This is a genomic window from Streptomyces changchenzhani (assembly GCF_039766235.1).
Classification (GTDB): domain Bacteria; phylum Actinomycetota; class Actinomycetes; order Streptomycetales; family Streptomycetaceae; genus Streptomyces.
This window is the reverse complement of sequence record NZ_JBDHNH010000006.1, coordinates 284,380-341,448: the sequence shown is the minus strand read 5'-3', so window position 1 is coordinate 341,448 and position 57,069 is coordinate 284,380. Positions and strand designations below refer to the sequence as shown.

Annotated in this window: 53 protein-coding genes, 1 tRNA gene and 2 pseudogenes (2 of these 56 cut by a window edge); 32 read left to right on the top strand and 24 right to left on the bottom strand. The window is 69.7% G+C overall.

Going from position 1 to position 57,069, the window contains the following annotated elements; translation table 11 throughout:
* From ABCR94_RS21140 to ABCR94_RS21125, 4 genes are all read right to left on the bottom strand, one after another.
* Positions 1 to 144, bottom strand: the start of a protein-coding gene (locus ABCR94_RS21140) for an FAD-binding oxidoreductase (protein ID WP_347121169.1). It extends 1,266 nt beyond the left edge of the window; 144 of the gene's 1,410 nt are visible here — the first part of the coding sequence; the start codon lies at positions 142 to 144; its stop codon lies off the left edge, out of view.
* Between the two features lie 151 nt (positions 145 to 295).
* Positions 296 to 1,957 carry a LuxR C-terminal-related transcriptional regulator gene (locus tag ABCR94_RS21135; protein ID WP_347121168.1) on the bottom strand — a complete coding sequence of 554 codons (1,662 nt, stop codon included), beginning with the start codon at positions 1,955 to 1,957 and terminating at the stop codon, positions 296 to 298.
* A 153-nt stretch (positions 1,958 to 2,110) separates the two neighbouring features.
* On the bottom strand, positions 2,111 to 3,379 hold the full coding sequence (locus tag ABCR94_RS21130; protein WP_347121167.1) for an MFS transporter: 1,269 nt from the start codon (positions 3,377 to 3,379) through the stop codon (positions 2,111 to 2,113).
* Positions 3,376 to 4,740, bottom strand: coding sequence for an MBL fold metallo-hydrolase (locus tag ABCR94_RS21125; protein ID WP_347121166.1), 1,365 nt, complete (start codon positions 4,738 to 4,740; stop codon positions 3,376 to 3,378). Before ABCR94_RS21125 ends, ABCR94_RS21130 begins: the two co-directional genes overlap by 4 nt.
* Before the next feature lie 86 nt (positions 4,741 to 4,826).
* Between ABCR94_RS21125 and ABCR94_RS21120 the strand changes: the two genes are divergently transcribed.
* From ABCR94_RS21120 to ABCR94_RS21110, 3 genes and pseudogenes are all read left to right on the top strand, one after another.
* Positions 4,827 to 5,492 carry an ArsR/SmtB family transcription factor gene (locus ABCR94_RS21120; RefSeq protein WP_347121164.1) on the top strand — a complete coding sequence of 222 codons (666 nt, stop codon included), beginning with the start codon at positions 4,827 to 4,829 and terminating at the stop codon, positions 5,490 to 5,492.
* Positions 5,493 to 5,684: 192 nt separating this feature from the next.
* A pseudogene (locus ABCR94_RS21115) lies at positions 5,685 to 6,056 on the top strand (NUDIX hydrolase); the annotation flags it as partial.
* 2 nt (positions 6,057 to 6,058) lie between these two features.
* A complete protein-coding gene (locus ABCR94_RS21110; RefSeq protein ID WP_347121163.1) occupies positions 6,059 to 6,472 on the top strand; it encodes an NUDIX hydrolase in 414 nt (137 codons plus the stop codon).
* A gap of 395 nt (positions 6,473 to 6,867) precedes the next feature.
* Here the strand turns inward: ABCR94_RS21110 and ABCR94_RS21105 are convergent, their stop codons facing one another.
* Positions 6,868 to 8,049: a mobilization protein gene (locus ABCR94_RS21105; RefSeq protein ID WP_347121162.1), complete on the bottom strand. Its 1,182-nt coding sequence runs from the start codon at positions 8,047 to 8,049 to the stop codon at positions 6,868 to 6,870.
* Between the two features lie 287 nt (positions 8,050 to 8,336).
* On the opposite strand from ABCR94_RS21105, the gene ABCR94_RS21100 reads away from it, so the two are divergent.
* A complete protein-coding gene (locus ABCR94_RS21100; RefSeq protein ID WP_347121161.1) occupies positions 8,337 to 8,714 on the top strand; it encodes a site-specific integrase in 378 nt (125 codons plus the stop codon).
* Positions 8,715 to 9,170: 456 nt separating this feature from the next.
* On the opposite strand, the gene ABCR94_RS21095 is transcribed toward ABCR94_RS21100, so the two are convergent.
* A complete protein-coding gene (locus ABCR94_RS21095) occupies positions 9,171 to 9,482 on the bottom strand; it encodes a hypothetical protein (RefSeq protein WP_347121160.1) in 312 nt (103 codons plus the stop codon).
* Between the two features lie 27 nt (positions 9,483 to 9,509).
* Positions 9,510 to 9,950, bottom strand: coding sequence for an SEC-C metal-binding domain-containing protein (locus tag ABCR94_RS21090; protein ID WP_347121159.1), 441 nt, complete (start codon positions 9,948 to 9,950; stop codon positions 9,510 to 9,512).
* Positions 9,951 to 10,063: 113 nt separating this feature from the next.
* On the opposite strand from ABCR94_RS21090, the gene ABCR94_RS21085 reads away from it, so the two are divergent.
* Together ABCR94_RS21085 and ABCR94_RS21080 are read left to right on the top strand one after the other, a co-directional pair.
* Complete coding sequence (locus ABCR94_RS21085; RefSeq protein WP_347121158.1) at positions 10,064 to 10,525, top strand: hypothetical protein; 462 nt, start codon at positions 10,064 to 10,066, stop codon at positions 10,523 to 10,525.
* 450 nt (positions 10,526 to 10,975) lie between these two features.
* A complete protein-coding gene (locus ABCR94_RS21080; RefSeq protein WP_347121156.1) occupies positions 10,976 to 11,854 on the top strand; it encodes a hypothetical protein in 879 nt (292 codons plus the stop codon).
* A gap of 154 nt (positions 11,855 to 12,008) precedes the next feature.
* On the opposite strand, the gene ABCR94_RS21075 is transcribed toward ABCR94_RS21080, so the two are convergent.
* The 3 genes from ABCR94_RS21075 to ABCR94_RS21065 all read right to left on the bottom strand — a co-directional run bounded on the left by ABCR94_RS21075 (position 12,009) and on the right by ABCR94_RS21065 (position 14,294).
* On the bottom strand, positions 12,009 to 13,181 hold the full coding sequence (locus ABCR94_RS21075) for a hypothetical protein (RefSeq protein ID WP_347121154.1): 1,173 nt from the start codon (positions 13,179 to 13,181) through the stop codon (positions 12,009 to 12,011).
* 80 nt (positions 13,182 to 13,261) lie between these two features.
* Positions 13,262 to 13,648: a PIN-like domain-containing protein gene (locus tag ABCR94_RS21070; protein WP_347121153.1), complete on the bottom strand. Its 387-nt coding sequence runs from the start codon at positions 13,646 to 13,648 to the stop codon at positions 13,262 to 13,264.
* Complete coding sequence (locus ABCR94_RS21065; protein WP_347121151.1) at positions 13,638 to 14,294, bottom strand: DUF433 domain-containing protein; 657 nt, start codon at positions 14,292 to 14,294, stop codon at positions 13,638 to 13,640. Before ABCR94_RS21065 ends, ABCR94_RS21070 begins: the two co-directional genes overlap by 11 nt.
* Before the next feature lie 188 nt (positions 14,295 to 14,482).
* On the opposite strand from ABCR94_RS21065, the pseudogene ABCR94_RS21060 reads away from it, so the two are divergent.
* Positions 14,483 to 15,532, top strand: a pseudogene (locus ABCR94_RS21060) (recombinase family protein); the annotation flags it as partial.
* A gap of 318 nt (positions 15,533 to 15,850) precedes the next feature.
* On the top strand, positions 15,851 to 16,009 hold the full coding sequence (locus ABCR94_RS21055; RefSeq protein WP_347121149.1) for a hypothetical protein: 159 nt from the start codon (positions 15,851 to 15,853) through the stop codon (positions 16,007 to 16,009).
* Positions 16,010 to 16,129: 120 nt separating this feature from the next.
* On the opposite strand, the gene ABCR94_RS21050 is transcribed toward ABCR94_RS21055, so the two are convergent.
* A tRNA-Leu gene (locus ABCR94_RS21050) sits at positions 16,130 to 16,214 on the bottom strand.
* Between the two features lie 178 nt (positions 16,215 to 16,392).
* Here ABCR94_RS21050 and ABCR94_RS21045 point away from each other — a divergent pair.
* From ABCR94_RS21045 to ABCR94_RS21035, 3 genes are all read left to right on the top strand, one after another.
* Positions 16,393 to 17,718 (top strand): M20/M25/M40 family metallo-hydrolase, encoded by a 1,326-nt coding sequence (locus tag ABCR94_RS21045; protein WP_347121147.1) that lies wholly within the window; start codon positions 16,393 to 16,395, stop codon positions 17,716 to 17,718.
* Between the two features lie 185 nt (positions 17,719 to 17,903).
* Positions 17,904 to 18,137 (top strand): chaplin ChpH, encoded by a 234-nt coding sequence (chpH, locus tag ABCR94_RS21040; RefSeq protein ID WP_347121145.1) that lies wholly within the window; start codon positions 17,904 to 17,906, stop codon positions 18,135 to 18,137.
* 143 nt (positions 18,138 to 18,280) lie between these two features.
* Positions 18,281 to 19,135, top strand: a complete 855-nt coding sequence (locus tag ABCR94_RS21035; protein ID WP_347121143.1) for a chaplin — start codon at positions 18,281 to 18,283, stop codon at positions 19,133 to 19,135.
* An 80-nt stretch (positions 19,136 to 19,215) separates the two neighbouring features.
* Here the strand turns inward: ABCR94_RS21035 and ABCR94_RS21030 are convergent, their stop codons facing one another.
* Entirely contained in the window at positions 19,216 to 19,404 is a 189-nt protein-coding gene (locus tag ABCR94_RS21030) for a DUF5703 family protein (protein WP_347121142.1), read from the bottom strand.
* Positions 19,405 to 19,451: 47 nt separating this feature from the next.
* Here ABCR94_RS21030 and ABCR94_RS21025 point away from each other — a divergent pair, with 47 nt between their 5' ends.
* A complete protein-coding gene (locus ABCR94_RS21025; protein ID WP_347121141.1) occupies positions 19,452 to 20,102 on the top strand; it encodes a hypothetical protein in 651 nt (216 codons plus the stop codon).
* A gap of 64 nt (positions 20,103 to 20,166) precedes the next feature.
* Here ABCR94_RS21025 and ABCR94_RS21020 read toward each other — a convergent pair whose 3' ends face one another.
* Complete coding sequence (locus ABCR94_RS21020; protein ID WP_347121140.1) at positions 20,167 to 22,686, bottom strand: helix-hairpin-helix domain-containing protein; 2,520 nt, start codon at positions 22,684 to 22,686, stop codon at positions 20,167 to 20,169.
* Positions 22,683 to 23,666, bottom strand: a complete 984-nt coding sequence (locus tag ABCR94_RS21015) for an aldo/keto reductase (protein WP_347121138.1) — start codon at positions 23,664 to 23,666, stop codon at positions 22,683 to 22,685. Before ABCR94_RS21015 ends, ABCR94_RS21020 begins: the two co-directional genes overlap by 4 nt.
* A 129-nt stretch (positions 23,667 to 23,795) precedes the next feature.
* On the opposite strand from ABCR94_RS21015, the gene ABCR94_RS21010 reads away from it, so the two are divergent.
* Positions 23,796 to 24,845, top strand: a complete 1,050-nt coding sequence (locus ABCR94_RS21010; RefSeq protein ID WP_347121137.1) for an LLM class F420-dependent oxidoreductase — start codon at positions 23,796 to 23,798, stop codon at positions 24,843 to 24,845.
* A 238-nt stretch (positions 24,846 to 25,083) separates the two neighbouring features.
* Entirely contained in the window at positions 25,084 to 25,872 is a 789-nt protein-coding gene (locus ABCR94_RS21005) for a ferritin-like domain-containing protein (protein WP_347121136.1), read from the top strand.
* Between the two features lie 33 nt (positions 25,873 to 25,905).
* Here ABCR94_RS21005 and ABCR94_RS21000 read toward each other — a convergent pair whose 3' ends face one another.
* Positions 25,906 to 26,928, bottom strand: coding sequence for a magnesium and cobalt transport protein CorA (locus ABCR94_RS21000; protein ID WP_347121135.1), 1,023 nt, complete (start codon positions 26,926 to 26,928; stop codon positions 25,906 to 25,908).
* A gap of 59 nt (positions 26,929 to 26,987) precedes the next feature.
* Here ABCR94_RS21000 and ABCR94_RS20995 point away from each other — a divergent pair, with 59 nt between their 5' ends.
* The 4 genes from ABCR94_RS20995 to mshC all read left to right on the top strand — a co-directional run bounded on the left by ABCR94_RS20995 (position 26,988) and on the right by mshC (position 30,431).
* The gene (locus ABCR94_RS20995) at positions 26,988 to 27,674 is read left to right on the top strand and encodes a histidine phosphatase family protein (protein ID WP_347121133.1); all 687 of its coding nucleotides are present in this window, start codon (positions 26,988 to 26,990) and stop codon (positions 27,672 to 27,674) included.
* Between the two features lie 68 nt (positions 27,675 to 27,742).
* The gene (locus ABCR94_RS20990) at positions 27,743 to 28,333 is read left to right on the top strand and encodes an Rv2134c family protein (RefSeq protein ID WP_347121132.1); all 591 of its coding nucleotides are present in this window, start codon (positions 27,743 to 27,745) and stop codon (positions 28,331 to 28,333) included.
* Complete coding sequence (locus tag ABCR94_RS20985; RefSeq protein WP_347121131.1) at positions 28,297 to 29,124, top strand: Rv2133c family protein; 828 nt, start codon at positions 28,297 to 28,299, stop codon at positions 29,122 to 29,124. The genes ABCR94_RS20990 and ABCR94_RS20985 overlap by 37 nt, the downstream gene beginning before the upstream one ends.
* Positions 29,125 to 29,201: 77 nt before the next feature.
* Complete coding sequence (mshC, locus tag ABCR94_RS20980) at positions 29,202 to 30,431, top strand: cysteine--1-D-myo-inosityl 2-amino-2-deoxy-alpha-D-glucopyranoside ligase (protein ID WP_347121129.1); 1,230 nt, start codon at positions 29,202 to 29,204, stop codon at positions 30,429 to 30,431.
* Between the two features lie 397 nt (positions 30,432 to 30,828).
* Here the strand turns inward: mshC and ABCR94_RS20970 are convergent, their stop codons facing one another.
* The 6 genes from ABCR94_RS20970 to ABCR94_RS20945 all read right to left on the bottom strand — a co-directional run bounded on the left by ABCR94_RS20970 (position 30,829) and on the right by ABCR94_RS20945 (position 37,889).
* A complete protein-coding gene (locus ABCR94_RS20970; protein ID WP_347121128.1) occupies positions 30,829 to 31,887 on the bottom strand; it encodes a PAC2 family protein in 1,059 nt (352 codons plus the stop codon).
* A gap of 197 nt (positions 31,888 to 32,084) precedes the next feature.
* A complete protein-coding gene (locus ABCR94_RS20965) occupies positions 32,085 to 32,756 on the bottom strand; it encodes a FadR/GntR family transcriptional regulator (RefSeq protein WP_347121126.1) in 672 nt (223 codons plus the stop codon).
* Between the two features lie 156 nt (positions 32,757 to 32,912).
* The gene (locus ABCR94_RS20960) at positions 32,913 to 34,523 is read right to left on the bottom strand and encodes a glycerol-3-phosphate dehydrogenase/oxidase (protein WP_347121125.1); all 1,611 of its coding nucleotides are present in this window, start codon (positions 34,521 to 34,523) and stop codon (positions 32,913 to 32,915) included.
* Between the two features lie 3 nt (positions 34,524 to 34,526).
* A complete protein-coding gene (glpK, locus tag ABCR94_RS20955) occupies positions 34,527 to 36,053 on the bottom strand; it encodes a glycerol kinase GlpK (RefSeq protein WP_347121124.1) in 1,527 nt (508 codons plus the stop codon).
* 38 nt (positions 36,054 to 36,091) lie between these two features.
* Complete coding sequence (locus ABCR94_RS20950) at positions 36,092 to 36,880, bottom strand: MIP/aquaporin family protein (protein WP_347121122.1); 789 nt, start codon at positions 36,878 to 36,880, stop codon at positions 36,092 to 36,094.
* Positions 36,881 to 37,124: 244 nt separating this feature from the next.
* On the bottom strand, positions 37,125 to 37,889 hold the full coding sequence (locus tag ABCR94_RS20945; RefSeq protein ID WP_347121120.1) for an IclR family transcriptional regulator: 765 nt from the start codon (positions 37,887 to 37,889) through the stop codon (positions 37,125 to 37,127).
* A gap of 204 nt (positions 37,890 to 38,093) precedes the next feature.
* On the opposite strand from ABCR94_RS20945, the gene metH reads away from it, so the two are divergent.
* From metH to ABCR94_RS20925, 4 genes are all read left to right on the top strand, one after another.
* Positions 38,094 to 41,609: a methionine synthase gene (gene metH / locus ABCR94_RS20940; RefSeq protein ID WP_347121119.1), complete on the top strand. Its 3,516-nt coding sequence runs from the start codon at positions 38,094 to 38,096 to the stop codon at positions 41,607 to 41,609.
* A 97-nt stretch (positions 41,610 to 41,706) separates the two neighbouring features.
* The gene (locus ABCR94_RS20935; protein ID WP_347121118.1) at positions 41,707 to 42,408 is read left to right on the top strand and encodes an HAD family hydrolase; all 702 of its coding nucleotides are present in this window, start codon (positions 41,707 to 41,709) and stop codon (positions 42,406 to 42,408) included.
* A gap of 499 nt (positions 42,409 to 42,907) precedes the next feature.
* Positions 42,908 to 44,506 carry an ABC transporter substrate-binding protein gene (locus tag ABCR94_RS20930; RefSeq protein WP_347121116.1) on the top strand — a complete coding sequence of 533 codons (1,599 nt, stop codon included), beginning with the start codon at positions 42,908 to 42,910 and terminating at the stop codon, positions 44,504 to 44,506.
* A gap of 85 nt (positions 44,507 to 44,591) precedes the next feature.
* The gene (locus ABCR94_RS20925; RefSeq protein WP_347121114.1) at positions 44,592 to 46,181 is read left to right on the top strand and encodes an ABC transporter substrate-binding protein; all 1,590 of its coding nucleotides are present in this window, start codon (positions 44,592 to 44,594) and stop codon (positions 46,179 to 46,181) included.
* A gap of 95 nt (positions 46,182 to 46,276) precedes the next feature.
* On the opposite strand, the gene ABCR94_RS20920 is transcribed toward ABCR94_RS20925, so the two are convergent.
* Both ABCR94_RS20920 and ABCR94_RS20915 read right to left on the bottom strand, forming a co-directional pair.
* On the bottom strand, positions 46,277 to 46,948 hold the full coding sequence (locus tag ABCR94_RS20920; protein ID WP_347121113.1) for a response regulator: 672 nt from the start codon (positions 46,946 to 46,948) through the stop codon (positions 46,277 to 46,279).
* 13 nt (positions 46,949 to 46,961) lie between these two features.
* Entirely contained in the window at positions 46,962 to 47,843 is an 882-nt protein-coding gene (locus tag ABCR94_RS20915) for a RecB family exonuclease (RefSeq protein ID WP_347121112.1), read from the bottom strand.
* Between the two features lie 154 nt (positions 47,844 to 47,997).
* Here ABCR94_RS20915 and ABCR94_RS20910 point away from each other — a divergent pair, with 154 nt between their 5' ends.
* The 3 genes from ABCR94_RS20910 (at position 47,998) to ABCR94_RS20900 (ending at position 51,000) form a co-directional block, all read left to right on the top strand.
* A complete protein-coding gene (locus ABCR94_RS20910) occupies positions 47,998 to 49,248 on the top strand; it encodes a site-2 protease family protein (RefSeq protein WP_347121394.1) in 1,251 nt (416 codons plus the stop codon).
* Positions 49,249 to 49,326: 78 nt separating this feature from the next.
* Positions 49,327 to 50,235, top strand: coding sequence for a tRNA (adenine-N1)-methyltransferase (locus ABCR94_RS20905; protein WP_347121110.1), 909 nt, complete (start codon positions 49,327 to 49,329; stop codon positions 50,233 to 50,235).
* Positions 50,236 to 50,433: 198 nt separating this feature from the next.
* On the top strand, positions 50,434 to 51,000 hold the full coding sequence (locus ABCR94_RS20900) for a hypothetical protein (protein WP_347121108.1): 567 nt from the start codon (positions 50,434 to 50,436) through the stop codon (positions 50,998 to 51,000).
* A 33-nt stretch (positions 51,001 to 51,033) separates the two neighbouring features.
* On the opposite strand, the gene ABCR94_RS20895 is transcribed toward ABCR94_RS20900, so the two are convergent.
* Positions 51,034 to 51,354 carry a ferredoxin gene (locus ABCR94_RS20895; protein ID WP_347121107.1) on the bottom strand — a complete coding sequence of 107 codons (321 nt, stop codon included), beginning with the start codon at positions 51,352 to 51,354 and terminating at the stop codon, positions 51,034 to 51,036.
* A gap of 242 nt (positions 51,355 to 51,596) precedes the next feature.
* Between ABCR94_RS20895 and arc the strand changes: the two genes are divergently transcribed.
* The 7 genes from arc to prcA all read left to right on the top strand — a co-directional run.
* On the top strand, positions 51,597 to 53,363 hold the full coding sequence (arc, locus tag ABCR94_RS20890) for a proteasome ATPase (protein ID WP_347121106.1): 1,767 nt from the start codon (positions 51,597 to 51,599) through the stop codon (positions 53,361 to 53,363).
* A gap of 247 nt (positions 53,364 to 53,610) precedes the next feature.
* The gene (dop, locus tag ABCR94_RS20885) at positions 53,611 to 55,122 is read left to right on the top strand and encodes a depupylase/deamidase Dop (RefSeq protein WP_347121105.1); all 1,512 of its coding nucleotides are present in this window, start codon (positions 53,611 to 53,613) and stop codon (positions 55,120 to 55,122) included.
* A gap of 125 nt (positions 55,123 to 55,247) precedes the next feature.
* On the top strand, positions 55,248 to 55,466 hold the full coding sequence (locus tag ABCR94_RS20880; protein WP_347121103.1) for a ubiquitin-like protein Pup: 219 nt from the start codon (positions 55,248 to 55,250) through the stop codon (positions 55,464 to 55,466).
* Between the two features lie 55 nt (positions 55,467 to 55,521).
* Positions 55,522 to 55,914 (top strand): hypothetical protein, encoded by a 393-nt coding sequence (locus tag ABCR94_RS20875; RefSeq protein WP_347121410.1) that lies wholly within the window; start codon positions 55,522 to 55,524, stop codon positions 55,912 to 55,914.
* Positions 55,889 to 56,065: an endonuclease domain-containing protein gene (locus tag ABCR94_RS20870; protein WP_347121392.1), complete on the top strand. Its 177-nt coding sequence runs from the start codon at positions 55,889 to 55,891 to the stop codon at positions 56,063 to 56,065. The genes ABCR94_RS20875 and ABCR94_RS20870 overlap by 26 nt, the downstream gene beginning before the upstream one ends.
* Positions 56,017 to 56,862 (top strand): proteasome subunit beta, encoded by an 846-nt coding sequence (gene prcB / locus ABCR94_RS20865; protein WP_347121101.1) that lies wholly within the window; start codon positions 56,017 to 56,019, stop codon positions 56,860 to 56,862. The genes ABCR94_RS20870 and prcB overlap by 49 nt, the downstream gene beginning before the upstream one ends.
* Before the next feature lie 50 nt (positions 56,863 to 56,912).
* Positions 56,913 to 57,069: the 5' portion of a proteasome subunit alpha gene (gene prcA, locus ABCR94_RS20860; protein ID WP_283519003.1), read on the top strand. The gene runs 593 nt beyond the window's last position; 157 of the gene's 750 nt are visible here — the first part of the coding sequence; it begins with the start codon at positions 56,913 to 56,915; its stop codon lies off the right edge, out of view.

Genomic DNA, 57,069 nt, shown 5'->3' with positions numbered 1-57,069 from the left:
GTTGTAGACCTTGCGGGCGTCCTCGTAGTCCGGGTCCCCCGGCTCGATGACCTCTCCGTGGACGGAGTCCCGAAGCTGCCGGGACAGTGTGTCCGTGAGGGTCGTGGTGCGGGTCCGGGTCGGAGCCGTCGGGTGGGCGGTCATGACGGCCACCACCTCTCTCTTCTGCGCTTCGTACCACCGTTGTAGCTCTGCGGTCGGGCGCGGCTCATCGCCGGAACCACCCATTGCGGCGGGCACGCGGATGGGCCGAACAGCCCATGCGGGGGACCCGTACGGGAAGAGCCGTACGGGATCAGGCCAGGCCGTGGGTGTACACGTAGGCCGTGGCGGCCGCCCGCGAGGACACGTCGAGCTTCGCGAAGATGTTGTTGAGGTGGCGGGCGACGGTGTGCTCGCTGATCACCAGCTCGGCGGCGATGGACCGGTTGGTGCGTCCGGCCGCGACCAGCCGCAGCACCTGGGTCTCCCGCTCGGTCAGCCCGCCCGGCAGCCGCCGGTACGCGCCGCCGAGCAGGGCGGCGGCCCGGCGCGTGTCCGGCTCCGCGCCCAGCCGTGTGAAGACCGCGCGGGCGGCCTGGAGCTCCAGCCGGGCGCCTTCCTCGTCCCCACCGGCCCGCGCGGCGGCCGCCAGGATCATCCGCACCTGCGCGGCCTCGTACGGGACGCCCAGCTCCAGCCACAGCGCCAGTGCCCGGTGCAGCAGCGCCTGTGCGTCCGCCTCGTGTGCGGCGTACGAGACCGCCCCGCGGGCCGCCGCGGCCCTGGCGTGCAGGACCGTGTGCGCGGATCCGCACCGCTCCTCCCAGGCGCGGGCGCTCGCCGCCAGTTCGTCGGCCGCCGCCCTCGCCAGGTCCATGTCGCCGAGCGCGAGGGCGACCTCGACCTGCGCCGCGAGCAGCTGGGTGCGCTCCGGCAGGCCGGCCTCCTCCTCGTCCTCGCGGGCCAGCGCGCCGCGCAGGCCGGCCGCCGCGGCCGCCGCCTTGCCCTGGGCAAGGTGCAGCAGGGACAGCCCCGGCTGCGGGTCGCGGCCCAGCTCGTGGGCGCGGGCGTACGAGGCCTCGGCCTCCGCCAGGTCGCCGCGCCGGCGCTGGATCCCCGCGGTCACGTAGACCGCGTCCGCAGCCATCCGGGTCTCGTACGGAAGCAGCTCCGCGCAGGTCACGGCCGCCTCGTCGGCGGCGCGGGCCCAATCCCCGGACAGCTCGGCGACCTCCGCGCGGTGGACCCGGCACAGCCCCCGGAAGTTGTTCGCCTCGGGCATGGAGGCGCACCAAGCCATCGCGGCCTCGGTCCATTCGGCGGCCCGCCGCAGGTCCGCGCAGGCCATGCACGCCTGGAGCCCCAGGCAGTAGATCCAGCCGGTGAAGAAGGCGCTCAGCTCGCTCGCCGTCGCGGCACACATGGCGTCGTCCAGCCGGGCCAGCCCCTCGGCCACCCGGCCCTCGGCGAGCAGGACGCCGCTCTGCGCGAGAGTACTCATGGCCAGCAGGTCGGTGTTGCCGCAGCGGCGTGCGATCGCGGCCATCTCGGAGGCCTTTTCGGCGGCCTCGGCGAAGGCGCCGCGTTCCTGGGCCTCCTCGGTCTCGACCCAGACGAGATAGCACTGCTCCTCGCATTCGGGCTGGTCGCGCAGCTGGTCGCGGGCCCGGGCCAGCCAGCCGGCGGCGGCGCTGGTGTGGCCGGCGAGCCGGTGCTCGTAGTGGAGCAGCCAGGCCATCATCGCGGCCTCGCGGGGGCGGTCGGCAGCCTCGTAGCCGGTGTACGCCCGGGCCCGGGCGACGATCGACTCCTCGACCCGGCTGGTCCACCAGGCGGCGTCCGCGAGTGCGGCCTGGTCGTCGGGGCCGAGCCGGGCGGGGTCGAGGGCGTGCAGCAACGGATAGGCCTCAGCCCACGCCTCCCGGGCCGCGGCGGCCCTGGCCCGGTCGATCGCCTGCTCTTCCACGGTGACCACGCTTACCAGCGTAGGAGCAAGCCGGACCGGATGCAGGGTATGCCGCTACCTCCACAGCACGCGCCCCGGCGTAGCGCGTCACCGGGAGGCTCCGTCGACGCCGACAGGTGCCCCGGCGCCTCGCGTGACTGGGGAACCTCGACGGTGTGGCCGTCAGGTGCGGGGGTGTGTTTCGTACATGCGTACCGCGACGAGGAGGCCGGAGGCGGCGGTGAGGGCGGCGACGGCGTAGATGGCGGTGGTGAGGCCGTAGGCGTCGGCGAGGACGCCGGCGAGGAGGGCGCCGACGGCGAAGCCGCCGTCTCGCCAGAGGCGGTAGACGCCGACGGCGCGGGCGCGCCAGGCGGGGTGGGCGACGTCGCCGATGACGGCGAGCAGGGTGGGGTAGACCAGGGCGGTGCCGATGCCGAGCAGGATCTGGGCGGTGGCCCAGACGCCGAAGGTGGTGCCGGCGGCGACGAGGGCGATGGCGGCGGCCTGGAGGAGCATGCCTGCGGTGATGAGGTGTTTGCGGCCGGTGTGGTCGGACCACCAGCCCGTCAGCATCTGGCCGGCGCCCCAGACGGCGGGGTAGAGGGCGGCGAGGATGCCGATCTGGGCGATGGACAGGCCGTGGGCGGCGAAGAGCAGGGGGAAGATGCCCCAGGCGAGGGCGTCGTTGAGGTTGTTGACGAGGCCGGCCTGGCTTGCGGCCGAGAGGGCCTTGTCGCGGAGGCTGGTCAGGCGGGCGATCTGGCCGGTGGTCAGTTCCGCGTCGTGCCCGTTGCCTGTGGGGTTGGTGTGGCGGGCGGCTTCGAAGCGGGCGTGGTCGCGGGTCTCGCGTACGGCGAAGGTGGACAGGCCCAGGGCCAGGACGGCGTAGGCGGCTCCGAGCAGGAACGGGGCGGGGCGCAGTCCTGCGTGTTCGGCGATGGCGCCGGTGGCCATGGCGGTGGCGGCGACGGCGCCGTATCCGGCGGCTTCGTTGAAGCCCATGGCCAGTCCACGGCGTTCGGGGCCGGCCAGGTCGATCTTCATGATGACGGTGGTGGACCAGGTCAGGCCCTGGTTGATCCCGAGCAAGATGTTCGCGGCGATGATCCAGCCCCAGGACGGGCCCCAGGCGAGCATCGCCGGGACGGGCAGGGCGATCAGCCATCCGGCGATGAGGACCGGCTTGCGGCCGTAGCGGTCCGACCAGGTCCCGGCGAAGAAGTTGGTGACGGCCTTCGTCGCGCCGAACGCCACGATGTAGGTGAGGACGGCGGTGTAGGCGGACAGGTGGAAGACGTCGTCGGCGAGCAGCGGCAGGACGGTGCGTTCCTGGCCGAGCATCCCGCCGACGAGCGCGTTGACCGCGACGAGCAAGGCGAACTGGGGGAGGTTGGCCCGCAGTCCGAGCCGTATGCCGGTACCGGTATCGCCGCCTGCGTGGATGCTCACGCCCCCTCCTGCAGGGGGCGGCCGGTGGCCTCGGCCCAGTCGCCCGGGCCGCCGTCGAGGACGGCGAGATCCCGCTGCCCGGCGCGCTGCAGGAGGCTGGCGGCCGTCATGGCGCGCTCACCGTGCCCGCAGGCCACGACGGCGCCGGCCGGAGCCTCGGCGGAGCGGGCTGCGAGATCGCCGAGTTCGATGTGGACCGCGTCGGCGATGTGCCCCGCGGTGTGTTCCGCCCGCTGACGGATGTCCAGGACGGGCCGGCCCCCGATGCGGTCGGCGGTAAGCAGTTCGATGCTCTGGCGCTGTCCCCCGCCGGTGGTCCAGGCGTCCATGCCGCCGTCGAGGTGCCCGGCCAGCCGCTCGTATCCGATCTTCAGGGCCTGCCAGGTGATCTCCGCGAGGTCCTGGCCGGGGGAGGTGACGAACACGAGGGGGCTGTCGTCGGGCAGCAGCCAGCCGAGCCAGGTGGCGAACTGCCCGCGCAGCGGGTTGGAGATCGCGCCGGGTATGTGGCCTGCGGCGAAATCGGCGACGGAGCGGACGTCGACGAGCTGAGCACCCTGGCCGAGGAGGCCGCGGACCTCGGCCACCGTGAGCGGGGCGAGCGTGGGTGCGGAGCCGAGGACCGAGGGCCCGCGCCGGTTCACCTCACCGAGCCGGTCGAAGTAGGCCGGGTAGGAGCCGAGCCTCCCCAGCAGCTGCCGCACGAAGGTGTCCTCGCTCGGTGCGGCGAGCAGCAGGTTGGCCCGGCGCTGCTCCCCGATGGTAGTGGTCCGCTCGGCGCCGGGAGGGGCGGAGCAGAACGAGCCCGCGCCGTGGGTGGGCCAGACCGCCGTGCTGTCCGGCAGCTCGGCCAGGCGCCCCAGCGAGTGGTACTGGGCGCGGGCCAGCTCCTCGGCACGGTCGGCGCCGAGGAGGTCGGTGCGCGCGGCCGAGCCGACGATCAGCGAACCACCGGTGAAGACGCCCAGGTCGCGCGCGCCGTCCAGCAAGAGGAAGGAGAGGTGCTCGTCGGTGTGGCCCGGGGTGGCCAGCGCCCGCAGGGTCAGCCCGCCGAGGTCGGTCTCGTCGCCGTCGGCCAGGGCCGTGTGCGGGAAAGCGCGGTGGCCGGCGGCCGAGGCCAGCACCGTCGCGTCATCGTCGTGCGCGAGCTGCACGGCACCGGAGAGGAAATCGGCGTGCAGGTGGGTGTCGGCCGCGTACGCCACCCGCAGCCGCCGCCGTCCGGCAGCGGCCCGCAGCGCGCGCAGGTCCCGGCTCGCGTCCACCGCGAGGGCGCGTCCGTCGCCGAGGTCGACGAGGTAGGCGCTGTTGCCCAGCCCCTCGTCCACCAGCGGTATCAAGTGATCGTCGGCGAAGCCCATCAGGTCCTCCAGATGTCACGGTAGGGGCTCGGTGGTCCCAGCGCCCACCCGCAGATACAATATTCCATGGATCTATGGAGGATGCCATGGGAGACGCCGCGCGCAAGTCGGCCCTGTACGACGCTTTCGCCCGCACGGGCAAGGCACTGAGCAGCGGAAAACGCCTGGAACTGCTCGACCTGCTGGCCCAGGGCGAACGCACGGTCGACGCGCTCGCCAAGGCGGCCGGACTGAACCTGACCACCGCCTCGGCGCACCTGCAGACCCTCAAGCAGGCCGGACTCGTCGCCACCCGCCGCGAGGGCGTACGGATCCACTACCGCCTCGCCGGCGACGACGTCGCCGCCCTCTACGCCCTGCTGCGGCAGGTCGCCCAGACCCACCAGGCCGCCGTCGAACCGGCGCGCACCGCATACCTCGGCACGGACGCGGCGGAAGAGGTCGACCGAGAGGAACTGCTGGCCCGTGCCCGAGCGGGCGAAGTCGTCGTCCTCGACGTCCGCCCGGCCGAGGAATACGCCGCAGGCCACATCCCCGGCGCGATCTCCATCCCGGTCGAGGACCTCGCCGAACGCATCGCCGAACTACCGGACGACGTCGAGGTCGTCGCGTACTGCCGCGGCGCCTACTGCGTCCTCGCCCACGACGCGGTACGCCTGCTCCACCAGCATGGCCGCAAGGCCCTGCGACTCACCGACGGCATGCTGGAATGGCGCCTGGCCGACCTGCCCATTGAGGCGGACGCCGCCTGAACCCGTGCCTGAACGGCGCGGGCTGGTTGGTCATCGCGGCTCCGTGGGTGTGCTGACGATCGCGGGCCGGGAGGTCGCCTCGTGGATGCGCTCCCGAAGAAGGCCCTGCTAGAGCTCCCGAAGCGCGGTCAGAACCTGCCCCAGTAAGAGTGGGGTCGTATCGCGTCGGCCACCAGACGGTTCGCTGAGGGCGCCATCGCTGTGGTCACCCGTGACGATCAGGTCCTGCTGGTGTGCCGACGGCACGACGACGCGTCTGGCATCACCTGGCAGTTCCCCGCCGGCGTGATCAAACCCGGAGGCAAGGCCGAGACCACCACGGTGCGGGAAACCCTGGACGAGACAGGAGTCCATTGCGCCGTACGCAAGCACCTGGGCAGCCGCCTCCACCCGGTGACCGGAGTGCTCTGCGACTACTTCCTATGCGAGTACCTGGCGGGAGAGGCCGCCAACGCCGACGCCGAGGAGAACGCGGACGTCATGTGGGTTCCGAAAAACTCCCTCACCCGGTTCATCCCCGTCGATACGATCTTCCCACCCATCCTGGCAGTCCTGGAGGAGTAGACGTGACGCAGCAGAACGCTGAGGAGCGCCCGGGCATCGCCGCGGCCATTGTGGTGCACGAGGGTCGCGTGCCCATGGTGCGGCGCCGGGTCAGCGAGGGCCAGCTCTCCTGGCAGTTCCCGGCCGGCGAGGTCGAGCCCGGCGAATCCCGCGAGGACGCCGCCGTACGCGAAACCCAGGAGGAGACGGGACTGACCGTGAAGGCGGTCAAGCTCCTCGGCGAACGGGTCCACCCGGCCACCGGCCGACTGATGTCCTACACCGCTTGTGAGGTGATTGGCGGTCACGCGCACGTCGCGGACACCGAAGAACTGGCGGAGCTTGAGTGGGTTACCCACGCAGAGATCCCGCAGTACGTCCCCTACGGCCTGTTCGGGCCTGTACAAGAGCACCTCGATGCGGTCCTGACCCGCTGACGAAGGCCGTCGAGGCGTGCGGCGTCGCCCCTTGCATTGAACGGAACGTCTAGCCCTTCGGCGAGCGGACAGCCCTACCCGGCCCCGACGCTACGTGCGCTTACCCGGCCCGGGCGCTGCGAGGCCCTTGGGCGCATCCCCCGTGTTCACGGAGTGAGCATGGCGGCCGTTCGCCGAGTGAACGGCGGGTTGTTCACTGAGTGAACGGGTTCTCGGACGCCCCGTTCAGCCACTGAACCGAGCAGCAGTTCAGTGGCTGAACACAACCGGCGTTCAGCCACTGAACGGGATGCGCCCTGTTCCTTCAGGGAACGATTCGGGCGTTCCTTCAGGGAACATCTACCGTGTTCCCTGAAGGAACATGGCGGCCGCCAGTGACCGTGGCGGACTTCGGGCTACCGGCTGCTTCGGCGGGGTGGTTGCTGTCGTGAGGGACCGAGGACGGCTGCGCTCGAACCCAGGCGGGTGGTGCTCGCGGAGTCGGGGTGAGCGGGCCTTTCACCTGCCACGCCGACGAGGCGGTGCAGCCGCCAGGTCAGAACGTCGCTGATGGAGGTGGCGCTGCCGAGTTCCCGTCGGCGGGTGGCTTCAGCGAGCAGGACGGCCGGGTCGTGGCCGGCCTTCTGGGCGTCGGTGAGGGTGGCGGCCAGGGCTGGCCAGCCGGGCTCGGTGAGGATCTGCTCGGCCAGGTCCGGTAGTGCTTGGCGGACGAGGGCGGCTTGCCGTTGCTGCACCGTGACGGTCAGGTGGAGGCCGCGCTGGTGGATCACGGTCAGGGGCTGGAGGGCGGCGGCCTGGTAGGCGGCGTGCAGGTGTTCGGCTGCCTGGCGGGCGGCTTCGGCTTGCTGGTCGTGGTGGCGGGTGTGGTGCCAGCGCTGGGCCGCGACGACGGCAAACAGGAGGGCGTCGAGGAGGATCGCGAGGAGGGCTCCGTCCTTGGGCGCGGGTTCACGCACGATCGCCTTGATCGCGCGTCGTGTGGCCTGGGCCTGTTGGTGGCGGGCGCGGATGCGGGAGCGGCTGGCCCGCTCGAATGCCGCGGCTGCCTGGGCCAGCTGGGGCCTGTAGCTGGCGGGGGCGATGAGGGGGAGGGCGTCGAGAGTTTCGGCGAGCACGGTGATGTGCGCCTGGCCTACGGCGTCGTCGGCCTGGTCGAGAACGTCAGGGATCCGGTCGGCGGCGTCGGTGACCTGCTGCCAGGCCGTACGCCGACGGCCGGAGTGCCGGCCCCCGGGGGCGGCTTCGGTGGGCGCGAGACGTTCGCTGATCTTGGGGTAGGACAGGTCGGGGCCGAGGGTGGAGCCTGAGAACCACACCGGCTCGCCCTTGGCGTTCGTGTCGCCGGGTAGGGCGACTTTGTAGCCGCGGATGTCTCCGGAGGGGAAGCGCTGGATGTCCACCAGCACGCCCGCGCTGCGGAGGATGGCGAAGAACTCCTCGGTGCCCGTGGCAGCCGCCACCGTCGTGCGGACGGTGGCGCGCAGCCTCTCCCGGGGCGTGGCGGTGTGCCCGGCGCGCAGGGCCTTCTCCTGCTCGGCGCGGGTGGGGCGTTTGGCGGCGGTGCGGTCGCCGCGCACGCTGGCGCAGGCGCAGGCGCAGGCGCAGGGGCAGGAACGGGATCGGGAACGGGCGACCGCTTCGCCGGGGCGGGGGCGTTGTTCGACTCCGGTCGGTAAGCATCCACCTGGACGACCTTGGCCCCGTTGTTTTCCATATGTCCGCTCCGCCGGCTGGGGCTCCACGGTCGGCGCTGCGTGACGGGAATCGTCATCGCGGACAGTGAACACGGTGGCCGGGCGGCCGGTCTTCCCCGACCGTTCGACGGTCACGACGATTTCGGAAAGTGCCTTGACCTCACTCGCGCTTGCTCCCACGTACGGACGCCGAGCGTAAGCAGCTCGGCCTCGCATGGGTCGATCACGACCTGGTGTTCGCTCGTGACGGCTTCAAGCTCTACCGGGGCGAGGCGGGCGGCCCGCAGGACCCCGAGAAGGTCTCGGCACGGTGGCGCACGATGCGCACCCGGCTGCACCTGCCGGAGGACTTCCGTATTCACGACTGGAGGCACAGCAAGGTCACAAATGATCTGGAGGCCGGGGAGAACCCGGTGGAGGTCTCAGCCAACGTCCGGCACCACTCGCCGGGCTGCACGATGGCCCGATACGGCCACTCACGTAAGGACGGAGCGCGGAAGCTCGCCGCCTCCGGTGCGGGCCGACTCGGCCCGTCATCCCTGGTCTGACCAGGGGATTCGCTGGGTGGTTGGTCACGTGGTTGGTCACGCCACAGCCTGGAAACGCAAAAGCCCCTGATGAACAGGGGCCTTAGCTGGTGTCCGAGGACCGACACGCACCATACGCACATGCCGGTGGTGCGGGGCGAATTCCGGCTTCCCTGATCGCCACCAGAAGTCGCGCGGGCCCGTACGGCCGCACGGCGCGCAGAACCTTCTCACCGAAGATCGGCGCTAACGGCGCCCGTCGCTGCTGTTCACCACGGTCCACCCGAAGTGCGAGCAACCGGCATTGCGACGCCGTTCCTGGGCCGGGTCCGCTGGGCGGGGACATCGGCGAGGCCGAGTCGGCTGTCCGTACTTCCCGGCCCGGTCCGGGAAGCGCTTCCCGGACCGGATGTCACGAGGCGCCCACCGACTCCGTGTCGACCACGGATTCCTCGGAGGTCGCCGGGTCGGACAGGGTCAATGCGCCCAGCGGCGGAAGGCCTCGATCCATTCCCATCCCTGGGGCGGGGCCGACGGCACCGGGAGGTCCAGCAGCGGGAGCGCCTGCCGGTGCACGCCCCGACGGCACAGGGCCACAACTCCGCCGCCGGGACGCAGGTCCAGATCCTCCACCACGACGTCAACGCCGAGAACCTGAGTGGTGAAGGGCAGGGACACCCGGTCGGCCAGAACGGCGTGGAAGCCAACCAGTTCCTCTTCCTCGCCGTACGCATCCACACAGGCGGCCTCGATCATCGCGTCGAGATCCCGGCCGGACGGCTCAGCCATCAGACCTCCCCTCCTCACACACGGTGTTCAGTTCCTCGCTGGAGTGCCGCAGCACTTCTTGTACTTGCGGCCCGAGTCGCACCAGCAGGGACCGTTACGCGCAGGCGGCCACAGCAACGCCCCCGCAGGATCGCTTCCCGTCCGCCAAGTGCCGAACTCCTGACGGGTCCTGGGCTCCGCCGGGTCCGCACCGGCGGCGTCCGCGTACGCCTTGTAGTCGGCAAGCCGCCCGGTAACCAGCCACGCATGGGCGGCACCGCACTCGCTGTAGCTACGGGCGGTGTACTGGATCCGGGTGGCGTACGTGGCGTAGTCCGGGCCGTAGTCGAGGGTCGTCTTCGGCCAGCGGGACCGCACCGCGTCGAAGTCCTCCCGTGACCAGCGCAGCACCACCGAGTCGAATGCTTCGTCGTCCTCCGGGAGGTCCAGCGCGCCGCGCGGCCCGGCCAGTTCCTCCTGAAGGTCCACGAGGAACCCAGTTCCTCCAACGAGGAATTGGCCTGTGCCTCCGCGGCCAGGTCCTGTGCATCCGGGGCGATACCGAGCTCCGCGCGCAGGAAGCTGCGGCTGACCGCCAGCCCGTGCAGGTCCCCAGCAGCAGCCTCCTCCTCGCCCTCCCCCGCGGCAGGAGCGCGCCCCAGTCCGGCCTCGCACCACTGAAGTGCCGACTCGATCCGCACGCGATCCGCCAGGACTTCCGTCATTTCGTGGTAGACCCAGAGTTCGGCCGGGGAAAGCGCATCGAGTTCGCCCCGCAGCGCCTGCTGCGCGGACTCGGCCTCCTCCTCGCGTCCCAGCGCGTAGAGCTGATCGACGAACGCGACCCGCGCATGCCACCCCAGGGAACCGCCGGTCCCAGCGACCTCACGGAACAGGCCGAGCGCACGCTCGTGCTCACCCTCCCGGGACAGACGCCACCCGGCGTGGACGAGTGCGCGCGGAACCTGCGGGTCACCGGGATACTTCCGGGCCCACTGCTCCGCCTCACCAGCTGTGGGATCCCGGCAAGCCCGCCGAAAGAGGCTTCGCGGAAAGGAAGTTGAGAATCTCGCTCCGGAACAGCGGTCATGCCTCCACCCTACGAACTCGGCGCTCCTGGCAGTCCGATTGCACCCGATCGAGTGACGCCCGAATCCACGGCCATTGTCAGTGGGCGTCGGTAGCGTGTATGAACGGCAACAGTGGCACGCCCCAACTTCCGCCCGCTGAGGGAGAGTCGGGTACCCGCTCCACGCCCCGCTGGGGCCGGGAGAAGGTCCGGGCGGCGCTCGGGCTCGCGGTGTGGGAGACCAACCTCGCGGTCGATTCAGGCCTACTGATACGGGGAGAGGACCGCAGCTTTGACCCGGTAGAGGTCCAGAAGGCCGTCGATAACATCGAAGGGTTCAGGGCCCGGCTGCGGGGCCGAGCACCGGCTCAACACCACCGAGGCCGCAGCCCTCCTGGGCGTCTCCGCCCAACGGTTCGCCCGCGTCGTCGAGCAGGCCACACTCGTGCCCGTCGCCTACGAGCAGTTCCGCAAGTACGGCCGCTTCCTGACGGTGCGCTACTACCGTGCGGCAGACGTCGACGCACTGGCCCCGTACGCGAACGCCGACCGCGTCCTGCCCGAGGCCGTCACCTCGGTGGGCCGCAGCGCCGCCGCACAGAAAGCGGCCCGCACCCGCGCCCGGAACAAGGCCCGCGCCACCGAGGCCCGCTCAGAACTCGACGCCCTGCACGAGACCGCAAAGGCAACCCCCGTATCAGCCTTCCGCTACGCCACAGCGCTGGCACACGGCCTACCGGACGCCCCACCCTTCCTCCTCCAGTACCAGGACGACGATCTCGTGCGCACACTCATCGGCATGATCGACGACAGTCGGCTGACCGTGGCGGAGCGCAGCACCAAGCTCTCGGACGTACGGGATCTGGCCCACGAGGCGCACAGCACCATGGTCGGCCCCGGCGAAGTCCGCCATCAGCTCGGTGCGGACATCACCGCGTTGGCAGGACAGGTCGAGACGATCGGCCGCTTCATGCCCCGCCAGGAACTGTCCCGCCTGGCAACCACCACACCCCCGTGGCTGCTGGCCCTACGAGCGGCAGAGGCCGCAGCCGACGCCGAGGCGGCAGCGCTGCACGCCAAACGGTCCGCGGAACGCAAGGTCCTCGACTCCGCCGAACGCGCCCTACGCCTCACCAATGACACAGCCGCCGAACTCTTCGGCCTGCCCCTCGACGTCGTCACATCACTGCGCCCGAAGAAGCACTCGGGCCACTGGCACCCACAGCATGTCGCCCAGCTCCTGGCACACCCCCCTGCCTGGCTGCATGACGAGGCAGCAGCACGACGGGAGGTGGCCAGAAGGCAGTCACACAGAGCGAAGTGAGGTCCCCCTGCCCGTTCCCCACGGTGCCGGCGCCCAGGCTGTCCACCGTGTCGCAGGCTGCGGTCGGCCAACGCTTCCGCGACAGTCCGTCGCCAAGCGCGGCGAACACGATGCGGGCGGAGGACCGAGTGACGGGTACGGCCGCCCACGCGGCTCAGCGGCTCGGGAGCCCAGCGCCGTCGAAGCGGTCCATGAGGGAGGGTTTTTGGCGGTGAGCCTCGCGCAGCGCGCCGACGCGTCGGTCGAATTCAGCTCGGGATCCGGCGCGGGAGTGGATCTCGCGGAGGTCCTTGAGCAGGGTGACCGCGAGATCGTACGGGGCGGGTTTCTTCTGCCCGATCAGTTCCTCGACGTCCCGCCACACCTGCTCGGTGTCCTGGGCGAGCCGCTCCAGATGCGCGTCCCGAGCCTGGCTGATCCCCAGGGCGCGGACCCGCTCGGCCTCGGTACGGGCCTGCGCCTCCCGCCGTACCCGCTCGGTGCGGTGCAGGTATGCGGCGTCCAGGAGTTGAGCGGCGGTGCGCGGCTCTGTGGCCTCGCGGGTGCCGGGCAGGCGGGCCGCCCGGCAGCGGGCGAGGAGCTGTGGGCCAAGCTGAGGTGCGGTACCCAGCACCGCCTTCATCAGCAAGTCGTGCTTCTCCGCCGCCGGCAGAGCGGTGACAAACGCGGCCAGGGCCTTCTCGTCCACGGCGGTCGCGGTGGCGGGCGCGCCGGCCCGGGCCGCGGCGGCCAGCAGATCCTGGTCCACGCGCAGGAAGTCGGCCAGCGCGCGCTGCGGGCCGGTCAGCACGGCCAGCCCGGCGGGTACAGGAGGCTCGACCACGAGGGTGTATTCCTCCTCGTCGTCGTCCATCAGCTCCCACCGGCCCAGGCCGGAGAGCCAGGCGAGGTACAGGGCCCGCAGATCACCCGCGGCAAGCTCGGCCCGCAGCCCTACGAAGGAGGCGAGCTGGTAGGAGCTCTCGAAGTCCCACTCGCCACCGTCTTCGCACGACAGGGAGAAGTCCAGCAGAGTATGCCCCGCACGGGTCCAGCTCTCCAGCGACTCCTCCATTCGGTACGCGACGGTGCGCCGGACAGACAGCACGTCGGACGGCAGCCGGAGCACAAGGCGGCGGCTGCCCCAGTTCGCGTAGTACAGGTGGGCGTCGTAGAGCTGCTCGACCAGCTTGGTGGTATCTCCGCGGAAGTCTCCGAAGTGATACTCGTTGACGAAGCCAGTCGGGGTGATGGACGCCCTGCTGGACAACTCCCGCACCCGGCCGAGCTCCTCGGTGCTCAGCGGCCGGTCCATCGCCAGGAACTCGTAGTACTGATACTCACTCACGGCCCCGCAGCCTACCGGCGGTCCCCAAGCCGGATTTCACGGCCTCGTTTGACGAATCGTGGGATGCCGCTGATTCCGGTCTACGGCCAGGTGTGCTCGATGCGGTCCGTGCGGACGGCATACGCGGCCGGGCCGCCCTTGGCCACGGCATCGTGGATGGCGCCACGGCAGCGGTGCAGGCGCTCGACCATCTCCGTGCTCCGCAGTTGCTGGTTGTCGAGGTAGAACAGGACCGCCTCCCGTAACCGGACCGGTTCGATCTCCTGGTCGCGGGTCTTGATCCGGCCGTCCTTGGACAGCGGCACCCAGCCCTGGTCAAGCCCGTACGAGATCCACTCCTCGTCAGGGATGTCCTGCGCGTCGGCCGGGAACACCTCACCGATCCGGTGGACGGTCCAGCCGAGTTCCCGGAGGTCCTCGGCGACCCGGCGACCGAGGTTCCGGTCGAGGAAGAACTCAGGCGGCAAGGCGCACCACGGCCCCGCAGAGCGCGTCCACCTCGGCCGGGCTCATGTCGTACTCGTAGGCGATGTCCTCGATGCTCTCGCCGGCCTCCCACAGGTCGGATACGGCCTTGACCGGGACCCGGTTGGCGGCGACGACCGGCAGTCCGTGCCCGAAGCGGGGGTCGATGACCACGGGGACGCTCTCGGGGTACTGGCGCAGGCGGAGACTGGAGGGGAACTCGTCGCCGGTGTTCCAGTTCAGGTAGCGCAGGTAGTCGGCGACGACCTCGTGGATCGGGGCCTGCCCGTCGCGCGCCCGGCGCAGATCGCCGAGCCCGTGGTCGATGAAGATGTCAACGCCGTCGGTCGCGATGCGCTGGGAGACCAGGCCGTACGGCGTGTCGAAGGCACGGCGTACGGCGGCGGCGGCCTCACGGATCTCACTCATCCGCAGCCCGAGGTCGCGCAGGGAGCGCAGCACGTACGCCTCCGCGACCGCGACGAAGGGCACCGTCGGCTGCCCGGTCCGCTCCGCCGGCACCCGGTGGACCAAAGGAGCGCCTGCAGCCTGGCTGTCGAGCCAGCTGCGCAGCGTGGACTGCGGGATCTGGAGGTACTCCGATGTCTCGGTGGGGGTCAGCAGACCCGTGTGGAAGGTGTCCACCATGAAAAACCGCCTCCTCTCGCCCTGTGCATGTCGTCGCATCGTGACACATTCAGCATCCCACCGGGCCACCACGGCCCGCACTCGCCCCATCGGGGAACGGTCCGGGGGTTCAGGACTGCGTACTCACCGAAACAGCGCTCCCGTAGCACCGGCCCCGCCCGTCCACCACCGCGAGGCCCTGCACCCGGATGCTCTGCGCCCCTGCTTCCTTCACGCCCGGTTCACGCCTGTCCAGCCTTCCGCCGCACCCGGGACGATGGCACCTCGGAGCACCAGACCGACTTCGCCAAGGGCGTGATCAAGATGCCGACCACCGCTCTCCTGCCCTTGGAGCCCACCGGCCCGCTCGCCGCCTGGGCCCAGCACCAGACCCCGGCCCGCCAAGGCCACGGCACGACACGTCCGGACGGCCTGTGCTTCGCGTTCTACGGCCGCGTCTCCACCGAGGACTACCAGGACCCGGCCACCTCTGGCAGCTCCAGCAGGCCACCGCCCTCACCACCGGGCACGGGCGCATCACCGCCGCCTACTTCGACATCGGGCACAGCCGCAGCCTGCCCTGGGCCCGCCGCCCCGAAGCCGCTGCCCTCCTCGCCGACCTGGCCGATCCCGATCGCCCCTTCGACGCGATCGTCATCGGCTCCAGCGAACGCGCCTTCACCGGTAACCAGTATTCCGTCATGGCCCCGCTCTTCACCCACTACGACATAGCCCTCTGGATCCCCGAGCTCGGCGGCCCGGCCGACCCCGGGATCCTCCAGCACGAAGAGCTCATGGCCTGGTTCGGCATCCTCGGCAAACGCGAAGTGGTCCGTGCCCGCATGCGCACCCATACCTCCATGACCGCCCAGGCCCGCGAACAGGGCCGCTACCTCGGCGGCCGGCCCCCGTACGGCTACCGGCTCGTCGACGCCGGCCCGCACCCCAACCGCGCCTGGGCCCGCCGCGGCGCACGCGCCCAACGCCTGGACACCGACCCGGACACCGCACCCATCGTGAAGTGGATCTTCGCCCAGCGCCTCGCCCGGCACAGCGTCGCCCGCATCGCCCGCGCCCTCAACGACATGGCCATCCCCTGCCCCTCGGCCGCCGACCCCGGCCGCAACCCGCACCGCCCCGGCACTCACTGGACCCCCACCACCGTCCGCGCTCTCCTCACCAACCCCCGCTACACCGGCCACCAGGTCTGGAACCGCCAGCGCACCGACCACGACCTCCTCGACCCCGCCGACACCACCCTCGGCGAACGCGATACCCGCCGCCGCAACACCCCCGACCAGTGGGCCATCTCCCGAAAACCCGCCCAGCCGGGGCAGGATGCGGTCTTCGCACAGGTAGGAGTTGTGTGGGCCGGTGGTGTCGCGGCGGGTGGCGGTGGTGTGGCCGTGGCGGCAGCGGTAGGCGGGGTGGTCGTGGGACCAGCACGATTCCATCCGGCGGTCGCAGTGCCCGCAGCGCAGGAGTCCGGCCAGTAGATAGGTGCGTCCCGGTGTGGGCGCGCGGGTGGCTCGGATGTTCTGGACAGCGATGAAGAGTGTCTCGCTGACGAGGGCGGGGTGCCCGCCCTCGGTATCCGTCTCGGCCTGCCCCCGCACCTCACCCCGCCCGAGATCGCCACCTGGCTCCGGACCGACCAGATCCCCCTCATCTACGACCACCCGGCCCGCACCTTGACCGCCAACACCCCACACACCGAAAGGATCTTCATCGGCTGACCCCGGACCCGAGCCCCAGGAACGAAGGAGGCGGCAACAAAAAACGCCCGCCCCGGGCCGAAGCCAGGAACGGGCGCTGATGCCGCCTGCGCAGAAACCGCGCAGCGTGTACAAACCATGTGTCCGAGGGGGGACTTGAACCCCCACGCCCGATAAAGGGCACTAGCACCTCAAGCTAGCGCGTCTGCCATTCCGCCACTCGGACAAGGTGTCTGCCGTGCGGCGTTCAGCCGTTCCGACGTGGAAAACCATAGCAAACATTCGGACCCGCTGATCGCCACCCCCCAGGCCCGTGAACCGCGCGTGACGCGGGGTGCCCGCCCTTGGGGGTGAAGCAGGAGGATGTGAGGGGACCACCAGCAATGCCAGAGGGAGGAAGCAGCGTGAGCGAGTCGAACACGGCCCGGAGGATCACGGGCGAGGACGAGGTCGTCGACCTCTGTCGTGACCTGATCCGGATCGACACCAGCAACTACGGGGACCACTCCGGGCCGGGAGAACGCGCCGCCGCGGAGTACATCGCGGAGCAGCTCGCCGAGGTCGGTCTTGAGCCGCAGATCTTCGAGTCCCACCCGGGCCGTGCCTCGACGGTGGCCAGGATCGCGGGCGAGGACCCGTCCCGGCCGGCGCTGCTCATCCACGGGCACACCGACGTCGTGCCGGCGAACGCCCAGGACTGGACGCACCACCCCTTCGCCGGAGAGATCGCGGACGGCTGTGTGTGGGGCCGGGGCGCGGTCGACATGAAGGACATGGACGCGATGACCCTCGCGGTCGTACGCGACAGGATGCGCAGCGGTCGCAAGCCCCCGCGCGACATCGTGCTGGCCTTCCTCGCCGACGAGGAGGCGGGCGGCACGTACGGCGCACGGCATCTCGTCGACAAGCACCCCGGTCTCTTCGAGGGCGTGAACGAGGCCATCGGCGAGGTGGGCGGCTTCTCCTTCACCGTCAACGAGAACCTGCGGCTGTATCTGGTCGAGACGGCGCAGAAGGGCATGCACTGGATGCGGCTCACCGTGGACGGCACGGCCGGGCACGGCTCGATGACCAACAAGGACAACGCGATCACCGAGCTGTGCGAGGCCGTCGGACGGCTCGGCCGACACAAGTGGCCGGTGCGCGTCACCAAGACCGTACGGTCCTTCCTCGACGAGCTCTCCGACGCGCTCGGCACCCCGCTCGACCCGGAGGACATGGAGGCCACGCTCGCCAAGCTCGGCGGCATCGCGAAGATGGTGGGCGCCACCCTGCAGAACTCGGCGGCGCCCACGATGCTCGGCGCCGGTTACAAGGTGAACGTGATCCCCGGGCAGGCCACCGCGCATGTCGACGGGCGCTTCCTGCCGGGGTACGAGGACGAGTTCCTGGCCGACCTCGACCGGATCCTCGGCCCGCGCGTCAAGCGCGAGGACGTACACGGCGACAAGGCCCTGGAGACGAGCTTCGACGGTGACCTCGTCGACGCGATGCAGGTGGCGCTCAAGGCCGAGGACCCCATCGCGCGCGCCGTCCCGTACATGCTCTCCGGCGGCACCGACGCCAAGTCCTTCGACGACCTGGGCATCCGCTGCTTCGGCTTCGCACCGCTGAAGCTGCCGCCGGAGCTGGACTTCGCGGGGATGTTCCACGGCGTCGACGAGCGGGTTCCCGTGGACGGGCTGAAGTTCGGTGTACGCGTTCTGGACCGCCTCCTGGACGGGTGCTGAGCGGACGCCGCCGGCCGGACATCGCCGGCCGGTCGCAGAAACGGAACATCAAATAATCGGGTGAGCGTGCTATTTGACTGAATGGAGTGAATGGGACCACCAGGTCGTAGCCCCATGACTTTCTCCTCGTTACAGGGGGTGCGGTCCGCGGCTGGGATCGCATTTGCCAACAAGGAGGAAAAGTAATGATCAAGAAGATCGTCGCTGCTGCGGTTGCCACTGGTGGTCTCGTGCTCGCTGGTGCGGGTATGGCCGTCGCGGATGCCGGCGCGCAGGGTGCCGCTGTGGGCTCGCCCGGCGTCCTTTCGGGGAACGTCATCCAGGCGCCCATCCACGTTCCGGTGAATGTGTGCGGAAACACGGTCTCCGTGATCGGGCTGCTGAACCCCGCCTTCGGCAACACCTGCATCAACAAGTGACGTTGTGTCTCAACCCGTGAGGGTCTGAGTCCCGGGTGGCCCCGGAGTGCGTGCCATGCACTCCGGGGCCGCTGGGCATTCTGCCCGCGGGCAGCCACGTCCGTGGGTATTCCGGCAGGTATGAAGGCGGAGGAACAGAACCAATGCGCCAGGTCACCAGAAAAGGCCTGATCACCATCGCGGCCGTCGGCGGCGTACTCGCCCTGACCGGCGGGAACGCACACGCTGACGCGGGGGCCGACGGGGTCGCCTCGGACTCGCCGGGCGTGCTGTCCGGGAACTCCGTACAGGCCCCGGTGCACGTCCCGGTCAACGCGTGCGGCAACACTGTCAACGTCGTCGGGCTGCTCAACCCCGCCGTCGGCAATCGCTGCGCCAATGTGTCGGACGGCTCCGGTCACGGCAAGCCGCGCGGCAAGCACCGCGGCGCTGCGGCGGCCGAGGGGCACGCGAGCAACTCGCCGGGCGTCGGCTCGGGCAACCACGTTCAGGTGCCCATCGATGTTCCCGTGAACGCCTGCGGCAACAGCGTCACCATCGGCGGCCTCGGCAACGCCGTGACGGGCAACGGCTGCGCCAATGGCAGCGGCACCCCGGGCAAGCCGGGCCCCGGCAAGCCGGGGCAGCCGGGCAACCCCGGTAACCCGGGTACCCCTGGCAACCCGGGCACTCCCGGTAACCCGGGCACTCCCGGCACCCCGGGCAACCCCGGCACCCCCGGTAGTCCGGGCACCCCCGGCACCCCCGGTAACCCGGGAGAGCCCGGCAACCCGGGGCAGCCCGGGGAGCCCGGTGACCCGGCCGGGCCCGGCAAGCCGGTGGGCCATGACCGGTCCGACGAGCCGAACACCCCGGGCGCCCAGAGCGCCTCCCAGCCCAAGGGCACCGAGCTGCTCGCGCAGACCGGCGCCGGTCCGCTCGGGCTAGTGATCCCGGTAGGTGCGGGACTGCTGCTCGGCGGTGCGGTGCTGTACCGCCGGGCGCGCTCGGCGGCGTAGGACAGTGAGGCAGTGACAGCGCCGGCGTAACCGGCGCGAGAGACGGTGCGGACCCTGTGACTTCGGGGCCCGCACCGTCTTCACCAGGTCGCGTGCTGCTGGCGGATGATCCGCCTGCGCAGCCGCACTTTGCGGCTGCCGTCCCGGCGCAGGCTCAGTCGGTCCAACTCCCAGTGTCCGTACTCGGCATGGTCGGTCAGCAGGCGCGTCGTGTCCGTGCGGGAGACCCCGCGTGGCACGTACACGTCGACAAATTCGTATTCCGGCATCGCATCTATTGTGCGGGCAGAGCCCCAGTACGGATAGCGTCTGCACTATGTCTGATGCTGCGCAGCCCACCGCTGCCGAGGTACGCGCCGCCGCCGAGGCGGTCAAGGCCGCGCTGGACCGTCACCTGGAGGCGGTCGAGCACCGTACCGGGGACGACGACCCGGCCGTCTACGACGCGTTCAACGAGCTCGCCGCAGCCGCCGAGGCATACGACGAGCAGCTCTACGACCGCTACGACGAAGTCACCCCATTCGAGATTCCCGCGTCCGACGACTCCCTGCCGCCGTACACGGGCCCCGAGGAGCCGAACGCCGTGAGCGTCCTGATCCGGCGCGACTACGCGGTGGCCCAGACACCGCGGCTGCTCGCACAGGCACGGCGCATCGCGGGCCTGGACCCGGACACCGACGAGCGGAGCGCGACGGCAGGGGGTGTCGGCGGCAGCGTCCACGCCGCCATCGGCGTGCTCTTCGGCGAGTACGAGCCGGACGAAATCGCCTCCCGGCACAAGGAGTTCGGCCTGGAGGAGGGCGACTCCACGCTGTGGGTGACTGCGGTGGAGGAGCTGCCCGAAGCGGGGGAGTGGCTGACCGCTCCCTTCGACCAGGCCGATCCGCAGCGGGTCGTGTGCCGCTTCGACGTCAGCTCCGTCTTCGACGACGAAATCCACGAGCTCGGCGGCGTCGAAGAGGCCTGAGCGCCCGAGACACGGCCTGTGGCCCCGCGACCCACTTTCGGGCCGCGGGGCCCTTTCGCGCGCTCTACGCGGTGGGCTCGGCGGCGGGCTGGAGCAGAGCGCGCAGCCGCGTGGTGCGGGGCCGGTCCGGGACCTCCGTCACCGCGTGCGGCAGCGCCTGGTCCACGCCGTGGACCACGGACAGGTGCCGCTCGCCGCGGCTGAACGCGGTGTAGATCCAGGGCCGGCTCAGCCCCGCCGCGGCGTCCCCGGGCAGCACCACGACGACCGCGGGCCACCGCATCCCGGTCGCCTGGTGCGCGGTGAGCGCCCAGCCGTGCCGCACCGTGGTCTCCACCCGGTCCTGCGGTACGACGACGGGCGTGCCCCCGCAGTCGAGATGCAGGCCGTCGTCGTCGGCCGATACCACCGTGCCGGGCAGCGTCCTGCCTGGCACCGGCACATGGGCGATACGGTCTCCCGGATCGAAGCCGCCGAACCGGCCGGGGCCCGGGTTCAGCCGCTGCTTGAGGGCTGCGTTGAGTGCGCGGGTACCCGCGGACCCGCCGTGCCCGGGAGTGATCACCTGTGTCTGCTCGACACTCACCCCGAAGGCGCGCGGCACCGAATCGGCGACCAGCTGCACTGTGCGGTGCACCGCCTCGCCCGCGTCGCGGACCGGGACGATCACCACTTCCTTGCCCGGCGCCTCGACCTGGTTGAGCTCGCCGATCCCGATCCCGGACACCAGCTCGCCGATCGGCCCGGGGTCGGGTGTGCGCGAGGCGATCTGCGGGCAGGCATGGGCGGCCAGCAGATCCGCGAACACCCTGCCCGCACCGGCCGACGGCAGGACGCCGGGGTCGCCGCTGAGGACCAGCCTGGTGGCGTCGGGCAGTGACTCCACGAGGATCGCGGCGGTCTCCACATCCAGCTGCGGGGCGTCCAGCACGACCAACAGGTCGAGTGCGAGCAGCCCCTCGTCGTCCCGGCCGGGCCCCTCGGTCCCGGAGAGCAGGCCGTAGAGCGTGACCGAGGCCGCGGGGTCGTCGACCGCCGGGGCGAGGCGCCGCGCGCCGTCCGCGCTGTGCGACGCCGCGAAGGCGCGAAGGCCGAGCCCCCGCGCCATGGTGACCAGCTCGGCCGGTTCGGCGCGGGCGGCCTCGCCGCCGGTGTGGGCGACCAGGCCGTGCCCCGCGACGGCGCCGATCAGCCCGGCGGCAGAGCGCGAAGCTGCGGCCGTGTCCCAGGCCGCGGCTTCGGTGAAGGTGCTGACCAGCCGGGCGAGGCCCTCGGCGAGGCTCTCCTCGGCGAGGGCGTAGCGCTCAAGACCCAGCAGGACCTGGACCGGCTCGGCCGGCTCCTGAGCGTTCGCGGATGCCGCCGGGTCCTCGCCCTCGTCCGCGTCCTCGTCGGTCCCGGTCGTGTCGTCCGCGCCGTCCTGGAAGCCCAGCACGACGCCTTCGGCGATCGCGTGCTGGAGGGCCTCGTCGGGGTCGGGCACCCCGTGCCCGGTCAGCGCCTTGGCCACCACGGTCGCATCGAGGACGGTGTGCCCCTGGAGGGCCGCCCGCTCCAGCAGCCAGCCGACGAGCGCGGCCGTCCGGCGCTCATCGCCAGGACCGCACTGGGCGCCGAGCAGCGCCCGCGCGAATCCGTCGGCCTGCTCGGGCTGCACCCCCGGCACGGACAGCAGCTGCCAGGGGTCGTCGCGCAGCACCTGCCCGGCCTGCTCACCCAGCGTGGCCGCGACCGGCTCGGCCAGCGCCGCGGGAGCACCACCCTCAGCGAGCACTTCCTGTACGGACGCGACGGCCTCCGGCGCGGGGGGCGCGACTCCCTGGACGGGCTCGGGGGCCTCCGGCCGCGCGGATGCGGCAGGAGCGGCTGCGGCGGGGCGCGGCGCGGGCGGCGGGGTCGCGAAGAACGCCTCGCCGGACTTCGCGCCGCTTTCCACGGCCCGTACTGCCGCGAGCAGATCGGCGGCCTGCCCGCTCAGCTTGGCGCCCGCCTCGACGGGGGCCTCCTTGGCGGCTTTGCGCTGCGCGATGCGCTCCCGCAGCACCCGCTGGGCAGCCAACTCGGCCTTGGCCTCGGAGAGTTGAGGAACGGTGGGCTCGGCAGGAACGACCACTGCGTCGGACGCGTTGTCAGCCACCGCGTCGGTCCCCTCGGCGACGGGCGCGACCTCGGCGGCTTCCGTGCGGCCGGATTCCCCGGTCTCCCCGGGCGCCTCGGCCCCGTCGGACTCGACCGACGGGGTGTCGTCCTCGGCGGCGGTCGGCGCCGGCACCGTGGCACGGTCGGGCGCCGTTGCGGCGGCCTTGTCGGGCTCCGACCCGGGCTCCGACCCGGGCTCCGACCCGGGCTCCGACCCGGAGTTGGGCCCGGGGTTGGACTCCGGCTCGGCCTGAGCCGCCTCCGCGTCCGCCTCCGCGCCCAACTCTGATTCCACGTCAGCGCCCGGCGACGGCGAAGGTGACGGCGCGGTCGACACCTCGGCGTCGGCCTCGCCCGGAGCTCCGGCCTCGGCGGTGTCCGGCTCCGGCGACGGTGCCGTGTCGATGGCCTCGCCCGCGGCAGCGGTGTCGCGGTCCGTACTCACAGCGTGCTCCAGTCCTGGTCGGGATAGCGGTGCACGGGCGCCGACACATCGTCGAGCGCCTGGCAGATCTCCTCTGGAAGACTAAGCGCCTCCACTGACAATGCGGCCCTGAGCTGCTGCGCGTTGCGCGCGCCGACAATCGGGGCCACCACACCGGGCCGGTCGCGGACCCAGGCCAGCGCCACCTGGAGCGTGGTCGTGGCCAGCCCGTCCGCGGCCGTCGCGACCGCGTCCACGATGCGGCTCGCCGCGTCGTCCAGGTAGGGCTCGACGAAACCGGCCAACTGCTCGGACGCGCCCCGGGAGTCCGGCGGGGTCGACGTGCGGTACTTGCCGGTGAGGACACCCCGGCCCAGCGGCGAGGACGGCAACAGCCCCACTCCCAGGTCGATCGCGGCCGGCAGCACCTCGCGCTCCACGCCCCGCTGGAGGAGCGAGTACTCCATCTGCGTGCTGGCCAGCCGGGTCCGCAGTCCCGGAGCGGCGAGCTGCCAGGTGGCGGCCTTCGCCAGCTGCCAGCCGCAGAAGTTGGACACCCCCGCGTACCGCGCCCGGCCACTGCTGACGGCTATGTCGAGCGCCTGGAGCGTCTCGTCGAGCGGTGTCCCGGGGTCGAAGGCATGGACCTGCCACAGATCGACGTAGTCGGTGCCGAGCCGCTCCAGCGAGGCGTCGAGCGCGGCCAGCAGATGACCGCGTGAGCCGTTGAACCGCCGGTCGGGCTCGGGCACGCTGCCCGCCTTGGTCGCGATGACCAGGTCCCGCCGCGGCACGAGCCGCTCGACGAGCTGTCCGAGCAGATACTCGGCGTCCCCTCCGCCGTACACGTCCGCCGTGTCGACGAGGGTCCCGCCCGCGTCCCAGAAGACCTTCAACTGGTCGGCGGCGTCGTGCTCGCCGGTGTCCCGGCCCCAGGTGAGGGTGCCGAGCCCGATCCGGGATACGCGCAGGCCCGTGCGGCCGAGATGCCTCTGCTCCATGGGCGCTGAGATTACTGGCCAGGAGTGCGCGGCAAGCAGACCTGTGGACAACCCGGTCCTGACGGATCGCGCTCCCGCGCGTTAGAGTCCCCGGCACAAGGACGTTACTCACGAGTAAGAGGAGCGGTTATGCGGCTCGGTATCAACCTCGGCTACTGGGGCGCGGGGATGGACGGCGACAATCTGGCCGTCGCACAGGAGGCGGACCGCCTCGGTTACGACGTCTGCTGGGCCGCCGAGGCCTACGGATCGGACGCCGCGACCGTGCTCACCTGGGTGGCCGCCCAGACCGAGCGTATCGACGTGGGCTCCGCGATCTTCCAGATCCCGGCCCGTGCACCCGCGATGACCGCGATGACGGCGGCCACCCTCGACTCCCTCTCGGGCGGGCGCTTCCGGCTGGGCCTGGGCGTCTCGGGTCCGCAGGTCTCCGAGGGCTGGTACGGCGTGAAGTTCGACAAGCCGCTGGCCCGCACCCGCGAGTACGTGGAGATCGTCCGCAAGGCCATGACCCGCGAGCGCCTGTCGTACGAGGGTCAGCACTGGACGCTGCCGCTGCCCGAAGGCCCCGGCAAGCCGCTCAAGCTCACGGTCCACCCGGAGCGCGAGCACATCCCGCTCTACATCGCCGCGATCGGCCCCAAGAACCTGGAGCAGACCGGTGAGATCGCCGACGGCGCGCTGCTGATCTTCCCCTCCGCCGACCACCTCGAAGACACCGCGATCAGGCACCTGCGCGCGGGCCGCGAGAAGGCCGGCAAGACCATGGACGGTTTCGACGTCTGCCCGACGCTGCCGCTCGCCATCGGCGACGACGTCAACGCGCTGGCCGACACGTTCCGCCCGTACACCGCGCTGTACGTCGGTGGCATGGGCAGCCGCAAGCAGAACTTCTACAACCAGCTCGCGCAGCGCATGGGCTACGAGAAGGAAGCCGCCGAGATTCAGGACAAGTACTTGTCCGGCGACAAGAAGGGCGCGGCCGCCGCGATCCCGCACCGGCTGATCGACCAGACCACCCTGCTGGGCCCCGTGGAGCGGATCGCCGAGCGGATGCAGGCCTACGCCGCGGCCGGAGTGACGACGCTGACGCTGGCTCCTGCGGGCTTCACGCTCGACGAGCGGCTCACCGCCCTGCGCGCGGGCACCGATGCCCTGGAGCGCGCCGGTCTGGCGTAACGCAGCGGGCCGGTTCGGTGCGACCGGCGGTGGAGAAAGTCTGCGGCCGTGGTGGGGGCTCGGGGGTCTTCCCCGCCACGGCCGTCATGGAGAACAACGCTTCAAGAGCTTGTCGGTTACGCGCAGATACGGTTCGCCCTGTCCTTCTTCCGGCTGAGTTGTCCGGCGCAGCGGTTGCCCGCCCTCCCATCACGCACTTGACTTGTTCTCTGCGGATGTATTCACGGAGGTGTCCCAGATGCTCTCGGCCCGAAGCCTGTTCCAGGAAATCATCGACAACGACGACTCCTTCCAGCTCTTCTGCTCCATCGCGGCCAGCGGCGAGGCCCAGGGCGGCTGGGAGAACGGCCGGATCGCGGCCCTCGTCCCCGAGAGCATGCGTGCCCTCGCACCCAAGATCACCCGGCACGGCGCGGACGAGGACAAGCACGGCAGGCTCTTCAACGCCCTGCTGAGGAAGCGCGGCCTCGACCCGGTCCCGGTCCCGCCGGAGACCGACTACACAATGCTGCTCGAACGCAAGGGCATCGGCCTGGCCCACGAGAAGCTGCGCCGCGACGAGCCGCTCACCGAGCAGGACATCCTCGTGTACCTGTCCCACAGCCGGGTCACCGAGCAGCGCGCCGCCGACCAGATGGACATGCTGGTGAAGTACTTCGGCGACCACCCCGAGGCGGGCAAACCGATCAGGATGATCTGCCACGACGAGGACAACCACCTGGCGTACTGCCACGAGGAACTGCTCCGCCTGGCCCGCGCCGGGCACGGCCGGGAGATCCAGCGTGTCCTGCGCGAGAGCGCCCTCGCCGAGATCGGTGTCTACCGGGACGTGAGCCTGGCCGTCATGGCGCGGATGGGCCGCATCCTGGGCTGGCCGAAGCCCAAGGCCGCCGCGCTGGCCACGGGAATTCACGGCGTGTACGGGTACGAACGCCTCGGCGGCTGGCGGCGGATGGTGAGCCTGACCATGCCGGAGCGCCGGGGCGCACTCGACGGCCCCGCGACGTCCGTGCCCGGGCTCGCCTGAAGCGCGGCGCCCGGGCGTCGCGGCCGTCCGGGCTCAGAGCCAGCCGCGCCGCTTGAACTGGCGGTACAGGCCGACCTCGCACAGCGCCATGAACAGGATCAGCGCCGGATAGGACCACAGCCACTTCAGCTCAGGCATGTGCTCGAAGTTCATGCCGTAGATGCCCGCGACCATGGTCGGTACCGCCGCCATGGCGGCCCATGCTGAGATCTTCCGCATGTCGTCGTTCTGCCGTACCCCCATCTGCGCGAGATGCGCGGACAGGATGTCGGACAGCAGCCGGTCAAGGCCGTCCACCTGCTCGTTGGCGCGGGCGAGGTGGTCGCTCACATCCCGGAAGAACGGCTGCGCGTGCTCGTCGACGAACGGCAGGCCGGGCGACGACAGCCGCAGTATGGGCTGGGTGAGCGGCCCCGTCGCGCGGCGGAATTCGAGGACCTGCCGCTTGAAGGTGTAGATCCGCGCGGCGGTCGAGGGGGCGCGGGGCGTGCCCTTGGCAAGCGCGCCCGTCGGCTCCCCGACCGGCGCGAAGACCTCCGCCTCCAGCTCCTCCAGGTCGGTCTGGAGCTCGATCCCGACCTCCACATACTGGTCCACGACGGCGTCGCTCACGGCGTACAGCACCGAGGTGGGTCCGTGCCGCAGGACCTCGGGATCGGCTTCGAGCCGGTGGCGTACGGCGGCCAGCGGCGAGCTCTCGCCGTGCCGCACGGTCACCACGAAGGAATCGCCGACGAAGAGCATCAGCTCGTCCGTGGTCACGGTGTCGCTCTCCGGGTCGTAGAGCACCGGCTTGAGCACCGCGAAGAGCGAATCCTCGTACACCTCCAGCTTGGGCCGCTGATGGGCCGCGAGGGCGTCCTCCACGGCCAGCGGATGCAGCCCGAACTCGCTGCTGACGAGAGCGAACTCCTCTTCCGTCGGCTCATGCAGCCCGATCCACAAGAACGCGTCCCCGGTGGCACGCGCCTCCGCGAGGGCATCCGAAAAGTCGGAAGGGCCCTCGGTGCGGCGCCCTTCCCGGTAGATGGCACAGTCGACGATCACGGCGCGCATTCTCCCCCGGTACGGGCCCGAGCGCACCTCGGCGCGTTACGCCGCCTAGGCTGACCGGCATGGCCACGCTGATCCTCGTACGCCACGGACGCTCGACCGCCAACACCGCGGGACTGCTCGCGGGCTGGACACCGGGCGTCTCCCTCGACGAGCGCGGTACCGCCCAGGCGACCGCCCTCCCCACCAGGCTGGCAGCCGTGCGGCTGGCCGCCGTCGTCAGCAGTCCGCTCGACCGCTGCCGCCAGACCCTCCAGCCGCTTCTCGACGCGCGCCCCGGGCTCCCGCTGCACACCGACGACCGCATCGGCGAGTGCCACTACGGCGACTGGACGGGCCGCAAGCTTGCCGAGCTGTCCGACGAGCCGCTGATGGCCGCCGTGCAGCAGCACCCGTCGTCCGTGACCTTTCCCGGCGGCGAGTCGATGCGCGCCATGCAGGCGCGCGCGGTCGATGCCGTGCGGGACTGGAACGCGCGCATCGAGGCGGAGCACGGCGAGAACGCCGTCTACGTGATGTGCTCGCACGGCGACATCATCAAGTCCGTCGTGGCCGACGCGCTCGGCCTTCACCTTGATCTCTTCCAGCGGATTCACGTCGACCCATGTTCCCTCACGGCCATCCGCTACACCGGGATTCGCCCCTTTCTCGTACGCCTCGGGGACACCGGAGACCTCACCTCGCTGGCCCCGCGGGAGAACACCAACGGCGGGGACGCGGCCGTAGGAGGCGGCGCGGGCGCACCGTGATCGCTTCGCGCAGTAGGGTGGACGGGCCCTGAGCCCGCGCATACGACCGATTTCAAGGAGAGCAGGACGTGTCCCGTCAGGTATTCCTCTACGACCCGCCGGACCGCTTTGTGGCCGGTACGGTCGGGCTGCCTGGACGCCGTACGTTCTTCCTTCAGGCGTCGGCGGCCAGCCGGGTCACCAGCGTCTCGCTGGAGAAGACCCAAGTGGCCGCCCTCGCCGAGCGGATCGACGAACTGCTCGACGAAGTGGTGCGCCGCACCGGCGGCAACGCCCCGGTGCCGGCCGTCGCCCCCGCCGATGTCACCGACAGCGCACCCCTTGACGCCCCCGTCGAGGAGGAGTTCCGCGTCGGCACCATGGCGCTGGCCTGGGATGGCGAGGAACAGCGCATGATCGTCGAGGCGCAGGCCCTGGTGGAACTCGACGCCTCGGACGAGGAAGGCCTCGCGGACGCCGAGGAGCGGCTGCTCCAGGACGAGGAGAACGGTCCGCCGATGCTGCGGGTGCGGCTCAGCGGCGCGCAGGCCAGAGCATTCGCCAAGCGCGCCTTCGACGTCGTCAACGCGGGGCGGCCGCCCTGCCCGCTGTGCAGCCTGCCGCTCGACTCGGAAGGACACGTATGTCCGCGCCAGAACGGATACCGCCGCGGAGCGTGACGCCGGTGGATCAGCTCACTGTCCTGGCGAAGGGGCAGCTCACGGTCCGCGGACGGGTCCGCGAGGCCTCCAACGCGGTCCTCTACTGCGGGATCGAGTACGAGGGCGTGTCGGCGTCCTGCGTGTACAAGCCGGTCGCCGGGGAACGGCCCCTGTGGGACTTCCCCGACGGCACGCTCGCCCAGCGAGAGGTCGCCGCGTACGAGATCTCCGAGGCGACCGGCTGGGGCCTGGTGCCGCCGACCGTGCTGCGCGACGGTCCGTACGGCGAGGGCATGTGCCAGCTGTGGATCGAGGCGGACGCCGACGCCGGACTGCTGGCCCTGGTCGAGGACGAGGAGCCGGGCGAGGGCTGGAAGCCGGTCGTCCTCGCGGAGGTCGCCGAGGGCCGCACCGCCCTGCTCGTGCACGCCGACGACGAGCGGCTGCGGCGGCTCGCGGTCCTCGACGCGGTCATCAACAACGCCGACCGCAAGGGCGGCCACCTGTTGCCGACGGCCGACGGGAAGCTGTACGGCATCGACCACGGCGTCACCTTCAACGCCGAGGACAAGCTCCGCACCCTGCTGTGGGGCTGGGCCGGCGACCCCCTGACGTCGGAGGCCCTGGAGGTACTGGCGCGGGTGTCCGGGGCTCTGGTGGAGGGGCGGCCGCTGGCCACCCGGCTGGCCGAACTGATCACCCCGGCCGAGGTCGACGCGGTGCGCGCGCGGGTGACGGCGCTGCGGACCACGGCCCGCCACCCGCAGCCGAGCGGCGAGTGGCCGGCTATTCCCTGGCCGCCGGTGTGATGTCTCACCGGCCCTGACCAGTGATCCGTTCCGCATCCGGTTCGTATCCGGAACGTGCGTCCGGTTACGCTCATGACATGCATGCCTGGCCCGCTTCTGACGTCCCCGCCCTGCCTGGTAAGGGCCGCGACCTCAAGATCCACGACACCGCGACCGGTGGTCCCGTATCCCTGGACCCCGGCCCCGTCGCCCGTATCTATGTCTGCGGCATTACGCCGTACGACGCGACCCACATGGGTCATGCGGCGACCTACAACGCGTTCGACCTTGTGCAGCGCGTGTGGCTCGACACCAAGCGGCAGGTTCATTACGTCCAGAATGTGACGGACGTGGATGACCCGCTGCTGGAGCGGGCGATCCGCGACGGACAAGACTGGACCGAGCTCGCGGAGCGTGAAACCGCTCTGTTCCGTGAGGACATGACGGCCCTGCGAATGCTCCCGCCGCAGCACTACATCGGCGCGGTCGAGTCGATACCCGGCATCGTCCCGCTCGTTGAGCGGCTGCGCGACAAGGGGGCCGCGTACGAGCTCGAAGGGGATGTGTACTTCTCCGTCGAGGCCGACCCGCACTTCGGTGAGGTCTCCGGACTCGACGCCGACGCGATGCGGCTGCTCTCCGCCGAGCGTGGCGGCGACCCGGACCGCCCCGGCAAGAAGAACCCGCTCGACCCGATGCTCTGGATGGCCGCCCGTGAGGGCGAGCCGAGCTGGGACGGAGCGAGCCTGGGCCGCGGCCGGCCCGGCTGGCACATCGAGTGTGTGGCCATCGCCCTGGACCACCTCGGCATGGGCTTCGACGTGCAGGGCGGCGGCTCCGATCTCGCCTTCCCGCACCACGAGATGGGCGCGTCGCACGCCCAGGCGCTGACCGGCGAGCACCCGTTCGCCAAGGCCTATGTGCACGCCGGGATGGTCGGTCTTGACGGCGAGAAGATGTCGAAGTCCCGGGGCAACCTGGTCTTCGTGTCGAAGGTGCGCCGCGACGGCGTCGACCCGGCCGCGATCCGTCTCGCCCTGCACTCGCACCACTACCGCTCCGACTGGGAGTGGACGGACCAGGTCCTCGCGGACGCCGTCGAGCGTCTCGCGCGCTGGCGCGCCGCCGTGTCGCGCCCCGACGGACCGTCCGCCGACGCCCTGGTCGAGGAGATCCGCGAAGCCCTCGCCAACGACCTCGACACCCCGTCCGCACTGCGTGCCGTGGACCGCTGGGCCGCGTTCCAGCAGTCCGACGGCGGTACGCAGGAGGGGGCGCCCGGCGTGGTGTCGCGCGCCGTCGACGCACTCCTCGGGGTGGCGCTGTAGCTGAACCCCTTGCAGAGCCCGTTGTAGGGACATGACGGTGCCGGGCGGAGGATCACTCCGCCCGGCACCGCTGGGCCCAGGGGCCCGCCTTCACCGCGAACGGGATCGAGCGAACCCCGGACGAGCCGGGCCCTGCTGGTGGTCAACACCGTTGTGGACGGCGGTGCGTTGATGCGCGTCGACCCGCGCAACGGCGTCGCCCGCCAGGTCGACCTGGGCCCGCTGAGGATCCCCAACGGCGACGGTCTGCTGCTGCTCGGCCGTCTCCTGTACGTCGTCCAGCAGGCGCAGAACGCGATCGACGTGGTGCGGCTCGACGCGAGCGGCACCAGGGGCGCCGCGGTCGCCCGCATCACCGACCCGCGCTGTGTGGCGCCGCCCCCACCCGCATCGCCCGCTACTCCTCCGAGGCGTCTTCCGCCCCGCCGCTCCCACTCCCACTGCCGCCCGCCTCGTCGGCGTCCCCCTCTTCGGGGGCCACCTCGTCGGGGACCGCCTCCGCGCGCGGAGGCCTGGGCGGCCGGGTGCGACCGCTGGCGTTGTCACGCAGGTACGACGTGCTGCTCTCGCTGCCGTCCGTGGCATGGCCGGGGCCGGACACGCCGGGTCCCGGACCGCCGTCGCGCCGCCGCAGGTACCGCTCGAACTCGCGGGCGATGGCCTCGCCCGACGCCTCGGGAAGGTCCGCGGTGTCCCGCGCCTCCTCCAGCGACTGCACGTACTCGGCGACCTCGCTGTCCTCCGCGGCCAACTGGTCCACGCCGACCTGCCAGGCGCGGGCGTCCTCGGGCAGCTCGCCGAGCGGGATCCGCAGATTGATGAGGTCTTCGAGACGGTTGAGCAGGGCGAGCGCGGCCTTGGGATTCGGAGGCTGCGAGACATAGTGCGGCACGGCCGCCCACAGGCTCACGGCCGGGACGCCGGCGTGCGTGCACGCCTCCTGGAGGATGCCGACGATGCCCGTCGGGCCCTCGTACCGCGTCTCCTCCAGGTCCATCGCCCGCGCCAGATCCGCGTCGGAGGTGACACCGCTGACCGGCACCGGGCGGGTGTGCGGAGTGTCGCCGAGCAGCGCACCCAGGATCACGACCATCTCGACGCCCAGCTCATGGGCGAAACCCAGGATTTCGTTGCAGTACGAGCGCCAGCGCATCGACGGCTCGATGCCGCGGACCAGGACGAGGTCACGGGGTTTGTCGCCGCCGATCCGCACCACGGAGAGCCGCGTGGTCGGCCAAGTGATCTTGCGTACCCCGCCGTCCAGGAACACCGTGGGACGGTTCACCTGGAAGTCGTAGTAGTCCTCGGCGTCCAGCGCCGCGAACACCTCGCCCTTCCACTCCCGCTCCAGGTGCGCGACCGCGGTGGAGGCGGCGTCGCCGGCGTCGTTCCAGCCCTCGAACGCGGCCACCATGACCGGGTCGATCAGCTCGGGAACACCCTCGAGCTCGATCACCCAGCGCCTCCTTCCGAAGCTTGCGAAGTTCCTTTGTGCATGTGCCAACCCTACGGCTTCCAGCAGGTCCGGCCGCAGCCCCTGCGCACGGCCGGGTGAACACGGTGACGCCTGAGGTGACGCCTGATACGCACCGGGAAAGCGTGCCCTTCGTACGCGAAATCATTCGAAAAGGCCGCAGCGCGGTATGCGCGCGGTCAGAGCGTGGTGCGCAGCCACTGCTCGACGCTCGCGATGTGCACCGTCGCCCAGGACCGCGCCGCTTCCGCGTCCCCGTCGCGCAGCGCGGTGAGGATCGCGCGGTGCTCGTGGAGCGTGCGGCTGACGGCGTCCTCCTGGGTCAGGCCGCGCCAGATCCGGGCCCTGGTCGTCGGGCCGGAGAGACTGTCGAGCAGGGAGCAGAGCACCGAGTTGCCGGAGCTCTGCACGATGACACGGTGGAATTCGAGATCGCAGGCAACCAGCTCCTCGACCGAGGGCTGCGACCCCAGTGCGTCCAACTGGGCGCTCAGTGCGTCCAGTTGGGCGCCGGTGATCCGGGAGCTCGCCATCGCGGTGGCGGCGGGCTCCAGGATGCGGCGTACGGCGAGGAACTCCAGCACCGTGTCGTCCCGGTGGAAGTCCACGACAAAACTCATCGCTTCGAGGAGCAGTTGTGGGTCGAGGCTGGTGACGTAGGTCCCGTCGCCCTGGCGCACGTCGAGGATGCGGATCAGCGACAGGGCGCGCACCGCTTCGCGCAGCGAGTTGCGGGACAGGCCCAGCTCGGCGGCGAGTTCGCTCTCCTTGGGGAGGCGGTCACCGGGCCGCAACGCGCCCGAGACGATCATTTCCTTGATCTTCTCGATGGCTTCGTCGGTGACGGCCATGGACGACCTCCTCGTTGCGTCCGGCAACTGCCACCAGACGTCCGATGTATCGCCTCATTATGCCGCGCCGAAGTAGCCGGTGAGTATCAGACGGACGCGGGCAGCGGCGGGGCCCGGAGTCGCTCTCCTCCGGGCCCCGCCGCGTCGCCGGGTCGTTCAGACCTTGCGGGCCAGTACGTCCTCCACCTTGCCGCGGATCTCGTCCGTGGCCAGGCCACGGATCGTCAGCGTCGTACGGCGGCGCAGGACATCGTCCACCGTCTCGGCCCACTCGTGGTCACGGGCGTACACGACCTGCGCCCAGATCTCCGGCGCGTCCGGGTGGACGCGCTCGGCCAGCGCCGGATTGTCGTTGGCCAGCCGCGCGATGTCGAAGGCCAGCGAGCCGTAGTGGGTCGCCAGGTGGCGGGCGGTGTCCCCGCCCATCCGCGGGCCGGGGCTGCCGCCGTCGACGAGCAGCCGGTGGGCGACCGCGTTCGGGTTGGAGATGCCCGGCAGCGGCTGGTGCTTGGGCAGCCGCGACATCGGCTCCATGTCCTCGCCCAGCGGATGGCCGGGCAGGGCGGCGAGCTTGTTCACGACGGTGCGGCCGATGTGACGGAACGTCGTCCACTTGCCGCCGGCCACCGAAAGCATGCCGCCGCGGCCCTCGGTGACCACCGTCTCGCGCTTGGCCTTAGAGGTGCTCCCGGGGCCGCCGGGCAGCACCCGCAGACCGGCGAACGAGTAGGTGATCAGGTCGCGGGACAGCTGCTGGTCGCGGATCGAGAAGGCGGCCTCGTCCAGGATCTGGGTGATGTCCTTCTCGTTGACGGCGACATCGGCCGGGTCGCCCTCGTACTCCTCGTCGGTCGTACCGAGCAGGAGCTGGTCCTCCCACGGCAGCGCGAAGGTGATCCGGTACTTGTCGATCGGCGTCGCCAGCGCGGCCCGCCAGGGGGAGGTGCGCTTGAGCACCAGGTGCGCGCCCTTGGAGAGGCGGATGGAAGGGGCCGCGTGGGGGTTCTCCAGCTTGCGCAGGTGGTCGACCCACGGACCGGTGGCGTTGAGCACCAGACGGGCGTCGACCCCGAACTCCGTACCGTCCATGCGGTCTTCGAGCTCCGCGCCGGTGACCCGGCCGCCTGTGAAGCGCAGCCCGGTGACCTTGGCGTGGTTGAGGACGGTGGCGCCCGACTCGACGGCCGCGCGGACCGTCATCAGGGCCATCCGGGAGTCGTTCATCTGGTCGTCGCCGTACACGGCCACGGCCTTGAGGTTGTCCGTACGCAGCTCGGGCACCTCACGCGCGGCCTTTGACGCGCTGATGACATGGCCGACGCCGTCACCGAAGGCGGACAGCGCGGAGTAGGCGAAGACGCCCGCACCGAGCTTGGCCGCGCCGTGCGGGCCGCCCTTGTAGACGGGGAGGTAGAACTTCAGGGGGTTGGACAGGTGCGGCGCGACGTCGCGGGAGACCGCGCGGCGCTCGAAGTGGTTCTCCGCGACCAGCTTGACCGCGCCGGTCTGCAGGTAGCGCAGACCGCCGTGGAGCAGCTTGGAGGAGGCGGAGGAGGTGGCGCCGGCGAAGTCGCCGGCGTCCACCAGCGCCACCCGCAGCCCGGACTGCGCGGCGTGCCAGGCGGTGGAGATGCCCAGGATGCCGCCGCCGATCACCAGGAGGTCGTATGTCGCCTTGGAAAGTCGCTCCCGAGTCTCGGCGCGGCTCGCTGTGGAACCGTCAGCCGGGTGCGTCCCGAGGGCCGGGACGCTCTGCAGGGTGGTCATTTTTTACTCCTCGTCCTCGATCCAGCCCATGGTCCGCTCTACGGCCTTGAGCCAGCTCTTGTACTCGCGGTCGCGGGTGTCCGCGTCCATGCGGGGGGTCCACTCGGCGGCCCTGCGCCAGTTGGCGCGCAGTTCGTCGGTGTTGGACCAGAAGCCGACGGCCAGGCCGGCGGCATAGGCGGCGCCGAGGCAGGTCGTCTCGGCGACCATCGGGCGCACCACGGGTGCGTCCAGGAAGTCCGAGAGGGTCTGCATCAGCAGGTTGTTGGAGGTCATACCGCCGTCGACCTTGAGTGCGGTCAGCTCGACGCCGGAGTCCTTGGTCATGGCGTCACTGATCTCGCGGGTCTGCCAGGCAGTGGCCTCAAGAACGGCGCGGGCGATGTGCGCCTTGGTGACGTACTGGGTGAGACCGGCGATCACACCGCGGGCGTCGGGACGCCAGTACGGGGCGAAGAGGCCGGAGAAGGCGGGCACGAAGTACGCGCCACCGTTGTCCTCGACGGAGGAGGCCAGCGTCTCGATCTCGGCGGCGCTCTTGATCAGGCCCATCTGGTCGCGCATCCACTGGACGAGCGCACCGGTGACGGCGATCGAGCCTTCGAGGGCGTAGACGGGCTTCTGGTCGCCGATCTGGTAACCGACGGTCGTCAGCAGGCCGTTGTACGAGTTGACGGGCGTGTTGCCGGTGTTCATGAGCATGAACGTGCCGGTGCCGTACGTCGACTTCGCCTCGCCCTGGGCGAAGCAGGTCTGGCCGAAGAGGGCCGCCTGCTGGTCACCGAGCGCGGAGGCGACGGGTACACCCGCCAGCGGGCCGCTCTTGGCGACGCCGTACACCTCGGAGGAGGAACGGATCTCCGGCAGCACGGCCGCCGGGATGCCCATGGACTGCACGATCTTCTCGTCCCACTGCATCTCCTGCAGGTTCATGAGCAGCGTGCGGGAGGCGTTGGTGACGTCCGTGACGTGGACGCCGCCGTCGGTGCCACCGGTCAGGTTCCAGATGATCCAGGAATCCATGGTGCCGAAGAGGACGTCGCCGTCCTCGGCGCGCTTGCGCAGGCCGTCGACGTTGTCGAGCAGCCAGCGGACCTTCGGGCCGGAGAAGTAGCTGGCCAGCGGCAGGCCGGTCTCGCGGCGGAAGCGGTCCTGGCCGACATTGCGGCCGAGCTCCTTACAGAGCGCGTCGGTGCGGGTGTCCTGCCAGACGATGGCGTTGTGGACGGGCTCACCGGTGTTCTTGTCCCACATCAGCGTGGTCTCACGCTGGTTGGTGATGCCGATCGCCTTGACGTCGTCGGGCGTGATGCCCGCCTTCTCGATGGCGCTCGCGACGACTTCCTGGACGTTGGTCCAGATCTCGGTCGCGTCGTGCTCCACCCAGCCGGGCTTGGGGAAGATCTGCTCGTGCTCCTTCTGGTCGACCGCGACGATGCGGCCGTCCTTGTCGAAGACGATGCAGCGGCTGGAGGTGGTGCCCTGGTCGATGGCCGCGATGAACGGGCCGGTGGTGTGTGCGTCGGTCACGGTGTGCTCCCGGAGGTCTAGAGGGTCGGCCGGTCGGCTCAGGCGAACGCGAGTTGGTAGATCCCCGCGGCGAGCGCTCCGCCGGCCAGTGGGCCGACGACGGGGATCCAGGCGTAGCCCCAGTCGGAGCCGCCCTTGTTCGGCAGCGGCAGCAGGGCGTGCACGATGCGCGGGCCCAGGTCGCGGGCCGGGTTGATCGCGTAGCCGGTCGGGCCGCCGAGCGACAGACCTATGGCGACAACGACGAGCGCGGTGATGAGGGCGCCGAGAACGCCGAGGCCCTTGCCGCTGTCGTTGAGACCCTGGGTGAGCACCGCGAGAACGAGCACGGTGGTGCCGATGACCTCGGTGGCCAGGTTCTGCCAGACGTTCCGGATTTCCGGACCGGTGGAGAAGATGCCGAGCACCGGGCCGGCCTTGGGCGCGGCCTTCTGGTCGACCAGACCCTCTACGGCGGGCTGCGCCGCGAGGATCTCCGGGTCCGTGAGATGGGCCTGGAACTGGCCGTAGTACGCGATCCAGACCAGAGCGGCGCCGATCATGGCGCCGAGCATCTGGCCCGCGAAGTAGACCGGAACGTTACTCCAGTCTCCGTCCTTGATCGCGATTCCGACCGTGACCGCCGGGTTCAGGTGGGCGCCGGAGAGGCTGCCCGTCATGTACACGGCGGTCAGCACGGCGAAGCCCCACCCGAAGGTGATGGCGAGCCAGCCGGCGTTCTGCGCCTTCGAGCGCTTGAGTACGACGGCGGCGACGACGCCACCGCCGAGCAGGATGAGTACGGCGGTACCAATGATCTCGCCGATGAAGATGTCGGAGCTGGACACCCGCGACTCCTTTGTCCTTCGTCCAGGGAAAAGGCGGAACCCGAGTCCCTCCGGGTGGTCCGCGCCCTCGGTGAGGGCCTAGCCGGTCCCTTGGCGTTGCCACACTCTAGCGCGTATTGCCGGTAGGTGTTCGGCATTGCCGACCGATGAACGGCAGTTTTCCCTCCAGTGAAGACACACGTCAAGAGTTCTGTGACGAGTGTCGCGATCGTTACCAGAGTGACAGCAGATGTCCGAACGCGCCTCAGAAGCGCCCGGCGCCCAGATCCCGGGAGACGGCACGGGCGCAGTCGCGCACCGCGGCGACCAGGTCGGGACGGAGTTCCCCGTTCTCGCACACCCGCTCCACCGCACCGGTGATGCCGACCGCGCCCACGGGCACCCTGCGCCGGTCGTGGATGGGTGCGGCGATCGAGGCCACCCCGACCCAGGTCTCTTCCACGTCGGCGGCCCAGCCGCGCGCCCTGGTCAGATCCAGGACGGCCTCGAAGTCCACCGCGTCGGTGATCGTGCGCGGCGTGAAGGTCTCGCGGTCGTTCTCCAGGACCTCGTTGTGCGCCACGGGGTCGTACGCGGAGAGGACCTTGCCCAGGGCTGCGGAGTGCAGCGGCTGCATCGCCCCCACCTCAAGCACCTGCCTGCTGTCGTCCGGGCGGAAGACGTGGTGGATGACCAGCACACCCCGCTGGTGCAGCACGCCGAGATAGGCGCTCTCGCCGCTGGACCGGGCCAGATCGTCGGTCCACACCAGCGCGCGGGCGCGCAGCTCGTGCACGTCCAGGTAGCTGTTGCCCAGGCGGAGCAGCTCGGCGCCCAGCTGGTAACGGCCGGACGCGGCGTCCTGTTCGACGAAGCCCTCCGCCTGGAGGGTGCGCAGAATGCCGTGCGCGGTGCCCTTGGCCAGGCCGAGTGAGGAGGCCACCTCGGACAGGCCGAGCCTTCGTTCGCCACCGGCGAGCAGGCGCAGCATCGCGGCCGCCCGCTCAAGCGACTGGATGTGCCGTGCCACCGCTCTGCCTCCTCCGCCTCGGTTCGACAATGCTGAACAGTATCGGCTCATGTCGACTCAGTGTCACCGCGCACCACCGCGCACCACCGCGTCCGCCCCGTGGGACGTTCCACGGCGCGAACGGCACCACAGCTACCCTGGCCGGGTGCGCCTTCCGCCGGAAGACGTAAAGCCGACAGCCGTCGCACCTCAGGGAGCACTTCCATGGCCTCGTTGCCGACCCCCACGCCTGCCAGCAGCAGTACCCGAGTAGCAGCCTTCCGCGAGGCGCTCGCCACCCGTGTGGTGGTGGCGGACGGGGCGATGGGCACGATGCTTCAGGCGCAGGATCCGACCATGGAGGACTTCGAGCAGCTTGAGGGCTGCAACGAGATCCTGAACATCACCCGGCCCGACATCGTGCGCTCGGTGCACGAGGAGTATTTCGCGGTCGGCGTGGACTGTGTGGAGACGAATACCTTCGGTACGAACTACGCGGCGCTTGCCGAGTACGACATTCCCGAGCGTGTCTTCGAGCTGTCGGAGGCCGGGGCGCGGATCGCGCGTGAGGTGGCGGACGAGTTCACCGTCTCCACCGGGCAGCAGCGCTGGGTGCTCGGCTCGATGGGTCCGGGCACGAAGCTGCCGACGCTGGGGCACGCCCCGTACATCACCCTGCGGGACGCGTACCAGCAGAACGCCGAGGGCATGATCGCCGGCGGCGCGGACGCGCTGCTGGTGGAGACGACCCAGGACCTGCTCCAGACGAAGTCCGCGATCATCGGCGCCCGGCGTGCGATGGACGTCGCCGGTGTCAGCCTCCCGCTGATCTGCTCGGTAACCGTCGAGACCACCGGCACGATGCTCCTCGGCTCGGAGATCGGCGCGGCGCTGACCGCGCTGGAGCCGCTGGGCATCGACATGATCGGGCTGAACTGCGCGACCGGCCCCGCCGAGATGAGCGAGCACCTGCGCTACCTCGCCCGCCACTCGCGCATCCCGATCTCCTGCATGCCCAATGCCGGTCTGCCCGTGCTCGGCAAGAACGGCGCGCACTACCCGCTGTCCGCCGGTGAACTCGCCGACGCCCAGGAGACGTTCGTACACGAATACGGTCTCTCGCTGGTCGGTGGCTGCTGCGGTACGACGCCCGAGCATCTGCGCCAGGTCGTCGAGCGCGTCCGTGACCTGCGGCCCGCCGAGCGCCGGGCGCACCCCGAGCCCGGCGCGGCCTCCCTCTACCAGACCGTTCCCTTCCGCCAGGACACTTCGTTCCTGGCCATCGGGGAGCGGACGAACGCCAACGGGTCGAAGAAGTTCCGCGATGCCATGCTGGAGGCCCGCTGGGACGACTGCGTGGAGATGGTCCGCGACCAGATCCGCGAAGGCGCGCACATGCTCGACCTGTGCGTGGACTACGTCGGCCGCGACGGCGTCGCCGACATGCGCGAACTCGCTGGACGGTTCGCCACCGCCTCCACGCTCCCCCTCGTGCTCGACTCCACCGAGGTCGACGTCCTGCGCGCCGGTCTTGAGAAGCTCGGCGGGCGGGCCGTCATCAACTCGGTCAACTACGAGGACGGCGACGGCCCCGAGTCCCGCTTCGCGAAGGTCACCGCCCTGGCCAAGGAGCACGGCGCGGCACTGATGGCGCTGACCATCGACGAGGAGGGCCAGGCCCGTTCGGTCGAGCACAAGGTCGCCATCGCCGAGCGGATCATCAATGACCTGACCGGCAACTGGGGCATCCACGAGTCCGACATCCTCATCGACTGCCTGACGTTCACCATCTGCACCGGGCAGGAGGAGTCCCGCAAGGACGGCGTCAACACCATCGAGGCCATCCGCGAACTCAAGCGCCGCCGCCCCGACGTACAGACCACGCTGGGCCTGTCCAACATCTCCTTCGGCCTCAACCCGGCCGCCCGCATCGTCCTCAACTCCGTCTTCCTGGACGAGTGTGTGAAGGCGGGGCTGGATTCGGCGATCGTGCACGCGTCGAAGATCCTCCCGCTCGCCCGGCTGGGGGAGGAGCAGGTCTCCGTCGCCCTCGACCTCATCCACGACCGCCGCGCGGAAGGCTACGACCCGCTCCAGCGCTACCTCGAACTCTTCGACGGCGTCGACACCAAGTCGATGAAGGCGGGCAAGGCCAAGGAACTGCTCGCGCTGCCGCTGGGCGAGCGCCTTCAGCGCCGGATCATCGACGGTGAGAAGAAGGGCCTGCAGGCGGACCTCGACGAGGCGCTCCAGACACGTCCGGCGCTGGCGATCGTCAACGACACGCTGCTTGAGGGCATGAAGACGGTCGGTGAGCTGTTCGGCTCCGGTCAGATGCAGCTGCCGTTCGTGCTCCAGTCCGCCGAGGTGATGAAGACCGCGGTGGCGCATCTGGAGCCGCACATGGAGAAGACCGACGACGACGGCAAGGGCACCATCGTGCTGGCCACCGTGCGCGGCGACGTCCATGACATCGGCAAGAACCTGGTCGACATCATCCTGTCCAACAACGGCTACACCGTCGTCAACCTCGGCATCAAACAGCCCGTCTCCGCGATCCTGGAAGCCGCCGAGGAACACCGCGCCGACGTCATCGGCATGTCGGGTCTGCTGGTGAAGTCCACGGTGATCATGAAGGAGAACCTCCAGGAGCTCAACCAGCGCAAAATGGCGGCCGACTTCCCGGTGATCCTCGGCGGAGCCGCGCTGACCAGGGCGTACGTCGAGCAGGACCTGCACGAGATCTACGAGGGCGAAGTCCGCTACGCACGCGACGCCTTCGAAGGGCTACGGCTGATGGACACGCTCATCGGCATCAAGCGGGGTGTCCCCGGCGCCGTACTGCCCGAACTGAAGAAGCGCCGCGTCGCCAAGCTCGACACCCCCCTCGTCGAGGAAGTCGAGGAAGAGGGCGCCGCCCGCTCCGATGTGAGCATCACCAACCCGGTGCCCACCCCGCCGTTCTGGGGCACCCGCGTCGTCAAGGGAATCGGCCTCAAGGAGTACGCCTCCTGGCTCGACGAGGGCGCGCTCTTCAAGGGCCAGTGGGGCCTCAAGCAGGCCAGGGCCGGCGACGGGCCGACGTACGAAGAGCTGGTGGAGACCGAGGGCCGGCCGCGGCTGCGCGGCTGGCTGGAGCAGCTGCACACCAGGAACCTGCTGGAGGCCGCGGTCGTCTACGGCTACTTCCCGTGCCACTCCAAGGGCGACGACCTGATCCTCCTCAACGAGGACGGCTCCGAGCGCACCCGCTTCACCTTCCCGCGCCAGCGCCGCGGCCGCCGCCTGTGCCTGGCGGACTTCTTCCGCCCGGAGGAGTCCGGCGAGCCGGACGTCGTCGGCCTGCAGATCGTCACCGTCGGCTCGAAGATCGGCGGAGCCACCGCCGAACTGTTCGAGTCCAACTCCTACCGCGACTACCTCGAACTGCACGGTCTGTCCGTGCAGTTGGCCGAGGCGCTCGCCGAGTACTGGCACGCGCGGGTGCGCACCGAACTCGGCTTCTCGGGCGAGGACCCCGCCGACGTGCAGGACATGTTCGCGCTCAAGTACCGCGGCGCGCGCTTCTCGCTCGGCTACGGAGCCTGCCCCAACCTGGAGGACCGCGCGAAGATCTCCGACCTCCTGAAGCCCGAGCGGATCGGTGTCGAACTCTCCGAGGAGTTCCAGCTGCACCCCGAGCAGTCCACCGACGCGATCGTCATCCACCACCCCGAGGCGAAATACTTCAACGCGCGTTGAGCGGTTGAGTCGTACACTGGTCCGTCCAGTGCAGGCCGGCCGCCCTCCCCACCGGGAGGGTGACCGGCCTTCTCGTCCCTCAAGGAGGTGTGCCCGGATGACCAGTACGGTTCCCGCGCCCAGTACCCGTATGGCCGAAGGCTCCGCCCTGCAGGCCGTCTTCCTCGACATGGACGGCACCCTGGTCGACACCGAGGGCTTCTGGTGGGACGCCGAAGTGGCGGTCTTCGCCGACCTCGGGCATGTGCTGGACGAGTCGTGGCGCGACGTGGTCGTCGGCGGGCCCATGACCCGCAGCGCCGGATATCTCATCGAGGCCACCGGCGCCGACATCACGCTCCCCGAAATCACCGTGCTGCTCAACGACCGCTTCGAGGCCCGCATCGGGCACGGGGTGCCGCTGATGCCGGGCGCCGCCCGCCTCCTCGCCGAGCTGGCCGCGCACTCGATGCCCACCGCCCTGGTCTCCGCGTCGCACCGGCGCATCATCGACCGGGTCCTGGAGTCGCTCGGCCCGGACAAGTTCACCCTCACCGTCGCGGGCGACGAGGTGGCGCGCACGAAGCCGCACCCCGACCCGTATCTGCACGTCGCGATGCGGCTGGGGGCCGACCCGACGCAGTGCGCGGTCATCGAGGACACCGCGACCGGTGTGGCCGCCGCGGAGGCTGCCGGCTGCCGTGTGGTGGCGGTGCCGTCCGTCGCCCCGATCGCGCCCGCGCGGGGCCGGGTGGTCGTGGGTTCGCTCGAAGAAGTAGACCTCGCTTTTCTCAGCACCTTGATTACGGGAATGTACTGACCGTTCACCGAGAGTGCTTTCCGGAATGGCGCCGGGAACTCCCGGCATTGGAATGCGCTTTTCCGTACCGGGTGGAGCGCGGGAAAAGAGGGGTGATCAATAGCCCGCCCGGAGTGATGTTCGTCACGGGCTGGCAGCCCCGCGCAGGTGTGCGCGAGTCCCCGATCGCCGCTACGAAGCCGTTTTCAGCACCCTTGTGTCCGCATTGGTGGAGCGGTGTACGAATCATTCCCGCACTCCGGCGACGTCATCCTGCCCTTCATGATCACCAGCCGAAAACAGCCCGGTCGTGCACCGGTCCTGCTTCCCGGGCGATTCCCACTAATCTCGTCGTGAGTACTTCGCCGCATCAACGCGTGCCTCAGCACTCGACCAGTTGCTGACACCACGGAACCCAACGCACTGCATCCGGCCCGATCGCCCCGCCCAGACCGGGTGGCCGCGGCGGAGTGTCCCGCAATCGCTGAAACTCAGTGCCGGATGAGGGAGAACGTCCAGGATGAACCGCAAGACTCTGGTGCTGCCGGCCATAATCGGCCTGCTCGCTCCTGTGCTGGCCGCGTGTGGCGCGACGGGCAGTGGCGGCGAGGGCGGCGACGCCATTGTTGTGGGTACCACGGACCAGTTCGCCGCCACCAAGGACACTCCGGCGCCCTTCGACCCCGCGTTCGCCTACGACGCGGGTGTCTGGAACATCCTGCGCCAGACCGTCCAGACACTGATGCGCATCCCGCGCGGCGGCGGTGCGCCGGTGCCCGAAGCGGCCTCCAGGTGCGGCTTCACCGACACGCAGAACGAGAGCTTCCGCTGCAAGCTCCGCAGCGGACTCAAGTTCCCCGGCGGCGAGGCCATCACCGCCGATGTTGTGAAGTTCTCGCTCGAACGCGTGGTGAAGATCAAGGACAGCAGCGGTCCGAGCGGCCTGCTGACCAACATCGACACGATCGAGACCAACGGCGACAGCGAGATCGTCTTCCACCTGAAGACGCCGGACGCCACGTTCCCGTACAAGCTCTCGACGCCCGCCGCAGGCATCGTCGACCCCAAGGCGTACGAAGCCACCAAGGTCCGCGACGGCTTCGAGATCAGCGCCTCCGGCCCGTACACCGTGAAGGCCGAGACCAAGGGCAACAAGGTCACCAGCGCCGTCTTCACCAAGAACCCCGACTACCAGGGTGACTTGAAGGTACTCAACGACAAGGTCGAGCTACGCTCGTTCCCGGACGCCGACGCGATGGAGAAGGCGCTCAAGGACGGCGAGATCAGCATGATGACCCGGACCCTGACGCCCGAGCAGATCGAGCGGATGTCGGAGAACCAGGAGGAGGGCATCGACCTCGTCGAGATGCCCGGCCTGGAGATCCGCTACCTGGGCTTCACCACCGACAAAGCCCCGGTGAAGGACAAGGCGGTGCGCCAGGCGATGGCTGCCATCATCGACCGCGGCGAGCTCGCGGGCAAGGTCTACCCGGCCACCGCCGAGCCGCTGTACTCGAACATCCCGGCCAGCATCGCGGGCCACCAGAACTCCTTCTTCAACAAGTACGGCGAGCCGAACCGCAAGAAGGCCGCGAACATGCTGAGCGCGGCCGGCATCAGCACCCCGGTGAAGTTCACCCTGAACTACACCACCGACCACTACGGTGTGGCCACGGAGAAGGAGTTCGAGGTGCTCAAGGAGCAGCTCAACGCCAGCGCGCTCTTCGACGTCGACATCAAGGGCACCGAGTGGACGAAGTTCCGGGAGAACCAGAACCGCGGCGACTACGCGGTCTACGGCATGGGCTGGTTCCCCGACTTCCCGGACGCCGACAGCTATGTCGCACCGTTCCTGGACGAGGGCAACTTCCTCAACAGCCCGTACGTGAACAGTGAGATCCGCACCAAGCTCATCCCCGAGTCGCGGAGCGCCGCGGACCGGGGCGCGGCGTCCGCGCCGTTCGAGCGGATCCAGGAAATCGTCGCCAACGACGTGCCGCTGCTGCCGCTGTGGCAGGGCAAGCAGTACGTCGCCGCGCGCGACGACGTCACCGGAGTCGAGTGGTCGGTCACCAGCTCCGCGGATCTGCAGCTGTGGGAGTTGGGCCGCGGCGTCTGACGATGCGGGCAGTACCCGGTCGCGAAGATCTCGCGGCCGGTGGGCAATTCGGTAAAAGCATTCGGTAATCAGTGAGGCAAGTTCTGTGAAAACTCGTAACCAGTGGCTGACAACCCCGCTCGCGGTGGGTCTGGCAGCAGGTCTGCTCGGCGGCTGCGGCACCGATGAAGGCGGCTCCGGGAACACCGGCGACGCGGTCGTCATGGGGATGTCGGACGAGGTGCTGGCCACCGACCCCGCCTCGGGCTACGACCCGGGATCCTGGCTGCTGTTCAACAACGTCTTCCAGTCCTTGCTCAGCTTCCCCAAGGGCAGCTCGGTTCCGCAGCCCGAGGCCGCCGAGAAGTGCGGCTTCGACAACGGCAGCAGCACCATCTTCCGCTGCACACTGCGCGAGGGGCTGAAGTTCAGCAACGGCAACACGCTGGCCTCGAAGGACGTCAAGTACTCCTTCGAGCGCGCACTGAAGATCAACGACAAGGCCGGCCCCGCGCCGGTCATGCTCTCCACGATCGACACGATCGAGACCCCCGACGACAAGACCGTCGTCTTCAACCTCAAGGTCCCGGACGCCACCTTCCCGAGCAAGATCGCCTCGGGCGCGGGATCCATCGTCGACCACACCGAGTACGCCTTCGACGAGCTGCGCACCGACAACAAGGCCGTCGGATCGGGCCCGTACAAGCTGGACTCCTTCGGCGAGACGGAAGCCGGCTTCTCGGTCAACGAGAGCTACCGGGGCACCGCCGAGACGAAGAACAACGGCGTCACCATGAAGTTCTTCCACGGTGACCAGAAGGCCCTGGCCGCGTCGTTCAAGAAGCGCGAGATCGACCTCGCCTACCGAGGCCTCACCGCCGGGGACATCGCGGAGCTCGAAACGTCGACGGACAGCAGCGACAAGGACGTCGAGGTCGTCGAAGGCACCAGCGCCGAGGTCCAGCACCTGGTCTTCAACGTGAACGACCCGATCGTCGGCAAGCTCGGCGTGCGCAAGGCCATCGCCTACCTCGTCGACCGCGACGCACTGGTACGCGACGTCTACCAGTCCACTGCCACCCCGCTGTACTCGATCGTCCCGGCCGGCATCGGCGCCCACAACACGGCGTTCTTCGACACCTACGGCGGCAGCCCGCAGCCGGCCAAGGCCGCCAAGGCGCTGCGGAACGCGGGCATCAACGGCAAGGTCAAGCTCACGCTCTGGGCCACGCCGAGCCGCTACGGACCCGCCACGGTCCAGGAGTTCGAGGCGATAGCCAAGCAGCTCAACACGAGCGGGCTCTTCGACGCGACGGTCAAGTCGGTCGAGACCGAGCAGTACGAGAAGGACATCGCGGCCGGCAGGTACGGCGTGTACGTGAAGGGCTGGGTCCCCGATTATCCGGACCCGGACAACTTCACCCAGCCGTTCTTCGACAAGGACAACGTCCTCGGCAACAACTTCGAGAACGAAGAGATCACCGGCCGGATCATCCCGGACACCGCCGCCGCCGCCGACCGCACCACGGTCGAGGAGGACTTCGGCAAGCTCCAGGACATCGTCGCCGCCGAGCTGCCGATCCTCCCGCTGTGGCAGGGCAAGCAGTACGCCGTGGCGCACGACGGCATTGCGGGTCTGGAATGGACCCTCGACGCCTCGACCGTCTTCCGCTTCTGGGAAATCAGCAAGGCCTGACGCAACCGCCTGACGGAAACGCCTGCGGGGACCGACACCGTCGGTCCCCGCAGGCGTTTCTGCTGCCGAACCCGCTCACCGGGCCCGGCGGTCCGCTACTGGGCGCCGGGCCTGACCAGCCCGCTCTCGTACGCGTACACCGCGGCCTGCACGCGGTCGCGCAGCCCCAGCTTGGTCAGCACATGACCGACATGGGTCTTGACCGTGGTCTCGCTGACGAAGAGATCCGCGGCGATCTCCGCATTGGACAGCCCACGGGCCACCAGCTTGAGGACCTCGACCTCGCGCTCGGTCAATGTGTGCAGAGTGTCGGGCGTCTGCTCCTCACCCGACGGCAGATGATCGGCGTACTTGTCGAGCAGCCGACGCGTGATGCTCGGCGCCAGCATCGCCTCACCGGCCGCGACCACCCGGATCGCCTGAACGAGCTCATTGGCGGGCGCGTCCTTCAGCAGGAACCCACTGGCGCCCGCCCGCAGCGCCTCCACCACATACTCGTCGAGGTCGAAGGTCGTCAGCACCAGCACCTTCGCCGGGCCGTCACGGCCCGGCCCGGTGATCTGACGGGTCGCCTCGACCCCGTCCATCCGCGGCATCCGGATGTCCATCAGGACCACATCGGGCTGCAGCGCCCGGACCTGGTCGAGCGCCTGCAGACCGTCTCCGGCCTCGCCGACGACCGCGAGGTCCTGCTCGGCCTCCAGAATCATCCGGAAGCCGGTGCGCAGCAGCGGCTGGTCGTCGACCAGTAGGACGCGGATAGCCACAGGTTCTCCTTCTCTAGACCGGGCCCATTCTGCCCTGGTCCTCCCCGGCCGATTCGGCCGGGCGCAACGACAGCGGATACACCGGGGGAGTGCCGCCGAATTCCGGACATACAGCCTGGTAGTCGCACCACCCGCACAGCTTCGTCCTGCGCGGCAGCCACTCACCCGTCTCGGTGGCCTCCTTGATCGCGTCCCACAGCGCGAGCAGCTTGCGCTCCACCCGCTCCAGATCCTCTGCGACCGGGTCGTACGTCAGCACATCACCACTGCCCAGATACACCAGCTGGAGCCGGCGCGGCACCACGCCCTTCCACCGCCAGATCACCAGCGCGTAGAATTTCATCTGGAACAGCGCACCCTCGGCATACTCCGGCCGCGGCGCCTTGCCCGTCTTGTAGTCGACGACCCGCACATCGCCCGACGGCGTCACATCCACCCGGTCGATGATGCCGCGCAGCCGCAGGCCCGACTGCAGCTCCGTCTCGACGAACAGCTCACGCTCCGCCGGCTCCAGGCGCGTCGGGTCCTCCAGCGTGAACCACCGCTCGACCAGCTCCTCCGCCTGCGCCAACCAGCGCGACAACCGCTCGCCCTGCGGATCCTCCGCGAACAGCTCGACCAGCTCGGGCTTGGACTCCAGCAACCGGTCCCACTGCCCGGGGACCATCGCCCTGGCCCGCGGCGCCGTACGCTCGGTCGCCGGATCGTCGAAGAGCCGCTCCAGCACCGCATGCACCAGCGTGCCGCGCGTCGCCGCCTCACTCGGCTTCTCGGGCAGCTTGTCGATCACCCGGAACCGGTACAGCAGCGGACACCGCATGAAGTCGCTCGCCCGCGAAGGGGACAGCGACATGGGGCGCTGGGCAGCATCGGCCCGACCGGTACTCGTAGTCATGACTCAGACCCTACGACCCGCCACTGACAGCGAGCCGCATACCATCGACGACAGACGTACCCGACCCGCATGATCGTAGGGCCGACCGCCCCGGCGGGAAGCGAAGCACCGAGCGATCCGCATGTGAAGCGTGACGACCGAACGAAGGGACACCGTGGACGAGAGCGGCGAGAGCGGACAGCCGCAGTCCGGCGCAGGGGGCAAGCGCCCCGGCGCCTCGCCCGACGGCGGCAAACCGCAGCGCCCCCGGGAACCGGGCGGCGGCCTCCTGATGGGCCGTCCCTTCGGCGTGCCGGTGTACGTCGCGCCCAGCTGGTTCCTCGTCGCGGCGCTCATCACCTGGGTCTTCGGCGGCCAGCTCGACCGCGTACTCCCCGAGTTGGGCAACCTCCGCTACCTGGTCGCGCTCTTCTTCGCCGTCGCCTTCTACGCCTCGGTGCTCGTCCACGAACTGGCCCACACCGTCGCGGCCCTGCGCTTCAAACTGCCGGTGCGCCGCATCCAGCTCCAGTTCTTCGGCGGCGTTTCGGAGATCGAGAAGGAGTCCGAGACCCCGGGACGCGAATTCATCCTCGCCTTCGTCGGCCCGCTGCTCTCCCTCGTACTGTCCGGCGTCTTCTACGCGGGCATGAAGGCCGTCGACCCGGGCACCGTCCCCGGCGTCCTGCTGGCCGGCCTGATGATCTCCAACCTGATCGTGGCCGCCTTCAACCTGCTGCCCGGCCTGCCCCTCGACGGCGGTCGGATGCTTCGCGCCGTCATCTGGAAGATCACCGGAAACCCGATGAGCGGCACCGTCGCCGCCGCCTGGGTCGGCCGGGCCCTCGCCGTCAGCGTCCTCATCGGCCTCCCGCTGCTCACCCACACCGGCGCCCTCGGGAACTCCACCGCGGACATCGGCGGCATGGAAACCGTCACCGACGCGCTGCTCGCCGCCATCCTCGCCGCCATCATCTGGACCGGCGCAGGCAACAGCCTGCGCATGGCCCGGCTGCGCGAACACCTCCCCGACCTGCGCGCCCGCACACTCACCCGGCGCGCCGTCCCCGTCGAGTCCGCCACCCCCCTCTCCGAGGCGCTGCGCCGCGCCAACGAGTCCGGCGCCCGCGCGCTGGTCGTCGTCGACGGCCAGGGCGAGCCCACCGCGGTCGTCCGCGAGGCGGCCATCGCCGGCGTACCCGAGCACCGCCGCCCCTGGGTGGCGGTGAGCGGCCTTGCGCAGGACCTCACGGAGGACATGATGGTCCCCGCCGAACTGGCGGGCGAAGCCCTCCTGGAGCGCCTCAGGGCCTCCCCGGCCACCGAGTACCTCGTGGTCGAGGAGACCGGCGAGATCTACGGCGTCCTGTCCACCGCCGACGTGGAACGCGCCTTCGTCGCGGCCATGGCCAGGCCGCAGTCCTGAAGGACCCCAGGTCCGCCCGCACGTGCGGGCGGGCGGCCGGGGTGAACAGGCCCTCAAAAAGGCCGGTAGTCTGGTCACATGTCCGAACCGACCGGTGCCGCCCGCCGACGCGGGCCCCTCAAGGTCGGGGACCAGGTCCAGCTCACAGACCCCAAGGGACGCCACCACACGTTCACGCTCGAAGCCGGGAAGAATTTCCACACCCACAAGGGTTCCTTCTCCCACGACGAGCTGATCGGCCTCCCCGAGGGCAATGTTGTCCGTACCACGGGGAACGTCGCCTACCTTGCGCTGCGCCCCCTGCTCCCCGACTATGTCCTGTCCATGCCCCGCGGCGCCGCCGTGGTCTACCCCAAGGACGCGGGGCAGATCCTGGCCTTCGCCGACATCTTCGCCGGCGCCCGCGTCGTCGAAGCAGGTGTGGGCTCCGGCTCGCTCAGCAGCTTCCTGCTGCGGGCCGTCGGTGACCAGGGCATGCTGCACTCCTACGAGCGCCGCGAAGACTTCGCCAAGATCGCCACGCAGAACGTCGAGCGCTACTTCGGCGGCCCGCACCCCGCCTGGCAGCTCACAGTCGGCGACCTCCAGGACAACCTGTCCGACACCGAGGTCGACCGGGTAATCCTCGACATGCTCGCTCCCTGGGAATGTCTTGATGTCGTCTCCAAGGCACTCGTCCCCGGCGGCATCCTCTGCGCCTACGTCGCGACGACCACCCAGCTCGCCCGCACCGTCGAGTCGATCCGCGAGCACGGCACGTTCAACGAGCCGGCCGCCTGGGAATCGATGGTCCGCAACTGGCACGTCGAGGGCCTGGCCGTCCGTCCGGACCACCGGATGATCGGCCACACCGGCTTCCTGCTCACCGCCCGCCGCCTCGCGGACGGCGTGGAGCCCCCGCTGCGCCGCCGCCGCCCCTCCAAGGGCTCGTACGGCGACGACTACACGGGCCCCGGAAGCGAAAGCGGGTCGGCCTCCCGAGGCTGATCCGCCAACAAGCAAGCGCCGCCGCTGAGTTCTCCGACCGACCGGGGAACTGGGCGGCGGCGCTTTTCCGTTGCCCGCCCCCGCCGGACCTCCCGTCAGAAGTCCCAGAAGTCCCTGCGACCCCGCCGCTGCGCCCGGCTGTGACATGTGGCACGATGCTCGCCACCCCACCGGACTGCCCCACAGGAGACATCCCGCGTGCAGACCTCCGTCGTCCCGGACCTCGCGCACACCCGGCCCCGCCCCGTGCACTGGCTGGCCACGGCCGCCGCGATGTGCGCGGTCGTCGCCGCGGCCGGGCTGCTGCAGCCCGGAGCCGCCACCGCCTCCCAGACCGCCCCGGGCCCCGGGCCGGCGAGCGCCGAAGCGCCCACCGCCGCACCCGACGCCTCCGCCGCCGTCTATCCACTGGAGTGCGGGGGAGCCAAGAGCATCGTGGTGAAACAGGGCTCGGCCGACCTCGACGGCGACCGCAGGCCCGAGACCGTGGCGGTCGTGCGCTGCGAGTCGGGCTCCGGCACGCCACCGAGCGGCATCTACGTCCTCACTCGGCCCGCCCGCGTCGTGGCGACACTGGTCGACCCGGCGGACCGGCTGAGCGTCACGGACTTCGCCGTACGGCAGGGGACGGTCTCCGCGACCCTTCTCGGCTACTCGTCACCGGACGTACCCCGCTGCTGTCCGGACGAGCAGGAAAAGGTCAAGTGGCAGTGGCAGGGCGACAAGTTCGTACGAGCCACCCGGCCGGACGCGCGGAGTATGTGAACCAGCACGGGGCGTCGGGGGCTGTGTGAACCGCTACGGGGCGTCGGGGCCGAACACCTCGACGCTGTCCGAAACTCGACGTACATGAATGCAGTCGCCGGGGCACTCCTTGGCCGAGTCGACGACATCCTGCAGCAGCGTCAGCGGTACGGGCGCGGTGGCGCCCGGATTCTGCAGGAGCTCGTCGTCCGAGCTCTTCACGTACGCCAGACCGTCGATGTCCAGCTCGAAGACATCGGGGGCGTACTGCACGCAGATGCCGTCGCCGGTGCAGAGGTCCTGGTCGATCCACACCTCTAGCGGGTCGCCGGTCTGCGCACCGTCGTCGGTGGGAGCCTTCTGCTGCACGGTCATTTCTCCTGCCGTTTCCTGCGTGGTTGTAGCAATTGGAGCCGCCCTTGACGGGTGTTGAACACTTCGACGATACAACCGGCCGCTTTCCGATGTTGATGGGTGGGTATTCCTCTGACGTGAGGGAGTACGCAAGGGTGAAGATCGGACACACCCCGACCGTCTTTGTGATCTAGGGGTTTCAACAAGCACCCGCCCAGGTAGGGTCAGGAAGCGTCCAGCTCCCCTTGGAGGAGGTGAGGACCGTGGCAGCCCACGACGACGACATCAACCGCGGCATCCGGTCCGCGCGAGGGTCCGAGGACCCCGCCGGACAGGTTGCCTATCTCGAGCAGGAAATCGCCGTCCTGCGCCGCAAGCTCGCCGACTCTCCGCGTCATACGAGGATTCTCGAAGAGCGGATCGTCGAGCTGCAGACAAATCTGGCAGGCGTGTCCGCGCAGAACGAGCGGCTCGCCAACACGCTGAGAGAGGCCCGCGACCAGATCGTGGCCCTCAAGGAGGAAGTCGACCGGCTCGCGCAGCCGCCGGCCGGCTTCGGTGTCTTCCTGCTCGCCAACGAGGACGGCACCGCCGACATTTTCACCGGTGGCCGAAAGCTCCGGGTCAATGTCAGTCCCAGTGTGGAGCTCGAAGAGCTCCGGCGTGGCCAGGAGCTCATGCTCAATGAGGCGCTCAACGTGGTCGAGGCCATGGAGTACGAGCGCGCCGGCGACATCGTCACCCTCAAGGAAGTCCTTGAGGACGGCGAGCGCGCCCTGGTGGTCGGGCACACCGACGAGGAGAGGGTGGTGCGGCTCGCCGAGCCGCTGCTGGACGTAACCATCCGCCCCGGCGACGCCCTGCTGCTCGAACCCAGGTCCGGCTATGTCTACGAAGTGATCCCGAAGAGCGAGGTCGAGGATCTAGTCCTCGAAGAGGTTCCGGACGTCGACTACGACAAGATCGGCGGTCTGGGCAACCAGATCGAGCTGATCCGCGACGCGGTCGAGCTGCCCTACCTCTACCCCGACCTCTTCAAGGAGCACGAACTGCGCCCCCCGAAGGGCATCCTGCTCTACGGTCCGCCCGGCTGCGGCAAGACGCTCATCGCCAAGGCCGTCGCCAACTCCCTTGCCAAGAAGGTCGCCGAGGTGACCGGCCAGCCCACGGGGAAGAGCTACTTCCTCAACATCAAGGGCCCGGAGCTCCTCAATAAGTACGTCGGTGAGACCGAGCGGCACATCCGCCTCGTCTTCCAGCGTGCCCGGGAGAAGGCGAGCGAGGGTACCCCCGTCATCATCTTCTTCGACGAAATGGAATCGCTCTTCCGCACCCGTGGTTCCGGTGTCAGCTCGGACGTGGAAAACACCATCGTCCCGCAGCTGCTCGCCGAGATCGACGGCGTGGAAGGCCTGGAGAACGTCATCGTCATCGGCGCCTCCAACCGCGAGGACATGATCGACCCGGCGATCCTGCGGCCGGGCCGGCTCGACGTGAAGATCAAGATCGAGCGTCCGGACGCCGAGGCGGCAAGGGACATCTTCGCCAAGTACCTGAAGTCCCGCCTCCCGCTGCACTCCGACGACCTGGCCGAGAACGCGGGCTCCAGGGAAGGCGCGGTGCACGGCATGATCCAGACCGTCGTGGAGCAGATGTACGCCGAAACCGAGGAGAACCGCTTCCTTGAGGTCACGTACGCCAACGGCGACAAGGAAGTCCTGTACTTCAAGGACTTCAACTCGGGCGCGATGATCCAGAACATCGTCGACCGGGCCAAGAAGATGGCCATCAAGGCCTTCCTCGACCAGAACCAGAAGGGCCTTCGGGTCTCCCACCTCCTCCAGGCATGCGTGGACGAGTTCAAGGAGAACGAGGACCTGCCGAACACCACGAACCCGGACGACTGGGCCCGGATCTCCGGCAAGAAGGGCGAGCGGATCGTGTTCATCCGCACGCTCGTCACCGGAAAGCAGGGTGCGGACACCGGGCGCTCCATCGACACGGTGGCAAACACCGGGCAGTACCTGTAGATCACAGACCGGCTGCGGGTGCCTGCACGGGCATCCGCAGCCGGTTGCTTTCTCCGACACGGCGACCCGCGCCTCGACCGCAGCAAGCAATGACGGAATTGATCTCCCCACCAGCGCATGGGCGTTCTAGGCTCTTCGGTACCGCCGGGTCGCGCAGTGCGGGGACGGGCACCGCACACGCACCGGACAACCAGCGGTACTTGAGCGTCGCCTCCGTCCGGGGGCGGCGCCGGGCAAGGAGGGCCGCATGACCGTACGGCGAGTAATGGGCATTGAGACGGAGTACGGCATCTCTGTCCCCGGCCACCCCAACGCCAATGCCATGCTCACCTCGTCCCAGATCGTCAACGCCTACGCGGCGGCGATGCACCGGGCGCGCCGCGCCCGCTGGGACTTCGAGGAGGAGAACCCGCTGCGGGACGCACGGGGCTTCGACCTCGCACGCGAGTCCGCCGACTCCAGCCAGCTCACCGACGAGGACATCGGCCTGGCCAATGTCATCCTCACCAACGGCGCGCGGTTGTACGTCGACCACGCGCATCCCGAGTTCAGCTCGCCGGAGGTCACCAACCCGCTGGACGCGGTGCTCTGGGACAAGGCGGGCGAGCGCATCATGGCGGAGGCCGCGGAGCGCGCGGCGCAGCTTCCCGGGGCCCAGCCGATCCACCTGTACAAGAACAACACCGACAATAAGGGCGCCTCGTACGGCACCCACGAGAACTATCTGATGAAGCGGGAGACCCCCTTCTCGGACATCGTGCGCCACCTGACGCCGTTCTTTGTGTCCCGGCAGGTCATCACCGGTGCCGGCCGCGTCGGAATCGGCCAGGACGGCCACGAGCACGGCTTCCAGATCAGCCAGCGCGCCGACTATTTCGAGGTCGAGGTCGGTCTCGAAACCACCCTCAAGCGACCCATCATCAATACGCGCGACGAGCCGCACTCCGACGCCGAAAAGTACCGCAGGCTGCACGTGATCATCGGCGACGCGAACCTCTCCGAGATCTCGACGTACCTGAAACTGGGCATGACCGCCCTGGTGCTTTCGATGATCGAGGACGACTTCATCAAGGTGGACCTGGCGATCGAGCAGCCGGTGCGCACCTTGCACCAGGTCTCGCACGACCCGACGCTGAAGCGGCTGATCACGCTCCGCAGTGGCCGGACCCTCACCGCCGTGCAGCTTCAGATGGAGTACTTCGAGCTGGCTCGCAAGTACACCGACGAGCGGTACGGCGCCGACGCGGACGAGCAGACCAAGGACGTCCTGTTCCGCTGGGAGGACGTGCTGAACCGGCTGGAGAACGACCCGATGAGCCTGTCGGGCGAGCTGGACTGGATCGCCAAGCGGGAGCTCCTTGAGGGCTACCGCCGCCGCGACAGCCTGGACTGGGACGCGGCCAGACTCCATCTGGTGGACCTCCAGTACGCCGACGTACGCCCCGAGAAGGGCCTCTACAACCGGCTGGTGGCCCGGGGCAGGATGAAGCGGCTGCTGGGCGAGGACGCGGTCGAACGGGCCGAGACGAAGCCTCCCGAGGACACCCGTGCCTACTTCCGCGGCCGCTGCCTTGAGCAGTACGCGGACGACGTCGCGGCGGCCTCGTGGGACTCGGTCATCTTCGACCTGCCGGGGAGGGACTCGCTCCAGCGGGTACCCACCCTGGAACCGTTGCGTGGTACACGCAATCATGTCAAGGAGCTTCTTGACCGGTGCCGTACGGCCGAAGATCTGGTCCGGGTGCTGTCGGGCGGCTGAAAGGGCCGGCGGGTGGGAATCATTGAGGTGGTGACCGCGCGTTGTGGAAGTACGGCGCGAATGTCGGACCCCACTTGTAGGGTCTGATCAAGGACATCGAACCGAGCGAGCGGGGTGAGGTAGAGATGGCAGCCAAGGACAACGACGGCGGGCAGCAGAAGGCGACGCGTTCCACCGAGGAGGTCGAGGAGACCGCGCAGGAAGCGCAGGGCTCCGAGGATCTCAAGGAGCGGCAGGAGAAGCTGAGCGACGATGTCGACTCGGTACTGGACGAAATCGACGACGTCCTAGAGGAGAACGCAGAGGACTTCGTGCGGTCATTTGTTCAAAAAGGTGGTGAGTAGGTAGCAAATGTCCGAAATGGGCGAATGTAAGAAATGCTCCCGATGTCAGCGGACATTGCAGCGCGAGGTATTCGCCAGCAATCGCTCGACGAGTGACGGTCTTCAGGCCTACTGCAAGGAGTGCGCCGCCGAGTACTACCGGCAGCGTCAAGAGGCGAAGGGGCGTGCGGTGCGGGTGAAGGTGCCCGTGCCGCGTGGTAGTAAGCGGTGCCCACAGTGTGGGGAGATCAAAGCTCACTCGGAGTGGGAACCGAACTCGACCACGCCGGACGGTTACGCAAGCTACTGCAAGGTGTGCCGGGCGGGGCGGAACCAGCAGAGCTACTTCAAGCGGAAGTACGGCATCACGATGGCCGAGCGCGACGAAATGATCTCGTCGCAGGGGTATCTGCTCGATCTGCTTGTCTGCGCCCGCAGTTCATGTGGATCATTGCCACCCGACGGGTAGGGTCCGAGGCGTACTTTGCTTCAACTGCAATTCGGCCATCGGCAAGTTGGGGGACGACCCCGACACCTTGCGTCGGGCCGCCGCATACCTGGAGGGAAACGCGTGGAAGCCAACACTCGTAGCACCGGGCGTCTACCAGCTGCCTTCCTGACGCCGGGCTCGTCGTCGTTCATGGACTTCCTGGGCGACCACTCGCCCGAGATGCTCCCGGGCCGGCGCACCCTGCCGCCCATGAAGGGCGTCATCGAGGCGCCGCACGGCACGACCATCGTCGCGGCGTCGTTCCCCGGCGGTGTGGTGCTCGCCGGTGACCGCAGGGCCACCATGGGTAACATGATCGCGCAGCGCGACATCGAGAAGGTGTTCCCGGCCGACGAGTTCTCCGCGGTGGGTATCGCGGGCACTGCCGGGCTCGCCATTGAAATGGTCAAGCTCTTCCAGCTGGAGCTGGAGCACTTCGAGAAGGTCGAGGGCGCCACGCTCTCCCTGGAGGGCAAGGCCAACCGGCTCTCCACGATGATCCGCAGCAACCTGGGCATGGCGATGCAGGGTCTGGCCGTCGTCCCGCTCTTCGCGGGGTACGACGTCGACCGCGAGAAGGGGCGGATCTTCTCGTACGACGTCACCGGCGGCCGTTCCGAGGAGAACGGGTACGCGGCCACCGGCTCGGGCTCGGTCTTCGCCCGTGGGTCGATGAAGAAGCTCTTCCGTGAGGATCTGACGGAGCAGCAGGCCATCACTCTGGTCATCCAGGCGCTCTACGACGCGGCTGACGACGACTCGGCGACCGGCGGTCCGGACGTGGCCCGCAGGATCTACCCGATCGTCACCATCATCACCGAGGACGGTTTCCGCAAGCTCACCGAGACGGAGTCCTCCGAGGTGGCCAGGTCGATCCTGGAGCGGCGTATGGAACAGCCCGACGGTCCCCGCGCCGCGCTGCTCTGATCTGCGCATCTCCGATGCATTCGCCACTGACAGAAAGGGACGGATAGCCGGTGTCGACGCCGTTCTATGTCTCACCCCAGCAGGCCATGGCCGATCGGGCGGAATACGCCCGGAAGGGCATCGCCCGTGGTCGCAGCCTTGTTGTGCTGCAGTTCGCCGACGGCATTGTGTTCGTCGGCGAGAACCCGTCCCGTGCGCTGCACAAGT

Coding starts and splice junctions, on each gene's coding strand:
- ABCR94_RS20960 (WP_347121125.1), bottom strand. CDS start 34,523: ATGACCACCCTGCAGAGCGTCCCGGCCCTCGGGACGCACCCGGCTGAC.
- ABCR94_RS21010 (WP_347121137.1), top strand. CDS start 23,796: ATGCGGCTCGGTATCAACCTCGGCTACTGGGGCGCGGGGATGGACGGC.
- ABCR94_RS20915 (WP_347121112.1), bottom strand. CDS start 47,843: ATGACTACGAGTACCGGTCGGGCCGATGCTGCCCAGCGCCCCATGTCG.
- ABCR94_RS20930 (WP_347121116.1), top strand. CDS start 42,908: ATGAACCGCAAGACTCTGGTGCTGCCGGCCATAATCGGCCTGCTCGCT.
- ABCR94_RS21120 (WP_347121164.1), top strand. CDS start 4,827: ATGGGAGACGCCGCGCGCAAGTCGGCCCTGTACGACGCTTTCGCCCGC.
- ABCR94_RS21030 (WP_347121142.1), bottom strand. CDS start 19,404: ATGCCGGAATACGAATTTGTCGACGTGTACGTGCCACGCGGGGTCTCC.
- ABCR94_RS20895 (WP_347121107.1), bottom strand. CDS start 51,354: ATGACCGTGCAGCAGAAGGCTCCCACCGACGACGGTGCGCAGACCGGC.
- ABCR94_RS21035 (WP_347121143.1), top strand. CDS start 18,281: ATGCGCCAGGTCACCAGAAAAGGCCTGATCACCATCGCGGCCGTCGGC.
- ABCR94_RS21005 (WP_347121136.1), top strand. CDS start 25,084: ATGCTCTCGGCCCGAAGCCTGTTCCAGGAAATCATCGACAACGACGAC.
- chpH (WP_347121145.1), top strand. CDS start 17,904: ATGATCAAGAAGATCGTCGCTGCTGCGGTTGCCACTGGTGGTCTCGTG.
- ABCR94_RS21025 (WP_347121141.1), top strand. CDS start 19,452: ATGTCTGATGCTGCGCAGCCCACCGCTGCCGAGGTACGCGCCGCCGCC.
- ABCR94_RS21065 (WP_347121151.1), bottom strand. CDS start 14,294: ATGGTGGACACCTTCCACACGGGTCTGCTGACCCCCACCGAGACATCG.
- ABCR94_RS20905 (WP_347121110.1), top strand. CDS start 49,327: ATGTCCGAACCGACCGGTGCCGCCCGCCGACGCGGGCCCCTCAAGGTC.
- mshC (WP_347121129.1), top strand. CDS start 29,202: ATGCATGCCTGGCCCGCTTCTGACGTCCCCGCCCTGCCTGGTAAGGGC.
- ABCR94_RS21015 (WP_347121138.1), bottom strand. CDS start 23,666: ATGGAGCAGAGGCATCTCGGCCGCACGGGCCTGCGCGTATCCCGGATC.
- ABCR94_RS20985 (WP_347121131.1), top strand. CDS start 28,297: ATGTCCGCGCCAGAACGGATACCGCCGCGGAGCGTGACGCCGGTGGAT.
- ABCR94_RS21095 (WP_347121160.1), bottom strand. CDS start 9,482: ATGGCTGAGCCGTCCGGCCGGGATCTCGACGCGATGATCGAGGCCGCC.
- ABCR94_RS21125 (WP_347121166.1), bottom strand. CDS start 4,740: ATGGGCTTCGCCGACGATCACTTGATACCGCTGGTGGACGAGGGGCTG.
- ABCR94_RS21000 (WP_347121135.1), bottom strand. CDS start 26,928: ATGCGCGCCGTGATCGTCGACTGTGCCATCTACCGGGAAGGGCGCCGC.
- ABCR94_RS20880 (WP_347121103.1), top strand. CDS start 55,248: ATGGCAGCCAAGGACAACGACGGCGGGCAGCAGAAGGCGACGCGTTCC.
- ABCR94_RS20935 (WP_347121118.1), top strand. CDS start 41,707: ATGACCAGTACGGTTCCCGCGCCCAGTACCCGTATGGCCGAAGGCTCC.
- ABCR94_RS20965 (WP_347121126.1), bottom strand. CDS start 32,756: ATGGCCGTCACCGACGAAGCCATCGAGAAGATCAAGGAAATGATCGTC.
- metH (WP_347121119.1), top strand. CDS start 38,094: ATGGCCTCGTTGCCGACCCCCACGCCTGCCAGCAGCAGTACCCGAGTA.
- dop (WP_347121105.1), top strand. CDS start 53,611: ATGACCGTACGGCGAGTAATGGGCATTGAGACGGAGTACGGCATCTCT.
- ABCR94_RS20995 (WP_347121133.1), top strand. CDS start 26,988: ATGGCCACGCTGATCCTCGTACGCCACGGACGCTCGACCGCCAACACC.